A 54,627-nucleotide genomic window follows, 5' to 3' on the forward strand; every position below is an offset into this window, starting at 1 on the left:
CCCGCCATCCCCTCCCAACCCACACCCGGGCGGACGCCCCCGGGCCCGCGATCGCGGTATGGCACCATAATATCCGCCGCTGATACACCGCTATCGCGAGCAAGCTCGCTCCCACAGGGGGCATGGCCAGGCTAGCCGAAAACGTTCTTTCAGTGTTGTTCAAAATTGTTCATTGTCAACCCGTCCATTGTTCAGTTGTTCATTCCTGATTGTTCACTTCTGTTCATCAACGAACGCCTTTTGCCTGCCAATCCAGTAAAAAATCACCCTGATCAAGGGTTTGTGATTTCTGGCACGGCTATCGCTTTGAAGCTCGGGTCGCTTGACTCCAAATAATAAAAAGGCCGAGCCATGTCATTAAAGCTTGAGCACATCTGTCGCACCGTCGAAGGCCAGACCTGGATCGACGATGCCAATCTGAGTTTCGAACCCGGATCCTTCAACGTCCTGTTGGGCCGCACGCTGTCCGGCAAGACCAGCCTCATGCGCCTGATGGCGGGTCTGGACAAGCCCGACAGCGGCCGCATCCTGATGAACGGCGTCGACGTCACCCACCGTCCGGTGCGGTTGCGCAACGTGTCGATGGTTTACCAGCAGTTCATCAACTACCCGACCATGACCGTTTTCGAAAATATCGCCTCGCCGTTGCGCCAGGCCGGTGTGTCCGAAGAAATCATCCAAAGCAAGGTCCTGGAAACCGCAAAGATGTTGCGGATCGAGAAGTTTCTCAAGCGCCATCCACTGGAATTGTCCGGCGGCCAGCAGCAGCGCACGGCCATGGCCCGGGCCCTGGTCAAGGACGCCGAGCTGATCCTGTTCGACGAGCCTTTGGTGAACCTCGACTACAAGCTGCGCGAAGAGCTGCGCCAGGAAATGCGCGAGCTGTTCCAGGCCCGCCACACCATCGCCGTCTACGCCACCACCGAGCCTAACGAGGCGCTGGCCTTGGGCGGCACCACCACGATCCTCCACGAGGGCCGGGTGATTCAGAGCGGCAAGTCGTCTTCCGTCTACCACCAGCCGCAAACCGTGCTGGCCGCCGAGCTGTTTTCCGAACCACCGATCAACCTCATGCCGGGTCGTATTGCCGGTAATGAAGTCAGCTTCGCCAATTTCGTGCACTTCCCGCTGAACGTCGACCTGCGCCCGGTGGGCGAGGGCGAGTTCCGCTTCGGCGTGCGCCCCAGCCATATTTCCCTGGTGCCAAGCAACGACGATGACCTCGAACTGGCGGTGACCGTCGAGGTGGCCGAGATCAGCGGCTCGGAGACGTTCCTGCATGTGCGCAACGAACATTTCCTGCTGGTGCTGCACTTGCCAGGGGTGCATGAGTACGACGTGGACGCGCCGATCCGCATCTACATTCCGACCCATAAACTGTTTGTCTTCGATGCCCAAGGCAAGCTGGTCCAGGCCCCCGGCCTGCGTATTGCGAGGGTTGCCTGATGGCTGAAATTCGTTTGCAGAACCTTGCCCACAGCTACACCAGCACCCCGGCGGGCCCCGAGGACTACGCGATCCGCGAGATGAACCATATCTGGGAGCAGGGCGGTGCCTATGCGCTGCTCGGCCCTTCGGGCTGCGGCAAGTCCACTTTGCTCAACATCATTTCCGGCTTGCTCAGCCCTTCCGAAGGGCAAGTGATGTTCGACAGCAAAGTTGTCAACGACCTGACCCCGGAACGCCGCAACATCGCCCAGGTGTTCCAGTTCCCGGTGGTCTACGACACCATGACGGTGTTTGACAACCTGGCGTTCCCGCTGCGCAACCAGGGCATGGCCGAGGCGAAGGTCCACACCAAGGTGCAGGAAATCGCCGAGGTCCTGGACCTGCAGAACCTGCTGGACAAAAAGGCCCGCAACCTCACCGCCGATGAGAAACAGAAAGTCTCCATGGGCCGCGGGTTGGTGCGCGACGATGTGTCGGCGATCCTGTTCGACGAACCGCTGACGGTGATCGACCCGCACCTGAAATGGAAGTTGCGGCGCAAGCTCAAGCAGATCCACGAGCAGTTCAACATCACCATGGTCTACGTCACCCACGACCAGTTGGAAGCCTCGACGTTCGCCGACAAGATCGCGGTGATGTACGGCGGCCAGATCGTGCAGTTCGGCACGCCTCGGGATTTGTTCGAGCGCCCCAGCCACACCTTTGTCGGCTACTTCATCGGCAGCCCGGGGATGAACCTGATCGAAGTCACGGCGCAGCCCGGTGGCGTCGGCTTCGCCTCGACCCATTTGCCCCTGTCGGACACCTTGCAACGGCGTATCGCCGAAGCCGAGGGCAAAAGCCTGAAGGTCGGTATCCGCCCCGAGTTCGTGCATGTCTGGGATGGGCCTTACGACGACGCGATGCGGGCCGACGTGGTCCACGTCGAAGACCTGGGCACCTACAAGATCCTGACCCTCAACCTCGATGGCGCACCGCTGAAGGTCCGCCTGGCCGAAGACAAGCCCGTACCGGAAGGTACGGCGTACATCAGTTTCCCGGCCCAATGGCTGATGGTCTATGCCGATGAGTATTTGCTGGAACCGTTGAGCGAGGTGCAGCCATGAACAAGGTGCAGAACAACAAGGCCTGGTGGTTGGTGTTGCCAGTGTTCCTGCTGGTGGCCTTCAGCGCCGTGATCCCGATGATGACCGTGGTCAACTATTCGGTGCAGGACATCTTCGATCAATCCAGCCGCTATTTCGTCGGCGCCGATTGGTACAAGCAGGTGCTGCTCGATCCACGGCTGCACGATTCGCTGCTGCGCCAGTTCATCTACTCGGCGTGCGTGCTGCTGATTGAAATCCCCCTGGGCATCGCTATCGCCCTGACCATGCCGACCAAGGGCAAATGGTCATCCCTGGTACTGATCATCCTGGCGATTCCGCTGCTGATCCCGTGGAACGTGGTGGGCACCATCTGGCAGATTTTCGGCCGCGCCGACATCGGTTTGCTGGGCTCCACCCTTAACGGCCTGGGCATCAACTACAACTATGCGGCCAACACCATGGACGCCTGGGTCACCGTATTGGTGATGGACGTCTGGCACTGGACGTCGTTGGTGGCGCTGCTGTGTTATTCGGGGCTGCGGGCGATTCCCGACGTCTATTATCAAGCGGCGCGGATCGACCGGGCGTCCAACTGGGCGGTGTTCCGGCACATCCAGTTGCCGAAGATGAAGAGTGTGCTGCTGATCGCCGTGATGCTGCGCTGCATGGACAGCTTCATGATCTACACCGAGCCGGTCGTGCTCACCGGCGGCGGGCCGGGCAACGCCACCACGTTCCTCAGTCAGACCCTGACGCAGATGGCCATCGGCCAATTCGACCTGGGCCCGGCGGCGGCGTTTTCCCTGGTGTACTTCCTGATCATTCTGTTGGTGTCCTGGCTGTTCTACACCGCCATGACGCACTCCGACGCCAACCGTTGAGGCCCGCACAATGAGCAAGAGAAAGCTGATTCCGCTGTTGATCTACATCCTGTTCCTGCTGGTGCCCATCTACTGGCTGCTGAACATGTCGTTCAAGAGCAACACCGAGATCCTTGGCGGCCTGACCCTGTGGCCCCACGATTTCACCTTCCACAACTACAAGGTGATCTTCACCGACCCGAGTTGGTACACCGGTTACCTCAACTCGCTGTACTACGTGAGCCTGAACACGGTGATTTCCCTGGGCGTTGCGTTGCCGGCGGCCTATGCGTTTTCCCGTTATCGGTTCCTGGGGGACAAGCATCTGTTCTTCTGGCTGCTGACCAACCGGATGGCGCCACCGGCAGTGTTCCTGTTGCCGTTTTTCCAGCTGTATTCGTCCATCGGCTTGTTCGACACCCATATCGCCGTGGCCCTGGCTCACTGCCTGTTCAACGTGCCGTTGGCGGTGTGGATCCTCGAGGGGTTCATGTCCGGGGTGCCGAAAGAAATTGACGAGACTGCCTACATTGACGGCTACAGTTTCCCCAAGTTCTTCGCCAAGATCTTCATTCCGTTGATCGGCTCCGGCATCGGCGTCACGGCATTTTTCTGCTTCATGTTTTCCTGGGTCGAGCTGTTGCTGGCCCGTACGCTCACCTCGGTGAATGCCAAGCCGATCGCGGCGGTCATGACCCGTACGGTGTCGGCGTCGGGTATCGACTGGGGGGTGCTGGCGGCGGCGGGCGTGTTGACCATCCTGCCGGGCATGCTGGTGATCTGGTTCGTTCGCAACCACGTGGCCAAGGGCTTTGCCCTGGGCCGGGTCTGAGGAGTCGATGATGGAATGGATGAACTGGACCGTCCCGACGGCGGCTTTTTTTGGTGTCATCGCCTTGCTGCTGGTGGGCATGACGACGTGGGAATTGCGTTCGCCGAGTATCCCTCGGCGTGGTTTCCTGCCGATTGCCACGACCCGTGGCGATCGGTTGTTTATCGGTCTTCTCGGTAGCGCCTACCTGCACCTGCTGGTGATTGGCGTGACCGACTGGAGCATCTGGATAGCGTTCGCGTTGTCTTTGGTGTGGCTGTTGGCAGTGATGCGGTGGGGCTAATCGCGACAACGCGACGATCAGGCTCTTAAACCCAAACAGGAGAGGTCTCTATGTTCGATAAAAACAATAAGCTGCGACATAGCGTTTCATTGGCAGCCATGCTGGCACTCAGCGGGCTGAGCGCTACGGCCTGGGCCGACGCCTATGAAGACGCCGCTAAAAAATGGATCGGCAGTGAATTCAAGCCGTCGACCCTGACAGCCGAGCAGCAGCTTGAAGAATTGAAGTGGTTCATCAAGGCCGCCGAACCGTTTCGCGGGATGAAAATCAACGTGGTGTCGGAAACCATCGCCACCCACGAGTATGAATCCAAGGTATTGGCCAAGGCCTTTAACGAAATCACCGGGATCCAGCTGACTCACGACCTGCTGCAGGAAGGCGACGTGGTGGAGAAGCTGCAGACCCAGATGCAGTCGGACAAGAATATCTATGACGGCTGGGTCAACGACTCGGACCTGATCGGTACGCACTTTCGCTACGGCAAGACCGAGTCGATCACCGACCTGATGGCCAACGAAGGCAAGAATTTCACTTCGCCGACCCTGGACCTCAAGGACTTCATCGGTATTTCCTTCACCACCGCGCCGGATGGCAAGGTCTATCAACTGCCCGACCAGCAGTTCGCCAACCTGTACTGGTTCCGCGCCGACTGGTTCGAGCGTGCGGACCTGAAGGCCAAGTTCAAGGAGAAGTACGGCTACGAGTTGGGCGTACCGGTGAACTGGTCGGCCTATGAGGACATCGCCAAGTTCTTCTCCGAAGATGTCAAGGAGATCGACGGCAAGCGTGTCTATGGCCACATGGACTATGGCAAGAAAGATCCATCCCTGGGCTGGCGCTTCACCGATGCCTGGTTCTCCATGGCCGGTGGCGGCGACAAGGGCCTGCCCAACGGTTTGCCCGTGGACGAGTGGGGCATTCGTGTCGAGGACTGCCATCCGGTCGGTTCCAGCGTGACCCGTGGCGGCGACACCAACGGTCCTGCGGCCGTGTTCGCCACCACCAAATACGTGGATTGGATGAAGAAGTACGCGCCACCGGAAGCGGCGGGCATGACCTTCTCCGAATCCGGCCCGGTGCCGTCCCAAGGCAACATCGCCCAGCAGATTTTCTGGTACACCGCTTTCACCGCCGACATGACCAAGCCGGGCCTGCCGGTGGTGAATGCCGACGGCACGCCGAAATGGCGCATGGCGCCGTCGCCACGCGGTCCGTATTGGGAAGAGGGCATGAAGCTGGGGTATCAGGACGTTGGTTCCTGGACGTTCATGAAGTCCACGCCTGAGAAGCAGAAACTCGCGGCCTGGCTCTATGCGCAGTTCGTGACGTCCAAGACGGTATCGTTGAAGAAGACCATCGTCGGCCTGACGCCGATTCGTGAGTCGGACATCAACTCCCAGGCCCTGACCGACCTGGCGCCGAAGCTCGGTGGCCTGGTGGAGTTCTACCGCAGCCCGGCCCGCGTGCAATGGACCCCGACCGGGACCAACGTGCCGGACTACCCACGCCTGGCTCAACTGTGGTGGAGCCACATCGCCGAAGCCGCCAGCGGCGAGAAAACCCCTCAGCAGGCCCTCGACGGGTTGGCCAAGGACCAGGACGCGATCATGACGCGTCTGGAACGCTCCAAGGCCCAAGCCACCTGCGCACCTAAGATGAACCCTGAGCGCGACGCGCAATACTGGTTCGACCAGCCGGGTGCTCCGAAGCCGAAACTGGCGAACGAGAAGCCGAAAGGCGAAACCGTAAGCTACACCGAGCTGTTGAAGTCGTGGGAGGCGGCCCGCAAGTAACTCCCCCTGTGAGCGTGAAAACGGCACCGAAAGGTGCCGTTTTTTTTTGCCTGGGCTTACGGCGACAGACAGGACCACCGCCTTCGCGAGCAGGCTCGCTCCCACAGGGTTTTGTGGTGAATGCAGGTATTGCTGGCACCACAAGTCCACTGTGGGAGCGAGCTTGCTCGCGAAAGCGGTGTACCCGTCACGGTAATGCTGAATGTACCGCCGCCATCGCGAGCAAGCTCGGCTCCCACAGGGTTTTGTGGTGAATGGAGATATGGCTGACACCACACGTCCACTGTGGGAGCGAGCCTGCTCGCGATGGCGGTGGCAGCCATACAGATTAAAATCAGGCAAAAAAAAACCGGCGCAACCGAGGTCGCGCCGGGGGTGGTGCCAGTGGCTGCGCGGATATTCGTGGGTCCGCACAACCCCTGTTGAACCCGTGTCGGTTAAGCCCGTTCCAGCGCCAGGGCCACGCCTTGGCCGCCGCCGATGCACAGGGTCGCGAGGCCTTTCTTGGCGTCGCGCTTGATCATTTCATGCAGCAGCGACACCAGGACCCGGCACCCCGAGGCGCCGATAGGGTGGCCCAAGGCGATGGCGCCGCCGTTGACGTTGACCTTGTCCATGTCCCATTTCAGTTCTCGGGCCACGGCCAGCGATTGAGCGGCAAAGGCTTCGTTGGCTTCGATCAGGTCCAACTGCTCCAGGGACCAGCCGGCCTTGTCCAGGCAGCGACGGGTGGCCGAGACCGGGCCAATGCCCATGATGGCCGGGTCGACGCCGGCATTGGCGTACGCACTGATTTTCGCCAGCACCGGCAAGCCCAGGGCCTTGGCTTTTTCCGCGCTCATCAGGATCACCGCGGCGGCGCCATCGTTGAGCGAGGAGGCATTGCCCGCCGTAACGCTGCCGTCCTTCTTGAAGGCAGGCTTGAGCTTGCCCAGGGAGTCGGCGGTGGTACCGGCGCGCGGTTGTTCATCCGCGGCGAACGCCACGGGATCGCCTTTGCGCTGGGGAATCAGGATCGGCGTGATCTCATCGGCGAACCGTCCACCTTCGATGGCGGCGACCGCCTTCTGCTGGGACGCGGCGGCGAAGGCGTCCTGATCCTCGCGGCTGATGCCGTACTGGTCCACCAGGTTCTCGGCAGTGATGCCCATGTGGTAATCGTTGAAGGCATCCCACAGGCCGTCGGTGATCATGCTGTCGATCATCTTCGCGTGGCCCATGCGCAGGCCGGTGCGGGCGGCCGGCAACACGTACGGGGCCAGGCTCATGTTTTCCATGCCGCCGGCGATGATCACCTCGGCGTCGCCACAGCGGATCGCCTGGGCGCCCAGGTGCAACGCCTTGAGGCCCGAGCCGCAGACTTTGTTCAGGGTCAGGGCCGGCACCGCATGGGGCAGGCCGGCGAGGATCGACGCCTGGCGCGCCGGGTTCTGTCCGGAACCTGCGGTCAGCACCTGGCCAAGAATCACTTCATCGACCTGTTCGCCGGACAAACCGGTCTGTTCCAGCAGGCGACGAATCACCGCGGCACCGAGTTCCGGTGCGGGAATGGCAGCCAGCGAACCCTGGAAGCTGCCGAGGGCGGTACGGGGGGCGGCGACAATCACGACTTCTTGCATCGAATCTCTCCTCACTGGGCAGCGCACTGCATTTCAGGGACGTGGTCCGGCACGATCAATTTGCCGGCGGTCTTGGCGACGATTTCCTCGACGCTGACGCCCGGGGCACGCTCTATCAGGATGAAGGCGCCGTCCTGGAGTTCCAGGTAGGCGAGGTCGGTCAGCACGCGCTTGATGCAACCGGCACCGGTCAACGGCAGGCTGCCACGGGGCAGCAGTGTCGACTCGCCGTCCTTGGACGCATGGGTCATGGTGACGATGATGTTCTCGGCACCGGCCACCAGGTCCATCGCGCCGCCCATGCCCTTGACCAGTTTGCCGGGGATCATCCACGAGGCGATGTTGCCTTCGACATCCACCTCGAACGCACCCAGCACGGTCAGGTCGATGTGGCCGCCACGGATCATGGCAAACGATTCGGCCGAAGAGAAGATCGACGCGCCAATGCGCGCAGTGACCGTCTGCTTGCCGGCGTTGATCATGTCGGCATCGACTTCGGCTTCGGTGGGAAACGCGCCCATGCCGAGCAGGCCGTTTTCCGATTGCAGCATGACTTCCATGCCTTCGGGAATGTAAATGGCGACCAGGGTCGGAATGCCGATGCCCAGGTTCACGTAGTAGCCGTCCTGCATTTCGCGGGCGACGCGTTGAGCCATTTGTTCGCGGGAAAGTGCCATGGTGTTATTCGTTCATTCGGGCGGGGGGCAGGGGATCACTTACGCACGGTGCGCTGTTCGATGCGCTTTTCGAACGTGCCGCAAATGACCCGGTCGACGTAGATGCCAGGGGTGTGGATCTGCGTCGGGTCCAGCTCGCCGGGTTCGACGATTTCTTCGACTTCCACCACGGTGTTCTTGCCCGCCGTCGCGGCCAGCGGGTTGAAGTTCTGTGCGGTGTGGCGATAGATCACATTGCCGAAATGGTCGGCCTTCCAGCCTTTGACGATGTCGAAGTCGCCCGTGATGGATTCTTCCATCAGGTACTGGCGGCCGTGGAATTCACGCACTTCCTTGCCTTCGGCCACGGGCGTGCCGACGCCGGTGGCGGTGAAGAACGCCGGGATGCCTGCGCCACCGGCGCGCATTTTTTCCGCGAGAGTGCCTTGGGGGGTGAGCACGACTTCGATTTCGCCGCTCAGCAGCTGCTTCTCGAACAGGGCGTTTTCGCCGACGTAGGAAGCGACTACTTTGCGAATCTGCCGGTCCTCCAGCAGCACGCCGAGGCCGAAACCGTCGACGCCGCAGTTGTTGGACACCACGGTGAGGTCGCGGATGCCCTTGCGTTTGATCTCGGCGATCAGGTTTTCCGGGATACCGCACAGGCCGAAGCCGCCGGCGATGACAGTCATGCCATCCTTCAAGCCTTCCAGCGCTTCCTCATAAGAGCTCACGCGTTTGTCGAAACCTGCCATAGACACCTCTTTTATTCTTGATGGGGTCGCAATGGGATGCAGTGTTGCGCCAAGTCATATATTTGTTAAGTTGATTTTTAGATTGGATTGATTGATAAAACTCAATAGTGCTTGCCCCGTAGGAGCTGCCGAGTGCAACGAGGCTGCGATCTTTCCCCAGACACTTAAGTTTCAAGCGAAAGATAAAGATCAAAAGATCGCAGCCTTCGGCAGCTCCTACGTAACCGGACATAGAACGACCATGACCCTCAAGCAAATCCGCGCCTTCCTCGCCGTGGCCCAGAGCCTGAGCTTCGCCGTGGCCTGCGAGCGGCTGCACCTGTCCCAGTCGGCCCTGAGCCTGACCATCAAGGCCCTGGAAGAAGGCCTCGGTGGCCGCCTGTTCAGCCGCAACACCCGTAACGTGGCGCTGACCCCCGAAGGTGAGTCCTTGCTACCCCTGGCCCGCCGGCTGGTGGCCGACTGGGACAACGCCGAGGATGAAATGCGCCAGCGCTTCACCTTGCAGCGTGGTCGCGTGACGTTGGCGGCGATGCCGTCATTTGCCGGCAACCTGCTGCCGCCGATCCTCAAGACCTTCCGCGCCCGCTATCCGAATGTCAACGTCACGGTCAACGACGTGATCAACGAACAGGTGCTGGAAATGGTCCGTGATCGTCATGTGGAACTGGGCGTGGCGTTCGAACCGATGCAGGGTTCGTCGTTGGCGTTCACGCCCTTGTATCTCGATCGCTTCGTCGCGGTGGTGCCGCTGGACTCGCCGCTTGCCCTGCGCGACGAAGTCCACTGGGAAACGTTGCTGGAGCAGCCATTCATCACGCTGCAACGACCCTCCACCGTTCGGGTGATGCTGGAGGAGCATCTGCAGGCCCGAGGTATGAAACTGCCCGTGGAGTTCGAGAGCCATCAACTGGCGACCGTCGGGCGTATGGTCGCCAGCGGCCTGGGCGTCAGTGCCGTGCCGGCCCTGTGTGTCGGGCAGATGCATGAGCTGGGGGCCCGGTGCATCACGTTGAGCGATCCGGTGATCGAACGGGCCATCGGGGTGCTGACCAAGCCGGGGCATGAGCTGTCGGCGGCGGCGCAGGCGCTGTTCGATACGCTGAGGGATCAGGAGTTGCCCGTACGTTAACCACCCAATCCCTGTGGGGGCATTGTGATCGTCAAATCAGCAAGGGCAGCAGTTCTTCGCACGGTACTTCAACCTTCAAGTCCAGCAACTCATCAGCTCGGGTCTTGCCTCGGTTGATCGCCAGCAGCGGCTTGCCCTGGTCCTTGATCGCCCGGCACAGGCGGAACGCCGAATACGCCATCAACGATGAGCCCACCACCAACAGCCCATCTGCCTGTTCCACCGCCAGGGTGGTGCGGGTCGCGGTGGCGGCGGCGACGTTTTCACCGAAGAAAACCACATCGGGTTTCAAGCGTTCGCCATCGCAATTCAGGCAACGGGGCACCTGGAAGCGCGCCTCGAACGCCGGGTCGAGCAGGGTGTCGCCATCGGGTGCCTGCACCGCATCGACGCCGACCAGGTAAGGGTTTTCAGCTTCCATCAAGTGTTGAATCTGCTGTCGCTCGCTGCGCTGGCCGCAGTCCAGGCACAGCACACGGTGCAGGCTGCCGTGCAGTTCGATGACGCCTTGGCTGCCGGCCTGGTCGTGCAAGGCGTCGACATTCTGGGTAATCAGGCCGCTGATGCGGGCCTGTCCCTGCAACGCCGCCAAGGCCTCGTGGGCCTGGTTCGGCCGGGCTTGACGCAGGCGTGTCCAGCCCAGCATCGCTCGCGCCCAATAGCGCCGTCGCGCCTCGGGTTTGGCGAGGAACTCCTGGTACATCATCGGTTGCTTGCCCCGCCGCACGCCGTCGCTGTCGCGGTAGTCGGGAATGCCGGACGGGGTGCTGATGCCCGCGCCGGTCAGCACCAGGAAACGGCGCCCGGCCATGTACTGCTGCAGTTGTTCGACGGGGTCACGCTGAAGATCGTCGGGCATGTGGGTTCTCCGCTGGCCTGGAATCGTTGAGGTTAGCAGCGGGCTTGCCGCACGCCTTTCGTCGCCCTGCGCAGGTGTTTCTTCAAACTTTCCCCGGGCGTGGGACATCCACCTTATGTGCGCTATCTCAAAGCTCTCGCACTGCAGTGCGCCAATGTCACTGATAAGGAGAACGCAATGGCAACCCCTAAAGAGAACCTGCTGGATTGGCTCAACGATGCCCATGCCATGGAACAGCAAGCGGAGAAAATGCTCAAGGCCCAGGCCGAGCGCCTGGAACATTACCCGGTCCTCAAGGCCCGGATCGAACAGCACATCGAGGAGACGCTCGGGCAGCAGAAGCTGGTGGAACAGTGCATCCAGCGGCTGGGCGGCAGCCCGTCGATGCTCAAGGACATGGCCGGCAAGCTGATGGCGTTCGGTCAAGCCATGGGCGGCATGGCGATGAGTGACGAAGTGGTCAAGGGTGCCATGCGTGGCTACGTCTTCGAGAACCTGGAGATCGCGTCCTACACCGTGTTGATCGAGGCGGCGAAAGTGGCCGGCGATGTGGAAACCCAAAGGGCTTGCGAGCAGATTCTGCCCCAGGAAATCGCCATGGCTGAATGGCTGCGCGATCACCTGCCGCAGATTACCGCAGCGTTTCTGGAGCGTTCGGCCAATCCGCATACCGAAGCCAAGCGCTGAGGTGAAAAGTGTGGCGCGGCCCGACCGCGCCAAACCTGCCGTCAAAAGAAAAGAGGACAGGTATGAAGCAGACCACCGGTGAGGCAAGAGCCATCAATCGACAGAGCGCCAGGGTGGGTGTCTACGTGTCGGAAGAGGAGGGCCACACAGTGCTTGAACTGGGGCCCGCCAATGACGTCGACATCGGCGATGTCATGGAATGGGACACCACGGCCCTTGGCACCCAGACGTATCGCAACCTGGAGGTTCAATTACTGGTGGGATCGTGACGACACCCGGTCCCCAGGGGAACGAACATGAGCGCGCTGCGTTGTGGCTGCCCCGGCTGCCATTGCGAGGTAGATCCCGAGCGGGTGTTCAATCATGACGGCGAGGCCTATTGCAGCCAGGCCTGCGCAGAACAACACCCCAATGGCGAGCCGTGTCCGGCGGCTGATTGTCATTGCGAACGAAGTGGCAAGGTCGGCGAGCGGGACATTACCAACAACCAACTGGATGAAGCACTGGAAGAAACGTTCCCGGCCAGTGACCCGATTTCACCCTGACATTGCTCTATCCGGGCATCGGCGACAGGGTGCCCGGACACCGCAAGCCGGTCAGTGCGGTGGTGCAAGACAACACCGGCAGCCCGCGAGTTTTGGCTTCCTGGAACGGCGCGAGGCTTGGGTGACGAGACCGGTGCAATGGGGTGCCGGCGCCACCGGGCCCTTGGCGGACGGCGTGGAAAGACACGCACTGTTTTTAATGTTGCAGCGCGGCAAAGGTGGGGGCGAGCTTGCGCGCGAGAGCGGTGTGTCAGTCGACATCAATGCAGGCTGATCCGACGCCATCGCGAGCAAGCTCGCTCCCACAGGTTTTTTCGCTGGACGAAGTTTTGGTATTTAACGCCGCTAATCAATCGCCGCTTGTTTAATAGGCTGGCGCAATAAATACCCGGGCAGTGGGAAGATAAATAAAGCTGTTGACCGTTCGTCGCCGTCTGCAGCTGTTTTTTAAAACCTTAACGGCGCCAAATTTTCCGAATAGGACGAGCCAACAGGTTCGTTGACATCAACTAACGAGGTGAATGAAATGGCTAACACAGGTAATAACAACCCTGGCAATTTCGCTAACGATCGTGAGAAGGCATCGGAAGCCGGGAAAAAAGGCGGCCAGGCATCGGGCGGCAACTTTGCCAACGATCCGGAACGCGCATCCGAGGCTGGACGCAAGGGTGGCCAGGCGTCGGGCGGTAACTTCGCCAACGATCCGGAACGTGCTGCAGAGGCCGGCCGTAAAGGCGGGCAAGCCTCGGGTGGTAATTTTGCCAACGACCCTGAGCGGGCTTCGGAAGCCGGCCGCAAAGGTGGCCAGGCCTCGGGTGGCAACTTTGCCAACGACCGGGAAAAAGCCTCCGAAGCTGGCAAGAAAGGCGGTGAAAATAGCCACGGTGGCGGTCGTAAATCGTAATGTCCCGTGGTCGCGCAGGTCCCGTGCCGTTGGCATGGGACCTGTTCCGACCTTGATATTAAAAGTCGGGTATTTATGCCCGGCTTTACTGATGTATTGATTGCTTAAAAGATGAGTGAGTTGCAATTAACCACTCGTCTTAGGTTTTGAACAAAAAACTAAATTTTATTCGTTTAACTTCTTCAGATTTTCATGGGCCTGTCGCCGACAGTGTGCCCATGACGTGTGCCTGAGCGAGGAGTTCAATCATGTTTCTACATAACAAACGATTGCAGTACACCGTGCGTGTCGCTGAGCCTAATCCTGGACTCGCCAACCTGCTGCTCGAGCAGTTCGGTGGTGCCCAGGGGGAATTGGCGGCGGCGTCGCGTTATTTCACCCAGGCCTTGTCCGAGGACGATCCAGGGCGCAAGGATCTGCTGATGGACATTGCCACCGAGGAACTCAGCCATCTGGAAGTGATCGGCTCGATCATCGTGATGTTGAACAAGGGGGCCAAGGGCAAGATGGCTGAAGGGGTGGAGATGGAGGGCCAACTGTACCGGGACATCAACGGTGCCGGTAACGACTCTCATATCACCAGCCTCCTGTACGGTGCCGGTTCGCCATTGACCAATTCCGCCGGGGTGCCGTGGACTGCCGCTTATGTGGACACGATCGGTGAGCCGACGGCGGACATGCGTTCCAACATCGCCGCTGAAGCCCGGGCAAAAATTGTCTATGAGCGATTGATGAACGTCACTGACGACCCGGGGGTAAAGGAAGCGTTGGGCTTTTTGATGACCCGTGAAATCGCCCATCAGTTGTCGTTCGAAAAAGCCTTGCATGCCATCCAGCCCAACTTCCCACAAGGTAAGCTGCCCGGCATGCCGGAGTTCACCAACGTGTATTTCAACATGTCCCAGGGTGAGCCTACCGTGCGGGGTCCATGGAACCAGGGCGAGGACTGGGAGTTCGTCGAGAATCCGGTTCCAGCGGTCGACGGTGGCGATGGCCTGGCCAGCGTCCAGTTGAGTGAAAAGGACGAAGCACTGTTGATGGACATGAAGGCGCGGACGATGTCCAACCCTGAAAGTAACCCCACCACAGGCGCCGACTTGGGTTCGGGGATGCAAGGTGACAAACTGTAAACAAATGGCGAGGGAGGCGACTCCCTCGCCTGATATTTCGAGCCAAGACCCGTAAGGACATTCGATGGACCAGCCCACTTCCCGGATTCGATCGCCCTGGCGCACTTGGCTGAACCCCGTGCAAGAGAATCTCTTGTTGGGGGTGACGTTCTGGCTCGGGCTGGCATTGGTGGCGGCGTTGTTGCTCTACAGTGGCTACAACGCCTTGGTGGGCGCCAATCGCCAAAACCTCGGCTACGCCGTGTTGGGCGGAACATCGGGTTTTGCCGCCACCGCGCTGGGGGCGATGATGGCGGTGGTGCTGCGGGATATCTCCTCGCGTACCCAGGACATCATGCTGGGGTTTGCCGCCGGCATGATGCTCGCCGCCAGTTCGTTCTCATTGATCCTGCCGGGCATCGAAGCGGCACAGATAATCTGTGGCAATCAGTTGCTCGCCGCGCTTGTCGTCGTGGTGGGCCTGGGGCTGGGCGTGGCCCTGATGATCGGCCTGGACCGTTTCGTGCCGCACGAACACGAACTCAGTGGCCGCCGTGGTCCCCAGGCCGAGCGGATCAATCGTGTCTGGTTGTTTGTACTTGCCATCACCTTGCACAACTTGCCGGAAGGCATGGCCATCGGCGTCAGTTTTGCCGACGGCGATTTCAAGGTCGGCTTACCCCTGACCACCGCTATTGCCATCCAGGACATTCCCGAGGGCCTGGCCATTGCCATGGCGCTGCGCGTCACCGGTATCAGCACCTTGCGTGCCGCGCTCATCGCGGTCGGTTCAGGGCTGATGGAGCCACTGGGGGCGGTGATCGGCCTGGGCATGTCGTCGGGCGTAGCCGTCGCGTACCCCATCAGCCTGGGGCTGGCGGCGGGGGCGATGATCTTCGTGGTCTCCCACGAGGTGATTCCCGAGACCCATCGCAACGGCCATGAAACCCCGGCCACCCTCGGCTTGATGATGGGCTTTGCGGTGATGATGTTTCTCGACACGGCGTTGGGTTGAGCGCGTCACCGATACCCTCTGTCAACGTTTCGGCAAATTTCTGGAACATCCGAAATTTCCCCTGGGTCAGTGTTGATGACAGGTGAAGCCGCCTCTGCCGGCTTCACCCCATCAACCTTTCGAGGCTCGCCTTCTGAACAGAGGAAGATTGAAATGGCCAGAAAAACCGTGACAGACCTGTTCATCCACGAACTGTCCGATGTCTACAGTGCTGAAAAACAGATCACCCGTGCCTTGCCGCGCATGGCTCGGGCCACCACCAACCCTTTGCTCGCACAAGCCTTTCACGATCACCTTGAGGAAACCCAAGGCCAGATTGAGCGCATCGATACCCTCGTCGAAGTGGCGGGGATCAAGCTCAAGCGCATGAAATGCATCGCCATGGAAGGACTGGTGGAAGAGTCCAAGGAGCTGATCGAGGAAATCGAAAAAGGCGCGGTGCTCGACGCGGGGCTGATCGGCGCGGCGCAGAAAGTCGAGCACTACGAAATCGCCAGTTACGGCACCTTGATCGCCATGGCCAAGCATTTGAACCTGGGCGATGAAGTGGTCGGCCTGCTGTTGGCGACCCTCAAGGAAGAAAAAGCCACCGACGAGAAACTCTCGAAGATTGCCGAGCAGGGCGGCAACCAGGCGGCGACGATGGCGTCCTGAGTTCGACGTCGCTTTTTTGTGGCGAGGGAGCTTGCTCCCGCTGGACTGCGCAGCAGTCCCAGGTTTTGGGGTTGAACGCAGAAATTATTGGGGCTGCTGCGCACCCCAGCGGGAGCAAGCTCCCTCGCCACAGGTTCTACGTGGATCGGGCATTGATGTTCACATCAGTGCCCATTTTTTTGCCGTAAAAACCCATCAAGCGGCTTCAACGACCACACGGCGTCCAGCCTTGAAACTCGTTGGAACTAGCCCGCATCGCGTCCCGTCATTTGTTCTGAGAGGCACTTATCCAGGCGTCGCTAAGCGACTGCCTGTCGTTGAGTTTTTCATCACGGAGGCGATGGACAGACATGACTATCCCGGACAACAACCCCGAGCGACAAAGCGGCACTTCAAGCCAAGGTCGGCCTGAGGAATCCCTGAACCACATCAAGGAGGACGTGAACGAAGCGATCGGCAGCGCCCGCGAGAAGGCCGATGCGCATTTCGGCCAGTACCGCGATACCGCGGCGGACCAGATCGATGCCTTGGCCCGTGGCGCCAAATCCGCCATGTCGGAGCTCGAAGCCAACGACACCCTCGGCTTATCCCATTATCTGGCGGACATGGCCGACTGCATGAGCGGCCTGGCCGGCAAATTGCGCAACAAGAGTGCCGAACAGTTGCTGCATGACGGTTCTCGCCTGGCGCGGGATAACCCCGGTCTGTTCCTCGCCGGCAGCATCGCGGTGGGCTTTGGGCTGTCGCGATTCCTCACGGCCGGTGCCTCGCCGGGCGCCACCGAGGCCGACGAACCCGCCGCCGGGCATTCAAACCCTCCCGCCGGAGGATTCGGCGCCCAGCGGCCTTTTGAATCGACCCCCGATCCCATCGGCCCCGGTGCCGCCACCCGCAGCGGCCTGGCCACCGGTGTCACCCCGACCTCACCGAGTGTCCAGGACCATCCCAGTGATTCAGCCACCGGCTCGCTGCCGGGTTCGGCCAATACCAGAGGAGAATTGTGATGAACCGACCAGACCCGGATATGCAGCGTACCGCCAGCGCCTCGACGCCCGAAAGCGATGCCTCGGTCATGGGGTTGCTCAGGCAATTGACCCACGAAGTCCCCTCGCTTTTCACCAAGGAATTGGCGCTGGCCAAGGCTGAATTCCAGGCGAGCCTCAACACGCTCAAGGCGGGCATCGCCGCGGTGGCCGGTGGCGCCATGGTGCTCATGGCCGGCTTCATCATCCTGTTGATGGCGGCGGTGTATGGCCTGAGTACGATGATGGCGCCCTGGCTGGCGGCGCTGATCGTCGGCGTCGTGGTGATGATCATTGGTTTTGTCATGGTCCAGTCGGGCAAGAAACAATTCGAACCGTCCCACTTCAAGCCTGACCGACCGCTCGAGGCCTTGAACAAAGATCAGGAAGCCCTGCGGAGGAAAGCCTCATGAAGGATGAATTCAAAACCGAATCCGAAAAGAGCCCAGAGGCCATCGAGCGTGAAATCGACGAGCAGCGCGCCCATATCAGCCATATCGTCGACGCCTTGGGCAGCAAGTTCACGCCAGGGCAAATGCTGGATCAGGCCCTGGGGCTCGTGAAGGGAAATGGCGCCGAGTTTTTCGGCAACCTGGGCACTACGGTGCGCAACAACCCGGTGCCGACCTTGTTGACCACGGTTGGCTTGTGCTGGCTGATGCTCGGCCAGAACCATCCGCCACGGGGGGGGTATCGCGTCGGGCCGGACCAGGATTCCAGCGGTTGGAGCGAAGGGCTTGTCGGTGGCCTGGACAGTGCGCGAGAGCACCTGCACAGCGGCAGTGATTCGTTGCGCGAAGGCTTTCACCATCTCAAGGACACAGCTGCGCACCTGGCGGACGACGTGGGCGCCAGCGCCCGGCATGCCCGGCACAGCGCTCATCAGGCGGGCGAGCGCATGGCCCAAGGGTCGCAGCACCTGGGCGATGAGTTCAGCCGTCTGCTCAAGGAGCAGCCGTTGATGATGGCGGCGGCGGGTATCGCCCTCGGGGCGATGCTGGGCGCGGCGTTGCCCAGCACCTCTACCGAACAGCGAACGATGGGCAAGACCAGCGCCGACCTGGCCGACAAGGTCAAGCGCACGGCGCGGGAGGGTTATGAAACGGTGCGCGATACGGTGAGCAAGACCACCGAACACCGTGACGAGCCCGCCGTTACGCCGGCCAACGGGCGGGCCCACTCCGGCACGGATCTGTCCGGTGGGCTGGGCACTTCGTAGGCGCACGCGGGGTGCGGCGCAGGGCGCTCTGCGCCGCACCTGTCAACCTTGACAGTAGCCTCGATCACCGTTCGGTTATTTCATGGGCCGTACACCCTTCTCAAGGAGGCAGCACATGAAACGTCAGGTCCCGTTCACCGGCCGTCTGATCTTCATCGGCTTCGGCTCCATCGCCCGGGCCACGTTGCCCTTGCTGCTGGGGCAGGATCACGTCGAGATCAAGCAGATCACCGTCATCGCACCGGTGATCGATCAAAACATCTGGTTCAAGGAGCGGGGAATCCGTTTTATCCCCAAGGCCCTGACCCGACGAACCTATGCACAAATCCTGGATCGCTTCGTCAAGCGTGGTGATTTCATCGTCAACCTGTCCGTCGAGGTCAGTTCCCTGGACCTCATGGCGTACGCGTTCGAGAAGGGCGCGCTGTACCTCGACACCTGCGTCGAGCCGTGGGCGGGAGGCTACCAGGATCCGCACTTGGACCTTTCCCATCGGACCAACTACGCGTTGCGCTATCAAGTGCTGGGCCTGCGCAAAAAACTGGGCAAAGGCCCGACGGCCGTGGTGGCCCATGGCGCCAATCCCGGTTTGATCACCCATTTGCTCAAGGCCGGGCTGGTGGAACTGGCGACGCAATTGAAGCAGCCGCTGCCGCAAGAACCGGGCGGTGTGGACTGGGCCAGGCTGAGCATGGCGTTGGGAATCAAGGTCATTCATTTTGCCGAACGCGACAGCCAACGCTCCCAGCGTCCCAAGGCAGACGACGAGTTCGTCAACACCTGGTCGGTGGAGGGGTTCATCAGTGAGGGCCGTCAGCCGGCCGAGTTGGGTTGGGGCTCCCATGAACGGACTTGGCCAACGGCTGCCCGGCGTCATGGTTTCGGGAGCCGCAACGCGATCTATCTGGAACGCCCGAGCGCCAGCGTCTTGATCAAGACCTGGACGCCGGTGGGCGGGCCATGCCTGGGGCTGATGATCACCCACCACGAAACCGCTTCGACGGCCGATTTGCTGACCGTGAAAGACCAGCGCAAGTTGGTGTATCGACCGACCCTGCATTACGCCTATCACCCCTGCAACGATGCCTGGCTTTCTGTCCATGAGCTGATCGGTCGTGGCTGGGAAACCCAGGCTCGGCAGCGGATCCTCAACGGCGAAATCGACCCCGGTGGGGTGGATGCCCTGGGGGTCTTGTTGATGGGGCATGAAATGAACGCCTACTGGTTCGGTTCGGTGTTGAGCATTGACGAGGCGAGGGCCCTGGTGCCTTTCAATAACGCCACCAGCCTGCAAGTGGCGGCCGGTGTCATGGCGGGAATCGTCTGGGCCATTGAACATCCGGATCGTGGCATCGTCGAGCCGGAACAAATGGACTATGAGCGCGTGCTGGAAGTCGCCCGGCCTTACCTGGGGACGTTGGTGGGCAAACGCACCGATTGGACGCCGACCGGTGCCCTTCACAAGGCTCGCGGGGATGGTGCGGCCGATGATTGGCAATTCGAGCATTTCACCCGGTTCTGAGAGATACACAATCCCTGTGGGAGCGAGCTTGCTCGCGATAGCGCCAGTTCAGTCGATGATGAAGTGACTGACAGGACGCCATCGCGAGCAAGCTCGCTCCCACAGGGAATCGCGGTGTTTTGGCGTGTTTGGGCCGGATCCCTGTTCATCGCGACCTATACTCACCCCCATGGATGACAGGAATCCGGGGTGGCGCGACTGTGCGGCGTTCGCTGATGTTGGCCGTTGTGCTCGTTCTGGCGGGGTGCGCCACGCCACAGCGCGGTCCACCGGTTGCCACGGTGATGATTGCCCAGGACACCTGGCGACAGGTAGACCAGCAGATCATCGCGGCGTCGAAGAGCGCCCTCGAACAGGCGGCCGTCTATGCACGCGGGTCGATGGAGCATTGGCGCGTGTTGGTGTATGAACGCACCGAGGCTGAATTCATCCCTTGGTTCAGCAGCTACTGGACCCAGGAATGGCTGGCGGTGAAGGTCAGTTGGTACGCGGCCAGTGCCGAGGGCGAGGCGGATTCTTCGGCCAAGCGCCTGGCGGTTTACCTGCAGGAGCAATATCGCGAGCAGGTGCTGGCGCCGGTGGCGGTGGAAATCGATCCCGAGGCGATCAGGGCCAACGCGACGGGCTACTACCTCCGTCAGCTCAATCAACCGGCCCAGGTCATCGCCCAGCGGCATCGAATCCCGAACGAGCTGATGAACCGACGCCTGCATGGCATCCCTGCCATCCGCCTGGGTCCGCCGGCGGCGCGAGATGCTTCGTTGTACGAGATGGTTCACGCCGAGCCGCTGAACACCTTGCCGGCCTATGCGGCCCTGATCGATCACGTCAACAAGGCTGCAAGCACGGGGGCCGGGCCATCGGAGGCGGTGATTGCAACGGTGGCGCAACGCACCAGCGAAAAAATCGAGGCCCAGTTCGCCACGCGTGGGGCGACCGGTGCGGCGGCGGCCGTGGCCGGGAAGGCGGCCGGGGCGTTGATTTCGGTGGGCGTGGCGGGTATTCGCGCGATCATCCACGAGGGTGAGCGGCCGGAAATGGAGACGCAGATCCGCAAGAGCCTGAGCGCGGCGTTCGACGAAGCCTGGTTCAAGTCACTCAAGCATCCCCTCAGCGGGGTGATGGCACCGGTGTATTACCTGGACGAGGAAATCAAAGGCAACCTGGTGGAGGCGGACCTGGCCAATCGAGCGGTGGTCTTGCCGGACCTCAAGCCATGACAGGCCGACTCATTCCGAGCCGAGGGTGACGCGACAACCCTTGCGATGGCGGATCTGTTCGTCCGATGGACGCTCCTTGATGAACTCGAAGCGCGGTTCGCCTTCGCTGTAGATCACCAGCCAGCCCCATTCCAGTTCGCTTTCATCCTGCCCGGGCTGGGGCGGCGAGGCCCACCAGGGTTCTTTTTGCATGATCTGACGCATCGTCTACTCCTGCCGATTGATCCTTTGAACTATAGACCGCTCGATTCGACCACCAGCGCCACTGAAAATGCTTGCATTCATTGCGGCGAACACGGCTGTTGTGGCGAGGGAGCTTGCTCCCGCTGGGGCGCGTTGTAGGAGCTGTGTAGAAGCTGTGTAGGAGCTGACGAGTGCAACGAGGCTGCGATCTTTTTCCGGACACTTGAATCTCAAGCGAAAGATCAAGATCAAGATCAAAAGATCGCAGCCTTCGGCAGCTCCTACCATAGCCCAGCGGGAGCAAGCTCCCTCGCCACGTTTTTTCCTCGCAACTCAGTGTGCTCTGACCCCGCCCACCAGCGTCTAGCGTCTGTATCCCCGCACTCGAACGGGGAATGACTGGACCCCGCGCATATGCAAGCACTGTTGAACGAGATCCTCGATGCGGTTCGCCCCCTGATCGGTCAGGGCAAGGTAGCCGACTACATTCCTGCCCTGGGCACCGTGGTGCCCAATCAGTTGGGCATTGCCGTGTACGGCAATGATGGCGAGTTGTATTACGCCGGCGACGCTGAAACAGCGTTTTCAGTGCAGAGTATTTCCAAGGTGTTCAGCCTGGTGCAGGCCATCGGGCATTCCGGCGAAGCGATCTGGGAGCGCCTGGGCCATGAGCCCTCCGGCCAGCCTTTCAACTCCCTGGTGCAATTGGAATTCGAGCGCGGCCGCCCGCGTAACCCGTTCATCAATGCCGGTGCGTTGGTGATCTGCGATATCAACCAGTCCCGTTTCGCCGCGCCAGCGCTGTCGATGCGCGATTTCGTGCGCCGCCTGTCGGGTAACCCCCAGGTGATGGTGGACGGCAAGGTCGCCGAGTCGGAGTACCAGCACCGCGCCCGCAACGCGGCGATGGCGTACCTGATGCAATCATTCGGCAACTTCCACAATGACGTGGAAGCGGTGCTGCGCAGTTATTTCAGCCACTGCGCCCTGCGGATGAGCTGCATCGACCTGGCGCGGGCGTTCTGCTTCCAGGCCAACGACGGGTTCTGCAAACACAGCGGCGAACAGATCCTCAGCGCCCGGCAGACCCAGCAGGTCAATTCCATCATGGCCACCAGCGGTCTGTACGATGAGGCCGGCAATTTCGCTTATCGCGTCGGCCTGCCGGGCAAGAGTGGTGTCGGTGGCGGGATTGTCGCCGTGGTGCCGGGCCGGTTCACCGTCTGCGTCTGGTCGCCGGAACTCAACGCCGCCGGCAACTCCCTGGCCGGCATGGCGGCGCTGGAGATGATGAGCCAGCGCATTGGCTGGTCGGTGTTCTAGTGGCCTGTGTGGCTAATTCGTGCACTCAACTTCGGCGCCAGAACTTGCCAGCCTGCGTTGCCATTCCTCGCCGTAGCGGGCTACGACTCGTCATGGCGCCTTGCCTGGCAAGCCCTGGCACTCGAATTTGAGTACTCGAATTAACCGTACAGCCACTAGTCTCACAAAAAACGGGCCCGCTCCTGGTTCAGGCGCGGGCCCTTTTGTTAGGGGATTTCAGCAGAGGCGGTCGATAACCCGGACCTCGGACGTGTTCTGCATCGATTGCCAGGCCTGGGTCAGCGTTTGCAGCACGCGGCCCATGAAGTCTTTGTCAGCCGCGGCCTTCTTGCCCACGTAGCCCTGGCCACGGCGGTACATCTTCAGCCGGGCGCACAGCTCTTGCGTGTTCTTTTCGAACTCGTCTTCTTGGGTGTAGGGCGACAGGCAGTCCATACGCACCTGGCCAGTCTTGCTGATCCACAGGATATGGCTGTCGAGTGTGTCCTTGTGTGCGGCGAACATGCGAGCCAGTTCATCAATAGATGGTTGATTGTTCAGATTCATGTGTAAGCCCCTTGACCATTTGGTTGATCTGTCTGGTGGTTCGCAAAAAACTTCGCTACTCGGTAAGTGCCTGCCTGCTACCGAAACCAGGCCGTCAGCGTTCGTCCGTCTGACTTCGACGGTGTCGTGCATCGGTTGTGTAGTGTTATCGAAGGGCTGCTACGCAAATGCGCTACAACGAAGAGAAACAGCGAAGAATCTCAGGCAGTGTCAACTTTCGAGGGTCGACCACGCGCGTCATGAGGATCTTCGCTAGCGTTTCTCGTCCTCGTTACCGGACGGTCATGCCAGGTCAGCACCTTCAATCTGCCTTGTGGGCAGTCCCTTATCCAAAAAACAGCTCGGCGGTCAGACGAGCTTGCTCAAACAGTTGCCTGTACTCCCGATCGGGGAGACGTCTGCATCATGCAAGGGCAAATCGGAGGCGTCAACGGTTTTGTAGTGATTATTTTTGGTCACTACATATTGTCGGACAAAACGGTTTGGGTATGAAAAATGGCCGCGAGTGATCACCCGTGGCGAGGGAGCTTGCTCCCGCTGGGGCGCGAAGCGGCCCTTGAAACCAGGCCTTCGGGTTTCAATCCGGGTGTGCATATAGACTTTTGGGGCTGCTGCGCAGCCCAGCGGGAGCAAGCTCCCTCGCCACAAGGGGTTATCGCTGGGTTCGGCTTCCCTCAGGTTGCCCTGGCTTTAGTGGCCTTGCGCGGTGCACCGCTAGCCTTGCGCTTGGCCGGCTTGCGCTTGTTTTTCCACGGTGTTGCGCCACGCCCGGCGGGGCTGGCCGGGCCGCTGATGGTCAGGCTCATGCCCTGGCAGCGGGCGACGTGCTTGCTCATCCAGGCGGCTTGCCGGGTGACGAATTCTTCCAGGCTCATTTCTCCGCTTTGCACCATGTCCAGGGCTTGTTCCCAGATAGCGGTGGTGCCTGGGTCGGCGATGGCCCGGGGCACGGCGTCGATGAGGCTGAAGGCCGCCGGGGTGGCGGACAGGGCCTTGCCGTTTTTCACCAGGTAACCGCGGTCGAGCAGCCCTTGGATGATCGAGGCCCGGGTCGCTTCGGTGCCGATGCCGGTGGTGTCCTTGAGCTTCTGCTTGAGCAACGGGTCCTCCACCAGCTTGGCGACGTTCTTCATCGCCTTGATCAGGTCGCCTTCGGTGAAGGGCTTGGGTGGCTGGGTCCAGAGGTCCTTGGGTTTCACTTCGTCCACCGCGCAATCGCGACCTTCGGCCAATGCCGGCAGGACCTGCGGCGCCGGTGCTTCACGTCCCCTGGCCGGCGCCAGTGCTTCGGGCAGGGCGCGTTTCCAGCCGGGCTCGACGATCTGCTTGCCCACGGCACGCAGCGCCTGGCCGGCACAGTCGAAGTCGGCCTGGGTCCGGTCGTACTCGTGGTTGGGCAGGAACTGCGCCAGGTAGCGCGCGCGAATCAGCGTATAGACCGCGCGCTGCTTGCCGGCGAGTTTGTCCAGGTTCCTGGCGGCGGCGGTGGGAATGATGCCGTGGTGGGCGCTGACCTTGGCGTCGTTCCAGGCCCGGGACTTGCGCTGCGCCTGCAAATGCTCGCGCAGTGGCGCGAGGCTGGGGTCGGCCGTGGCGAGGGCGGCCAGGATGGCCGGTGCTTCGCTGTGCTGGCTCAAGGGCAGGAAACCGCAATCGCTGCGCGGATAGGTGATGAGCTTGTAGGTCTCGTAGAGCGACTGGGCGATGTCCAGGGTTTCCTGGGCGCCGAGGCCGAGCTTCTTCGAGCAGACTTCCTGCAGGGTGCCCAGGTCGAAGGGCAACGGCGCCGCTTCGTGCAGGCGCTCGGTACGTACTTTCAGCGTCCGGGCGGTGGTGGCGTTGCCCATGGCCTGGGCGGCGTCCCGGGCCAGGGCCTGGTTCAGGCAGCGCTCCTGGTCGTCGCAGGCATCCGGGTCGGCGCGCCACTGGGCGGTAAACGCCGTGCCGTCGTGGCTGAGCTGCACGTCGATGGCCCAATAGGCGACGGGCACGAAGTGGGCGATGCTGCGGTCGCGGTCCACCACCAGTCGCAGCGTCGGTGTCTGCACGCGACCGACCGGCAACACGCCCTGGTAGCCGGACTGGCGCCCCAGCAACGTGAACAGGCGACTCATGTTCATGCCGATCAACCAGTCGGCCCGGGAGCGACCCAGGGCCGAGTGATACAGGTTGAAGGTTTCGACCCCCGGTTTGAGGGCGGCCAGGGCCTTGCGGATCGACGCTTCGTCCAGGGCCGACAACCATAACCGCTGGATCGGCCCGCGATAACGGCAATGTTCTACCAGCTCCCGGGCGATCATTTCGCCCTCACGGTCGGCGTCGGTGGCGATCACCAGTTCTTTCGCTTCTCCCAACAGGCGCTTGACCGCCTTGTACTGGCTGGCGGATTTCGGCTTGACGGACATTTTCCATTGCGCCGGCACGATGGGCAGGACGGCCAGGACCCAGCGCTTGTAGCGCGCGTCGTAGGCATCGGGTGGAGCGGGTTCCAGCAGGGGGCCGATGCACCAGGTGACCGTGATGCCCGGGCCCAGCCAGCAACCGTCGCCACGGCGCGTGGCACCGAGTACGGCGGCGATGTCCTTGGCCTGGGACGGTTTTTCACACAGGTACAGCTGCATAGCGCCCTTTTCCTGAAGCAGATTTCATGGGCTGTAGCATGGTCATGGATGGGCGCCAGGGCAAGTTTTATCTGTATGGATATACAGATAAAAGCGTTGCGCTGCGTTGCCAAGGGGGCTGGCGTGACATTCGGCGGTCGGTTGGCACGCAGAATGAATTTCTCGAAAGGGTATCGCTCATAACTTCAAGGCGGTTGAAACCGCAAAGAAGGTTTATGAGGTCAAGGAGAGTCACTTTCATGAATTCGATGCCAAATGGCGACGGCCAGGCGACTACACGTTTGATTCTCGTTGTGGAAGATGATCCAACCATTCTGGAGTTCCTCTGTGAAATCCTCGAGGACGAAGGGTTCGTCGTGGAGCCTCGGGAAAGCGCCGATGCGGCGTTGACGTTCCTCGAAGAAAGCGCCCACTACGTCGATCTGTTGCTCACGGACATCACCATGCCCGGCAAGATCGACGGTGCGGAGCTGGCCAACCTCACGGGGGATCGCTGGCCGCAGATCCCGCTGTTGATCATGTCTGGTTTCGAGACGCCGGAAAGCGCCGGAATCAAGCACCACGCGTCGTTCATTGCCAAGCCTTGGGCCTTGGGACAGATGTTGGACCTGGTGGAGAGCACGGTGAAAAATCACTCGATCAACTGAGTGATTCCAGAGAGGGGGAGTGTCCGGGCACGTTTGGGTTGCAAGCGGCGGTGGTGTCTATGACAATGCGAGTCATTATCAGTCGCGAATTATTCCATTGCCATGCCCGCCAACGATCTGACCCTACGCAGTGCTGTCGACGTTCTGTACAGTGATCATCACAGTTGGCTCCAGGGCTGGTTGCGCAAGCGCTTGGGCAATGCCTTCGATGCGGCTGACCTGACCCAGGATACGTTTGTGCGGGTCATCAAGGCGCGCACGGCGCTGGATATCCGCGAGCCGCGCCCGTACCTGTCGATGATCGCCAAAGGGCTGTTGATCGACCTGTTTCGCCGCCGCTCGCTGGAACAATCCTACCTCGAAGCATTGGCCGCCATGCCGCAAGAGCAGCACCCCTCGCTGGAAGAGCAGGCGATCCTGCTCCAGGCCCTGATGGAGATCGATCGTCTGCTCCTGGGATTGGGGCCGCGCGTCAGGCAGGCGTTCATCCTGTCGCAGTTCGATGGCCTGACCTATCCGCAAATTGCCGAGCGCCTGGGCGTCAGCGTCCGCACGGTCAACAATCACATGGCCAAGGCCATGGAGCATTGCTGCCTCATGCAAATTCAATTGCAGCTTTCATGAACCTGCCGCCCGAAGAATTGCAAGCCATCCGTGTGGCGGCACGGTGGTACGCCCGGCTGAATTCCGGGATTGCCACCGACGCGGACCGGGCCGATTGGCGCGCCTGGCTGGCTGCCGATCCGTTGCACGGCCAGGCCTGGCAGCGCATGGCCGCGGTGGCCGAGCAAATGGCGAGTGTGCCGGGCGCCCTGGCGGCACCGACCTTGAGCGACACCCACCAGCGCTCCCGCCGCCAAGTGTTGCGCAGCGCCTTGCTGCTGACATCCGCTGGCGGCCTGGGTTGGTTGAGCTGGCGCAGCCAGGCCACGCAGAACCTGCTTTGCGATTACCGCACGGCGGTGGGCGAGCGTCGCGAGGTCCAGTTGGCCGATGGCAGCACGCTCATGCTCAACACCGACACCTCGATCAATGTTCGTTTCGATGGACAGCAGCGGCGCCTGGAACTGTTGCGGGGTGAGGTGCTCGTGACGACGGCGGTCGTTCCCCAGCGCCGTCCGTTCAAGGTGGTCACGGGGCCGGCCGAGGTGCTGGCCCTGGGCACGCGTTTCATTGTCCGTAGCCAGGCGCGGGGCGGTGAAGTGGCGGTGCTGGAGAAAGCGGTCGAGGTGAGCCTGCCAGCACGTGGAGCAAGTATGCGCGTCGAGGCCGGCCAGCGCCTGGATTTCAATGAGCGTTCGTTAGGGACGCTACGCGGCAACGATGTGTCGGTGGGGGCCTGGCAGAAGGGAAGCATTATCGCCATTGACCGTCCCCTGGCGGCGCTGTTGGATGAACTGTCGCGTTACCGTCCCGGCGTGCTGCGTTGGGACCCGGCGATTGGCGACTTGAAGGTGACCGGTGTATTTCCCGTCGATGACACTGATCTCGCCCTGGCCGCGCTGGAAAGTGGCTTTTCGTTGCGGGTGACCCGCTACAGCCGATTCTGGGTCCAGGTCGCCGGTGGCGATCGGCGCTGATGCTGCGTAATAAAAAAACCAACCCTTGCACTTTTCATCCTCATCGTTCGGCTCTTCCTCAGTGAGTTTTTATCGACCGTTTGGGGGAGGGGAAATATGACGTGGGTGAGTGCGCCAGGCCGTCTGGTGTTTGCAGTGAAAATCGGCTTGCTGGCGGTCACGACCGCTGGCGCCACGGTCGTGAATGCCAGTCCGGTTGCAGCGGCTGCGGCGCAGCAGAGTGCGGTGCAGGCCTACGATATCGGCGCCGGCCGCCTGGTGGATGTGCTGACCCGTTTTTCCAGTGCCGCCGGTATTGCCCTTTCGTTTGACGCTCGGCAACTCGAAGGTTTGCAATCGCCCGGCCTGAAAGGTTCTTTCGGCGTGGGCGAGGGCTTTGCTCGCATTCTTGGCGGTAGTGGCCTGCAAGCCGAGCCCCAGGCCAACGGCACGTACGTGCTGCGCCGGCTGCCTGCCAACGGTTCGGCCATGGAACTGGGCGCCACCCGCATCGAGGCACAGCGGCTCGGGGCGACCACCGAGCAGAGCAATTCCTACACGACGGGGGCGGTCACCATCAGCAAGGGCGAGCACTCCCTGCGCGAAACGCCGCAGTCGGTGACGGTGATCACCCGCAAGATGCTCGATGACCAGAACCTCAATACCATCGAACAAGTCATGGAGAAGACGCCTGGCATCACCGTCTACGACTCGACCATGGGCGGCAAGTATTTCTATTCCCGCGGGTTCCGCATGTCGGGCCAGTATCAATACGACGGCGTTCCGCTGGACATGGGCAACAGCTATGTCCAGGCCGACAGTTTCAGCAGCGACATGGCTTATTACGACCGTGTCGAAGTCCTGCGTGGCGCCGCCGGGATGATGAAGGGGGCAGGCGGCACGTCCGGCGGCGTCAACTTCGTGCGTAAACGCGGCCAGACCACGGCGCAGACCGAACTCAGCCTGTCCGGTGGCACCTGGGACAACTACCGTGGGCAAGTCGATACCGGTGGCCCGTTGAATGATTCCGGCACCGTGCGGGGCAGGGCGGTGATCGCCGAGCAGAGCCGGCATTATTTCTACGACGATGCCCGGCGCAAGGACCAGATCTACTACGGCGCCCTGGACTTCGACCTGTCGCCCGACACGACGCTCGGCCTTGGCGTTGCCTATGAAGACGTCGACGCAAGCCCCTGCTGGGGCGGGCTGCCGCGCTACCGGGACGGCAGCGACCTGAAACTCAGCCGCTCCACCTGCCTGGACCCGTCGTGGAACACCTGGCGTAGCCAGCGGACCACGGTGTTCGGTGATATCGCCCATCACCTCAATGACGATTGGGCCGTGAAGGTCGCCGGGGTCTATACCAAAAATACCCAGGACATCAAATACGCCTTTGCATCGGGCTCGGTGGCGCCCGGTACCTCGACCACCAACATGCTGGGCAGCATGTACGACTATGACCAGGTCGATTACGGCCTCGACGCCTACCTGGACGGCAAGTTCGACGCCCTGGGGCAACAACATGAGTTGATCGTCGGTTTCAACGCCAGCCGCTCGGACAAGGATGACTTCTTCTCGGTGGCACTGCTGCCCCAGAATCAGAATGTGTTCGAGCCAGATCGGCATATTCCCGAACCGGACGACAGTTATTTCATCGAAAACTCGACGCGCGGTGGACCGGTCAAGACCCTGACCGAGCAGCACGGCATGTATTCGACCCTGCGGCTGAAACTGGCGGACCCGTTGACGTTTGTCGTCGGCAGCCGGGTGAGCTGGTACAGCTCCAAGACCGATTCGGAGTTCCTCACCGGCGGTTCGGAGCACGCCAAGAGCACGGAGACGGGCCAAGTCACGCCGTTTACCGCCGTGTTGCTGGACCTCAACGAGCACCTGACGGCCTATGCCAGCTATTCGGATATCTTCACGCCCCAGGGCAACTACCGCTCCGAAAGCGGCTCGGCACTCAAGCCCCTGGTGGGCGAGAGTTATGAGCTGGGGATCAAGGGCGAGTGGTTCGAGGGACGCCTGAACAGTGCCTTCAACCTGTTCCGCACAGTGCAGAAAGACCAGGCCCAGACGGACTACGCCTCCAGCTGTGCGTCCTCGGACGGTTACTGCTATGAGAACGCCGGCAAGGTGCGCGCCCAGGGTTTCGAAGCCGAGATCAGCGGTGAAGTCATCGAGCGCCTGCAATTGCTGGCCGGCTACACCTACACCCAGACCAAGACCCTCGACGACATTGATACCAGCCTCAACGGCGGCTCGTTCAACAGCTACGTGCCGCGCCATGTGCTGCGCCTGTGGGGCGATTATGCCCTCGGCGGGGCATTGGAACGGTTCAGTGTCGGCGCCGGGGTCAATGCCCAAAGCGACAACTTCCGTGTATCGCCGGTCAGCGGCGAGAAGATCACCCAGGCCGGTTATGCGGTGTGGAACGGTCGCGTTGGCTACCGCATCGATGACACCTGGTCGGTGGCCCTCAATCGCAACAACCTGTTCGACAAGCGCTACTACACCACCATCGGCACCGAGGGTTTCGGCAACTATTACGGTGAGCCGCGCAACTTCACCATGACGATGAAGGCGCGCTTCTGAGGCGGTGGCGAGGGCGCCAGTGCCCTCGCCACGGTTCTGCCCCTCAGTTGGTATCCAGGTCCACGTTCTTGGTTTCCCGCAGGCAGATCATGCCCACCACCAGGCTCACCCCGGTGATCACCACCGGGTACCACAGCCCATAGAAGATATCCCCGGTGTAGACCACCAGGGCAAACGACACGGTGGGCAGGAAACCGCCGAACCAGCCGTTGCCGATGTGGTAGGGCAGGGACATGGAGGTGTAGCGAATGCGGGTCGGGAACAGTTCGACCATCAACGCCGCCAGCGGTCCGTAGCACATCGCCGAGATGATGATCAGCGCCACGATCAAGGCCACGATCATCGGGCGGTTGATCTGCTGCGCATCGGCCTGTTGCGGGTAGCCGGCCAGGGTCACCGCACCGCGCAGGGCCGCCTCGTCGTAGCCTTCGAGTTTCACGTCACCGACGCTGATCTGCACCGTGCTGCCGACCGGGGCCGCGACGCTGCTGTAGGGCAGGCCTTGCTTGACCAGGAAGGTCTTGACCTTGTCGCAAGGGCTGTCGAAACGCGCCTTGCCCACCGGGTCGACCTGGACGGTGCAGGTGGCCGGATCGGCGGTCACGGTGATGGGTGCCTGGCGGCTCGCCAGGTCGATGGCCGGGTTGGCATAGTGGGCCAAGGTCTTGAAGATCGGGAAGTACAGGGCAGTCGCCAGCAGCAGGCCGATCATCAGCACCGGTTTGCGCCCGACCTTGTCCGACAGCCAGCCGAAAAAGATGAAGAACGGTGCGCCGATCACCACGCTGACAATCAGCAGGCTATTGGCGAGGGCCGGGTCCATCTTGAGGAATTGGGTGAGGAAAAACAGCAGATAGAATTGCGCGGCGTAGAAGGTCACCGCTTGCCCGGCGTTGATGCTGAACAGGGCGATCAGCACCACTTTGAGGTTTTCCCATTTGCCGAAGGATTCGCGAATCGGCGCCTTGCAGCACTTGCCTTCCTCTTTCATTTTCAGGAAGGCCGGCGACTCATGCAGGCTCAGGCGAATCCAGGTGGAAATGCCCAGCAGGAGGATCGACAGCAGGAAAGGAATGCGCCAGCCCCAGACTTCGAACTGATCGCCGGTGAAGTAGCGGCAGCCCAAAACCACCAGCAGCGACAGCAGCAGCCCGAGGGTGGCCGTGGACTGAATCCAACTGGTATGAAAACCGCGCTTGCCCATTGGCGCGTGCTCGGCGACATAAGTCGCCGCGCCACCGTACTCACCGCCCAGGGCCAGGCCCTGGAGCATGCGCAACACCACCAGGATGATTGGCGCGGCGATGCCGATGCTGGCGTAGTTGGGCAGCAGGCCGACGCAGAACGTCGCCAGGCCCATGAGCACGATGGTGGCCAGGAACGTGTACTTGCGCCCGATCATGTCCCCCAGCCGCCCGAACACCAGGGCCCCGAACGGCCGCACGATGAAACCGGCGGCGAAGGCCATCAGGGCGAAGATGAACGCGGTGGTGTCGTTGACCCCGGCAAAGAACTGCTTGCTGATCACCGCCGCCAGGGCGCCGTAGAGGAAAAAGTCGTACCACTCGAACACCGTCCCCAGGGACGAGGCGAAGATGACTTTCTGGGTTTCCTGGCTGGTGCCGGCGCTGCGCGTGGCTTCCAGGGGCTGAACATGCTCGGACATAGCGGTATCCCTCACAGTGATTGTTTTTGTTGTTCCACTGCGACGCCGGGGTGGCGTCTCCTGATTTGACACGTTCCTTGCTTACACGCATTCCCCTGTGGGAGCGAGCCTGCTCGCGAAGGCGGTGTGCTAGTCGACATCATCGTTAGCTGACACTCCGCCTTCGCGAGCAGGCTCGCTCCCACAGGGGGGCTTACTTGTTTTTCAGACCGTGGCAGGCTCCTTTTGCGGCGTGGTGATTCGGGTGTCTGCCTCGAGCATCATCTGCGCCGCCTTCTCGGCAATCATCAGCGTCGGCGAGCAGGTATTGCCCGAGGTGATGCGCGGCATGATCGAGGCATCGGCGATGCGCAAGCCCTTGATGCCATGCACGCGCAGTTGCGCATCCACCACGGCGTGGCCGTCCTGGCCCATGCGGCATGTGCCGACCGGGTGGAAGATCGTCGTGCCGATGCGGGCGGCGGCCTGGTGCAGTTCCTCTTCGGTCTGCAGGCTGGGGCCCGGCAGGTATTCCACCGGTTTGAACGCGCTCAGGGCCGGTGCCGCGACGATGCGTCGGGTCAGGCGGATGGCGTCGGCGGCGATTCGCAAGTCTTCGGGGTGACCCAGGTAATTGGGCTGGATCAGCGGCGCCTCGTGTGGGTCGGCCGAACGAATGTCCACCCGGCCACGGCTTTGCGGGCGCAGGTCGCAGACCGACGCGGTGAACGCCGGGAAGCTGTGCAGCGGTTCGCCGAAGCGTTCCAGGGACAACGGCTGTACGTGGTATTCGAGGTTGGCCGAGGCCTGCTCCGGGCCCGAGCGGGCGAATGCGCCGAGTTGGCTGGGGGCCATGGACAGCGGGCCGCTGCGGGCGTACAGGTAGCGCAGGCCCATGCCCATTTTGCCCCACAGGCTGCCGGCGATCTGGTTCAGGGTGCGGGCATTTTCCAACTGACAGATCAGCCGCAGTTGCAGGTGGTCCTGCAAGTTGCCGCCGACACCGGGCAACTCATGGGTCACGCCGATGCCCAGGCGTTGCAGCAAGCTGCGCGGGCCGATCCCGGAGCGTTGCAGGATCCCCGGCGTACCCACGGCGCCGGCGCACAGGACGATTTGCTTGCGGGCCGTGAAGGTCATGCCCTTGCCTTGCCAGCGAGCGCTGACGGCATGGGCGCGGTCGTCACGCAGCAACACCCGGTCGACCTCGACGTCGGTCAATACGGTGAGGTTGGCGCGCTGGCGAATCGGCTTGAGAAACGCCTTGGCCGCGTTCCAGCGCACCCCGGTTTTCTGATTGACCTGGAAATAGCCGCAGCCTTCATTGTCGCCGCTGTTGAAATCGTCGACGTTGGGGATGCCGCTCTGCTCGGCGGCGCTGCGGAAGGCATCGAGAATCGGCCATGACAGGCGCTGGCGTTCGACCCGCCACTCGCCGCCGGCACCGTGGAATTCAGACGCGCCGGCGAAGTGGTTTTCGCTCTGGCGGAACAGCGGCAGGACGTCTTTCCAGGCCCAGCCGGGATTGCCTTCGGCGGCCCAGTCGTCGTAATCGGCAGCCTGGCCGCGCATGTAGATCATGCCGTTGATGGAGGAACAACCGCCCAGGACCTTGCCGCGCGGGTAGCTCAGGGCGCGGCCTTGCAGGCCCGGTTGCGCTTCGGTCTTGAAGCACCAGTCGGTGCGCGGGTTGCCGATGCAGAACAGGTAGCCGACCGGAATGTGAATCCACGGATAATTGTCGCGCCCACCGGCTTCGAGCAGCAGGACCCGGTGTTGCGGGTTGGCCGAAAGCCGATTGGCCAGCAAGCACCCGGCAGGGCCGGCGCCCACGATCACGTAATCGTATTCATCGACGACAGGTTGCATTCGCGACCTCATTTTTGTTGTTGTGGGAGCCATCCTAGTTGTTAGTTTTCGTCAAAAGAATGTTAGTTTTTGCGCAGCCGCTGTGCGTTTATAAACAGCCCTGCCTTCAGGCGTGTTCAAGGATCGCCCATGTTCGACTGGAATGACCTGCGCTATTTCCTGGAACTGCAACGCAGCGGGCGTTTGTTGACGGCTGCCCGACGGCTGAACACCACCCACGCCACAGTGGCCCGGCACATCGAGGCCATCGAGAAAAGCCTCGGCACCGCGCTGTTCGTCCAGCATGCCCAGGGCTATGAACTGACCCCGGCCGGCGAGACATTGCTCAAGCACGCCGAAGCCATGGAGAACGTGGCGTTGCTGGCCCAGGAGGACATCACCCAGTCCAGCGCACCCCTGGGCAAGATCCGCCTGGGAGTGACGGAAGGTCTGGGCATCATGTTCCTGGCTAGCCGCATGGACGGGCTGTTCCAGCGCTACCCGGGGCTGGAGGTGGAACTGGTGGCGGTGCCGCGCTTTGTCAGCATCCTCAACCGTGAGGCGGAAATCAGCATCCACCTCGAACGCCCGGCGGCCGACCTGTTGGTGACCCGCAAACTCACCGACTACAGCTTGGCGCTGTACGCCAGCCAGGCCTACCTGGATCGCTCGCCAGCACTGCGCAGCCGCGAGGACCTGGGCCGCCATGCCTGGATCGGTTATGTCGACGACCTGTTGTTCAGCCAGGAACTGATGTTTCTCAACAGCTTTTGCCGCAACCCTCGAGTGGTGTTTCACAGCACCAGCGTCATCGCCCAGCAACAGGCCGCGCGCTCGGGCCTGGGGATCGCGGTGCTGCCGTGCTACATGGCCAGCGGCGACCCGACGCTGGTGCCGCTGCTGCCGGACGAAACCATCCGCCGCAGCTACTGGATCAGCACCCGTCGCGAACTGCACAAGTCCGTCCGCCTGCGGGTGTTGTGGGATTACGTGGTGCAGTTGTGCGAGCGGGAGCAGGGGTTGTTGTTGCCCTGAGCTTTATGCGACAGCCCCAAAACAAAAACTGTGGGAGCGAGCTTGCTCGCGATGACGTCGGCGCATTCAACACATAGGGTGACAGACAGACCGCTATCGCGAGCAAGCTCGCTCCCACAGAGGGCAGTGCTGGTTGCTCAATCTCGACCCGCCGTTTTCCGAGGCGACAGGCTCAGGGCTGCTTCGCACCCCAGCGGGAGCAATCTCTGGCCACAGGGGGGCTCAGTGAATGCCCTGGCCGCCCAAGCCCCCTTTTCTGGCCCCCAATGACCTCAGCCGACGCGCTGGCGTGCCTTAGTGTTGAGCCACAACAAGAAAAGCGCAGCCAAGAGGGGCCCTATGTTGGCAATCTCGCCTTCAACCTTGCTTCACTCCGCCGTCATCGTGCTGCTCGGCAGCCTGCTCGCCGGCTGCGGCGAAGAGCCCAAGCCCCCCGCGCCCACGGTGTTCACAGCCATGCCCAGCGATGCGGCGCTGGCCCAGGGCTACGACAGCAGTTGCAAACTCTGCCACGCCAACCCCGGCGCCGGGGCGCCGTTGACCGGCGATACGAACGCCTGGGCCCCGCGGGTCGCCCAGGGCGCCGAGACCCTGCTGGACCACGCGGTCAACGGCTACAACGGCATGCCGCCGATGGGCCTGTGCATGCACTGTTCCGAAGAGCAGTTCCTGGCCCTGATCGCCTTCATGTCCGGCCAACACCTCCAATAATAAATACGGGTACTTTCGGCATGACGATGGACTACTCACGGCGTCGGTTGCTGCAACAGGCCGGCGTTGTCGCCGCCTTTACCGCACTGGGCAGCCAGGGCGCCCTGGCCGCGCTGCTGCGCGCGCCTCGCTTGATCCCGTGGCGCAACTGGTCCGGTGCGCAGAGTTGCCTGCCGGCGGCGCGCCTGGCCCCCAAGGACCTCGACGAACTGGTGCAGGTGGTGCGCCGCGCCGAAGGGCGGATTCGGCCGGTGGGTTCCGGGCACTCCTTCAGCGCCCTGGTGCCCACCGACGGCACCTTGTTGTCGCTGAGTTTTTTCAGTGGCCTGTTGGACCACGACGGCGCCAGCCTGCAAGCCGAGTTCGGCGGCGGCACGCCCATGTCCCGCATGGGCCCGGCGCTCAAGGCCATCGGCCAGGCACTGCCGAACATGGCCGACGTCGATTACCAGACCTTGGCCGGTGCCATCGCCACCTCGACCCATGGCACTGGCAAGGCCTTTGGCTCATACGCCTCCCAAGTGGTCGGCCTGCAACTGGTGACGGCCAATGGCGAGGTCCTCGATTGCGATGCCCAGCGTCATCCCGAGGTGTTCCAGGCCGGCCGGGTGTCCCTTGGTGCGCTGGGCCTTGTGACCCGCGTGCGTTTACAAAACCGCGCGGCCTATCGCTTGCGCGAGCACCAGTGGGTGGCGAAAACCGAGGAGTTGCTTGAGGACGTGCACACCAACACTCGGGACAACCAGCACTGGGAAATGCAAGTCGTCACCCATTCCGACTATGCGCTGTCGATCACCCTGAACGAGACCACCGATCCGGCCACGCCGCCGATCAGTCCCGAGGAGGAGGGCGGCAACGAGTTCGTCTCCCTGATCGAAAACCTCGACAAGTACGGCAGCGATTTTCCAGCGATCCGGCGCGCGCTGCTCAACAGCCTGCGGCTGGTGGCCGAGTTCGATGACCGCGTCGGTGATTCCCATGACATCTACGCCAACGCCCGCACCGTGCGTTTCAACGAGATGGAATATTCAGTCCCGGCCGAACACGGCCCGGCGTGCCTGCGGGAAATCCTCGCGCTGATCCGCGACAAGGACCTGCGCACCTGGTTTCCCATCGAATACCGCTACGTGAAGGCCGACGACATCGCCTTGAGCATGTTCGAAGGCCGGGACAGTTGCTCAATTTCCGTGCACCAGCATTACCAGATGGACCACCACAATTTCTTCGCCGCCATCGAGCCGATCTTCTGGAAATACCAGGGCCGTCCGCATTGGGGAAAGCTGCATTCGCTGAACGCCAAGGCACTCCAGGCGTTGTACCCGCGCTGGACCGAATTCACCCAGGTGCGCCAGGTATTGGACCCTGGCGGCAAGTTTCTCAATGGGCATCTTGCATCGATTCTGGGGGTGAGCTGAGGTTTCAAATGGCTGGTTGGCTGATTCTATCCTGCCAGGCACAACCCTTGTGGCGAGGGAGCTTGCTCCCGCTGGGGTGCGCAGCAGCCCCAAATCGGATAACGCAATTTTCCAGACAGATCACCTCAGCCGGCTTACGACGGCTACGCCGCCGAGCGGGAGCAAGCTCCCTCGCCACAAAAGCCCAAAGACCCTCTAGAACGCAAACGGAATACTGATCTTGGCCCAGAGCATTTCGCCTTCGGTGCGGTTCTCCACTTCAAACTCCTTGGCCCAGCGGATCTCGGCGCTGGCGTACTTGAGGAAGGTCAGGTGCAGCGCCGGGCCGATGGCGAAGACCTGGCCGCGGACCCCGTCGTCCACATCCTGCCCGGCGAATTGCACGGTGCGGCCGTACTGTTTGTCGTCGGTGGTCTGCTTGAGGTAGTAGCCGTTGAGTCCCAGCCTCAGGTTGTCGGTCACGCGGTAGCTGGCGGAATAGTCGAAGTGGAAAATCTGCCCGGAACGGTAGTCGGTGTCCTTGTTCTTGCGGTTGAAGCTGTAGGTGGTCTTCATCGACACCTCGGTGTCTTCCGTGGGCAACCAGGTGAAGGAAAACAGCGGCTTGTAGGTGTAGAAATTGTTGCTGGTGTTGGCCAGTCGATCGGTGCTGTATTCGCCGGTGGGTACAGTGATTTCCACCGCCGCGGCCAGGGTCAGGTGCTTGCCCATGTCCCAGAGCACAATGGGTGAAATGGTCGTGTCGCCCATGCCTTCACGGGTGTCATGCAGGCCGAACACCGAGACTTCCTGCTTGAGCCAGGGTTGGGCGATGTAGATCCCTGCGCGTCCACCGGCCACTCGCAACGGACTCAGGTAATCGATACGCGGGACCACTGCCGTGGATTCGATTTCGACATCCGGCACTTCGCCGCCCAACGAACTGATGTTGAATTTCCGGGCCTTGTAATGGTTGTAGTAGAGGTTGAACGCGACCATGTGGTCGGGAAGGCTGTCGACTTCCAGCGGCAGCACGAAAAAGCCATCGGTGCCTGGGCCGATGTTGTCGACCCCCGATTCGGTGGCCAAGGCGGGCAGGGCTGCGCCGCAGGCCAGGCCGAGGGTCAATTGCAAGGCGAATGTCGTGCGGATCGGGTTCATGTGGGGGGCTCATTATTATTGTTGGAAATGCACCGGAGGTCCGAGTCATACAAATAAGCCGTTCGCCGCCGACAGGGCAGGGTATTGGCGGCCAGACAGGGGACTTGGGCGGCCAGATTTTTCTACCCCTCTATCCAGCGGCTCATGCTAACTTTATGAAATAACCGGTTACAAAAACGCCACCTAACGTGCTCCGGAACCCGCCCCATGCAGATGAAAGTCATCGACCCCACCTATGAATTGGCGCTGGTATCGCCATTTTTGCTGCAAACGTTGGCCGAGGTGGTGGCGGACAAAGGCTTCGATGCCGCCAGCCTGTGTCGCGGCCTGGGGTTCGACCTCGATGACCTGCAAGATCCCGCCCAGCGTATTTCCTATCGCCAGGCCGTGGTCATGATCCAACGTGCACTGAAGCTGTTGCCTGACCAGGGGCTGGGGTTATGGGTGGGCGATCGCAACGTGCTCGGCACCCTCGGCCTGCTGGGTCACGTCTTGTCGCTGTGCGAAACCCTGCGCGATGCCTTCGCCCTCGGGGTTCGTTACCAGCACACCACCGGCGGCATCGCCGTGACCCGTGTCGAAGAGGCCACTGACCTGATCATGGTCGAGGCCACATGTCGCCTGCCTTTCGCCGAGATCCAGGTGTTTTCCGTGGAAGAGTTCTTCGCCAGCCTGATGGTCTACGGCCGGGCGCTGGCGGGGCCCGATTTCAAGCCCCAGGCCGTGGAATTCATGCACGCCGCGCCGTCCTATGCCCAGGCGTACCAGCGGATCCTGGGGCCAGAGGTGCGCTTCGGTTGCCGGCACAACCGCATGCTGATCGACGTGCGCTGGCTGGACATGCGTTTGCCCAATCATCACCCGCTGGCCCTGCGCCAGGCATTGGCCTTGCTCGAGCAGGAGGCCTGCGAGGTCCACCAGAAGATCGACCTGATCCAGACCGTGGAACGGGCGATTGCCCGGGACCTGACCCGGGGCAGCCACATCGAGAAAATCGCCAGCGACCTCAACATGAGCAGTCGCACCCTGCGTCGGCGCCTGACCGAACACAGCCTGACCTTCGAGGCCTTGCTCGAACAAGTGCGCCGCGGCCGCACCCTGAACCTGCTGGCCAACCCCGAGCTGTCCATCGAGCGCATTACCGAAGAGGTCGGCTACAGCGATGTGCGCAGCTTCCGCCGGGCGTTCCGGCGCTGGACTGGCATGAGCCCCAGCGCGTTTCGCAATGAGAGTACTGACGCTCGGCTCTAAGGATATGTCCACACGGTATTTCTCAAGTCGCGTGGGCTTTCCCTAAGATCACGTCATAACTCGTTATGACAAGTGATAAGGGCCATGTCCGACAACGTTCTTTCCCTCAATAGCGTACCGCTGCACACGCAACTGCGAGACGTGCTGCGTGCGCGGATTCTCGACGGTGAATACCCCCAAGGCAGCCAGATGCCCTCGGAAAGCGAGCTTGGCGCGTTGTTCAGGGTCAGTCGCATCACCGTGCGCCAGGCCTTGGGCGATCTGCAAAAGGAAGGCCTGATTTTCAAGATCCACGGCAAAGGCACATTCGTGGCCAAGCCCAAGACCTTCCAGAACGTCAGTACCCTCCAAGGCTTGGCCGAGTCCATGACCGGGCGTGGGTTCGAGGTGATCAACCGCTTGATCAGTTTCAAGTTCATCGCGGCCGACAAACTCGTGGCCGAGCGCCTGAAGTTGGTCGAAGGGGAAGTAGTGGCGCAGATCAAACGGGTGCGCTTGATCAACCGCGAGCCGGTTTCCCTGGAGATCACCTACCTGCCGAAGGTCCTCGGTGAACGACTGGAAAAGGCCGACCTGGTCACCCGGGACATTTTCCTGATCCTGGAAAACGACTGCGCCTTGACCTTGGGACATGCCGACCTGGCCATCGATGCGGTACTGGCCGACAGCGACCTGACCCAGGCGCTGGAGGTCGAACCAGGCTCGCCGATCATGCGCATCGAGCGGCTGACCCATGACGCCCACGGCCAGCCGTTGGACTTCGAACCCCTCTACTACCGTGGCGATGCCTTCCAGTACCGCCTGCGGATCGACCGGCAAAAAGGAACGCAGGCATGACTCGGAACACCCTGGAACAGGAATACGACATCGTCGTCATCGGCGGCGGTACGGCTGGCCCCATGGCGGCGATCAAGGCCAAGGAGCGCAACCGTGATCTGCGCGTGCTGCTGGTGGACAAGGCCAACGTCAAGCGCAGCGGCGCCATCAGCATGGGCATGGACGGCTTGAACAACGCGATCATCCCCGGCCATTCCACCCCTGAGCAGTACACCAAGGAAATCACCATCGCCAACGACGGCATCGTCAACCAGGCGGCGGTTTACGCCTACGCGACCCACAGTTTCGAAACGATCGAGCAACTGGACCGCTGGGGTGTGAAGTTCGAGAAGGACGAAACCGGCGACTATGCGGTGAAAAAGGTTCATCACATGGGCGCCTACGTGCTGCCGATGCCGGAAGGGCACGACATCAAGAAGGTGCTTTATCGCCAACTGAAACGGGCGCGGGTGAGTATTACCAATCGGCTGGTCTGCACGCGGCTGCTGACCGACGAGGAGGGTGCGGTGAACGGTGTGATGGGCTTCGATTGCCGCACCGCCGACTTTCATGTGATCAAGGCCAAGGCGGTCATTCTCTGCTGCGGCGCGGCGGGGCGCCTGGGATTGCCGGCCTCGGGCTATCTGATGGGCACTTATGAGAATCCGACCAATGCTGGTGATGGTTATGCGATGGCTTATCACGCCGGTGCCGAACTGGCGAACCTGGAGTGCTTCCAGATCAACCCGCTGATCAAGGATTACAACGGCCCGGCGTGCGCCTATGTCACCGGCCCCCTGGGCGGCTACACCGCCAACAACAAGGGCGAGCGCTTCATCGAGTGTGACTACTGGAGCGGGCAGATGATGTGGGAGTTCCACCAGGAACTCGAAGGCGGCAATGGTCCGGTGTTCCTCAAGCTCGATCACCTCGCCGAGGAAACCATCCAGAACATCGAAGAGATCCTGCACAGCAACGAACGACCCAGTCGCGGTCAATTCCATGCCAACCGTGGCACCGACTATCGCACGCAGATGGTGGAGATGCACATCTCCGAGATTGGTTTTTGCAGCGGTCATTCGGCGTCGGGGGTATGGGTCAACGAACGGGCCGAGACCTCGGTCAAGGGCCTGTACTCGGCCGGCGACATGGCGGCGGTGCCGCACAACTACATGCTCGGTGCGTTCACCTACGGCTGGTTTGCCGGCAACAATGCCGCGGACTTTGTGGCAGGCAAGGAATTCTCGACGTTGGATGCCGGGCAGATCGAACGGGAGAGAACACGTGTCTACGCGCCGCTGGAGCGCGAGCATGGCCTGCCGCCGGCCCAGGTGGAATACAAGCTGCGCCGCTTCGTCAACGATTACCTGCAACCGCCCAAAGTCACCAAGAAAATGCAGATCGGCCTGCAACGCTTCAGCGATATCCAGCGTGACCTGGATCAGATCAAGGCCCACAACGCCCATGAACTGATGCGGGCCATGGAAGTCAGCATGATCCGCGACTGCGCCGAAATGGCCGCCCGCGCCTCGCTGTTTCGCGCCGAAAGTCGTTGGGGCTTGTACCACTATCGGGTTGATCATCCGCAACGCAACGACAGCGACTGGTTTTGCCATTGCCATTTGAAGAAGGGTGATGCCGGCGCGATGACCTCATTCAAGAAAGCTGTCGAACCCTACATCATCGCCCTCGATGCCGACGAACTGCAGGCCTACGACCGGCTGCGGGGCGGTGCCGACGCGGCGTGACCCCTTCACCCAGAGAAAACGCCCATGGCCTATCAACCCCAGGAAATCTTTTTTCGCTCCAATGCCCCCGTCACCGTGGACGAGGACAAATGCATCGCCCACAAGGGCTGTACCGTCTGCGTGGATGTCTGCCCCATGGACCTGCTGGCGATCAACCCGGCGACCCAGAAGGCCTACATGGTGTTCGACGAATGCTGGTACTGCATGCCCTGTGAAAAGGACTGCCCGACCGGGGCGGTGAAAGTCGAGATTCCGTACTTGCTGCGTTGACTGCGCTGACGCCTTCGCGAGCAGGCTCGCTCCCACAGTGGACTGAAGCCAGTCGCGATAGTTGTGTACACCGATAAACCCTGTGGGAGCGAGCCTGCTCGCGAAGAGGCCACCACAGACACCACAAAAAGCCATCCGGCCACCCCCGGACGCCAAACCCAGAACACCCCTCGTTTCCCACCGCGCCCTGATCGCGGCGGAGACGAAAAACCAATAAATGATTCGAGGGGACATACCCATGCTATTGCGTGCAGCACTCGCCGGTCTGGTACTGGCTTCATTGACCTTGCCTGCCCAGGCAGAAACCATCCGTATCGCCATCGGCACCCAGGACACCACCATCAACTGCGCCGCCGGCGGGTTGCTGATCCGGGAACTGGGCCTGCTGGATAAATACCTGCCCCATGAGGGCGCCTACAAGGACGCCCAATACGATATCCAGTGGAAGAATTTCACCAGCGGTGCGCCACTGACCAACGAGATGGTCGCCGGCAAACTCGACTTCGGCGCCATGGCCGATTTCCCCGGTGCGTTCAACGGCGTGGCGTTCGAAACCGCCGGCAAGCACAGCCTGTTCATCAGCGTGCTGTCGGGCAGCACCCAGGGCAGCGGCAACGGCATCGTCGTGCCCAGCGCGTCTGGCGTGCAGTCACTGGCCGAGCTCAAGGGCAAGACCATTTCCGTGCCGTTCGCCTCCACCGCCCACGGCATGTTGTTGCGCGCCGTCGCGGCCCAAGGCTGGGACCCGCTCAAGGACGTCAACATCATTGCCCAGCCGCCGGAGGTGGCCGGTTCCGCGCTGCAAGCCGGCAAGATCGACGCCCACGCCGACTTCGTGCCATTCGCCGAACTGTTCCCCAGCCGGGGTTTCGCCCGCAAGATCTACGACGGTGCCCAGGCTAACACCCCGACGTTCCATGGCGCGTTGGTGGACCAGGCCTATGCCAGGAAATACCCGGAAATCGTCGTCGCCTATCTGCGCGCGACCATCGAAGCCAATCAACTGCTGGCCGCCGAGCCGGAGAAGTACAGCGAGCTGATCGCCAAGGTCACCGGGGTGGATGCCGAGGTCAATTCCCTGTTCCACGGACCCCTGGGCGTGCAGACCCGCGACCTGACCTGGAAACCGGAATACCGCCAGGCCGTCGGCCCGGCCATCGTTACCCTCAAGCTGCTGAAACAGGCTGCTCGCGGCCTGGACCTCAACACCTTCATCGATGACCAGTACATCCGCGCCGCCTTCAAGGCGTCGAACCTCGATTACACCGCGCAACTGGCCAACTACGCCCAGACGCCGCTGGGCAACGGCGATGCGTCGACCGGCCAGGCGATCGCCGATGCCCGCCATGTGGCCGAGATATGGGTGCGCGGCGAGGCGAAAGTGCGCCATTACGCCTCGGCACAATCGGCCTTCGCCGCGCTGGCGAGCCTCAAGCAGGAAGGCAAGGGCATTCGCGCCGTCTATGCCCAGGCCAGCGACAGCGGGATCAAGCTGCTGGCCGAGCAAGCGTGGTTCGCCAGTGATGCCAAGGGCCAACTCAGCGCGTTCCTGCTCAAGGGCCAGGCCCAGCAATTTGCCACGGCCCAGGGCGGCAAGGTGTTCGACTTCAGCGAGGCCACCACCCAGGCGGTCGCTGCCCGCTGACCTGACTCGACTAAAAGCAAAACCTGTGGGAGCGAGCCTGCTCGCGATGGCGTCAGATCAGTTGAAGTTGATGTGATTGACACACCGCTATCGCGAGCAGGCTCGCTCCCACAAGGGATCTCCATAACTGAGGAAAAAATCAGTGTACCCACCATCCAAACGCTGGCTCCTGCGAGCCGCTTCACTGCTGCTCTGCCTGTTGTTCTGGCAGCTCGCCGCCAACGGCCACTGGGACCTCGGCCTGGTGACCTTCGCCAACGTCCCGACCCCGTTGGCGGTGGTCCAGGCGGCGCTCGGCCTGGGTGAATCGGGCAATCTCGCCCGGCACCTGGGCAGCAGCCTGGGCCGGGTCTTTGCCGGTTATGGCGCGGCGCTGTTGATCGGCGTGGCGCTGGGCCTGGCCATCGGCCGTTCGAAATGGGCCGAAGACCTGTTGCTGCCGCCATTGGAAGTGCTGCGGCCGATCCCGGCGGTGGCCTGGATTCCCCTGGCAATCCTGATGTTTCCCTCGTCGGAATTGTCGATGGTGTTCATCACCTTCACTGGCGCGCTGTTCCCGATCCTGCTCAACACTGTTCACGGCGTCGAAGGCGTGGACCGCCGGCTGATCGCCTCGGCGAAAAGCCTCGGGGCCGGACGCCGGGCGATCCTGCTGGAAGTGATTCTGCCGGGCGCCGCGCCGAGCATCATCACCGGCCTGGCCATCGGCATGGGTACGTCCTGGTTCTGCCTGGTGACCGCGGAAATGATCGCCGGCCAATACGGCATCGGCTACTACACCTGGGCCTCCTACACCGTGCAGAACTACGCCGACATCGTGGTCGGCATGTTACTGATCGGTGTGTTGGGCATGGGCAGCAGCCTGTTGATCAAACGCCTGGGCGGGTTGTTCACGCCTTGGCATCGACCACGAGGGAAAGCCTGATGAGCGTGATGCAAACACCCGAAGGGCGGATCGATATCCGTCAACTGTCCATTGTCCTTGGCCAGGGGAACGAGGCGTTCGAAGCGGTCCAGGGCCTCGATTGCCAGATCGAGGCGGGCCAGTTCGTCTGTGTCCTTGGCCCGTCCGGTTGCGGCAAGTCCACCTTGCTCGGGGCCTTGGCCGGGCATCTGCAACCGCATTCCGGCAGTTTGAATGTCGACGGCTTGAGCGTTTCCGGCCCGTCGCCACAACGCGGCATGGTATTCCAGCAACACACGTTGTTCCCCTGGCGCAGCGTGCGTGACAACGTCGCGTTCGGCTTGAAGATGCGCGGCTTGGGCAGGGTCGAACGGCACCGGGCCGCCGATGAAATCCTCGCGCTGGTGGGCCTGGAAGGCTGCGCCGGGCACTGGCCGGACCAGCTCTCCGGGGGCATGCAGCAGCGGGTGGAGATCGCCCGGGTGCTGGTCAACCGTCCACGGTTGCTGCTGATGGACGAACCCTTCGGTGCGCTGGATGCCCTGACCCGCTTGAACATGCAGGCGCTGCTGCTGGACATCTGGACCCGCATCCGTACCACGGTGGTGTTCGTGACCCACGACATCGACGAGGCGTTGTTCCTGGCCGATCGCTTGCTGGTGATGAGCCCGCGTCCGGGACGGATCATCGAAGACCTGCGCCTGGACTTTCCACGGCCACGCACGACTGAACTGGTGACCCGTCCTGAATTTTCCCGTTTGAAGCGCCACTGCCTCGACCTGCTGCGTCATGAAGACGGCCGGCAGTTGCCGCGCCTCAATCCCCTCGGGCTTCCCCCTGAAACCTCCTTGCCGCGATATGCCCTATGACCTCTCTATTCGAAAACACCGACAACGACGACATCCTCGCCCTGCAACCACGCCTGACCGACGAAGACCCGGGCGTGCGCCGTATCGCCCTGATCGAACTGGCCGACCTTGAGGACCCTGAAGGCCTGCTGTGGCTGGTGGACCGCCTCGCCGGGGACCCCAGTGCCGACGTGCGTGCCGAAGCCGCGCGCTTGCTCGAAGCCTGGGAGGACGCGCCGGTGGTGGCGGCCCTGTGCGAGGCCCTGACCGATCCATCGCCGAGCGTTCAGGTCGCTGCCGCCCAGAGCCTGAGCCTGCTCAAGAGCGAGGCGGCGGGAAGGGTGATCCTGCCCTGGACGGCACATGCCGAGGCCGGTGTGCGCGTCGCGGCCTTCAGGGCCTTGCGTGAATTGCGCCTGGCCGACGCTGCGCCGGCGGCCCTCGCCGCTTTGGTCGACAGCGAGGCCAGCGTGCGCCGCGAAGCGGTCGGCGTGCTGGGCTGGCTCAAGCACCTCGACGCCTTGCCGGCCCTGGCCCGGCTGGCCAGTGATGACCCAGACACCGATGTGCGCCGTGCCGCCACCGGGGCCCTTGGCCTGGCTTCGGATGCGCAAGTCTTGCCGGCGCTGCGCCAGGCCCTTCGGGATCCGGCCTGGGCGGTGCGCGAAGAGGCCGCCACGACCCTGGGCAAGGTCGGTCACGCCGATGCCGGCCCGGCCCTGGTCGAGGCGCTGGCCGATGATTACTGGCAAGTGCGCTTGCGGGCGACCCGCAGCCTGGGGCGTTTGCGCTATGTCCCGGCGCTGGCGGCCTTGATCGAAACCCTGGGCCATCGCATCAGCAACCTGCGCAAGGAAGCGGCCCTGGCCTTGGGAGAACTGAACGATCGCAGCGCTATTGCTGCCTTGCAAGCGGCACGGGACGATGGTGACCCGGAAGTGCGCAAAGCCGTGCGCATTGCCTTGGGTCAGTTGCAATGAGCCCGCTGGCGATGGGCAATTCCCGGGACAAAGGGCAACTGAAGCTCAACTGGCCTGACGGCCGTGAACAATACCTGGACCATGCCCTGCTGCGCCGGCAATGTCCCTGTTCCCAGTGCCGGGCGTTTCGTTTGCAGGGGCTGACGGTTCAGGTTGATCCGCGGGTCCGGGTGGTTGGAATCAATGCCCAGGGCTATGGGGTTCAGTTGGTGTTCAGTGACGGGCATGAGCGGGGGATTTTCCCCTGGGTTTATCTGGCGGGTTTGTGACAATCAAAGTCCCCGCTAACCGTTCAAGTGAACAGCACTGGGCCAAAACACCGGTTTTTTGTGTCTGTTTGTTGCCTGAAGCGGGTGTTCGTCGATCTACCGGATTGACATCTTTTTCCTGCAAACAACCCCCAGTAAACTCGCACCCCCCATGAAACAAGATTAGCCACGCTGCCTGGTCGCGTTCTGTTGCACAATACGCCCCGGACCGTTTCTCTCAGGATGTTCAATGTTCAAATCATTTCCCATGCGCACCGTAGGGCTTGCATTGGTGCTGGCCGCCGCAGCCGGTTGCTCGTCGAAGAAAACCGCCATCTATGAGCACGAGAACTTCGATGATTCCGGCACGTTCTCGCGCACGTATCCGGTGAGTGACGCGGCCACCTGCGAAGCCGGGCGCCGGGCGTTGCTCAGCCAGGGCTATATCATCACCAGCAGCGATCCGAAGCTGGTCAGCGGTCACAAGAGTTTCCAGCAGACCGGCGAAACCCATATGGAGATCAGTTTCAACCTGGTCTGTGCCGAAGATGGCGGTACCGGACACCGGGCGACCATGTTCGCCAACGCCTTGCAGGACCGTTATGCCCTGAAGAAAACCAACAACTCCGCCAGCCTGGGAGTGGGCGTGCTGGGTTCGGTGTCGATGCCGATCGGCTCCTCGGATGATTCGATGGTCAAGGTCGCCAGCGAAACCGTGTCGGCGGCCAAGTTCTATGAGCGTTTCTTTGCCTTGGTAGAGCTGTTCCTGCCTCCCGCAGCGAAGAAAGCCGCCGAGAATGCCGACAAACCGAAGGCTGAGCTGGGTGTACCGGAAACCAAGGCCGAGTCGGCCGCCTTGATGCCTGCACCGACTCCAGATCCGGCTCCAGCTCCAGCTCCAGCGGCCGAGCCTGTTGCGCCTGCGCCTGCAGCGGCCACACCCGTCGAGGAGGCTGCGCCGGCCCCCGTCGAAACCGCTCCTGCGGTGTCGGAGCCTGTCGCCCCGCCGAGCGAGCCCGCGCCGATTGCGCCTGACTCGTTCGAGTCTGCGCCGACGACAGAAACCGTGACACCGCCACCACCACCGTCCAGCTCGTTGCCGGCCCCGACCGAGCCGATCCAGCCGCTTCCGGCCTCCTGAGATCCAGCGGCAGGGAGTGACTTCCTGCCACACTTCCCGCAGTAATTTCCCGACCCTGTGCTACGTTTAATTCATGAAGCCTTTGCTTCATGTTTTGTTCATAAAGCAGCTTTATGCTGATGCCAGCGCCATCAGGCATTGGTTCAACGACAGGGGAAGGACGCGTAATGGATGATTATCAGGAAGAGCTGCTGGAATACCAGGCCTACGAACTGGACCCGCTGGAACCCGCCGAAGATGCAACGGAGTTGTAAGCGAGTTTGCAAGCAGCAAGGTTTGAGCAACAAGCCCAACGCTTGAAATTCAACGCCCTCTGTGGCTACGGCGAAACTCCCCAGGCGTCTGGTCATTCCAACGCTTGAAGGCCCGTTGAAAGGCTTCGGCTGAGGCAAACCCCAACAGGTAGGCGATTTCGCCGAACGCCAGTTCGGTATCGCGTATGTAGGTCATGGCCAAGTCGCGACGGGTGTCGTTGAGGATGGCGCGAAACTGCGTGCCTTCCTCGGCCAGCTTGCGACGCAGGGTCCAGGTCGGCAGCTTCAGGCGAGCCGCCACTTCTTCCAGGTCGGGTTCCCGGCCGCCGCTGAGCAACGGCCCCAGCAGTTGGATGATGCGCTCGCGCAGGCTGCGGGTGCGGGTCAGCTGTTCCAGTTCCCGTTCACATAACTGAACCAGGTGATGCCAGGTACTGGGGCAATGCTGCGGGTTGCGCTGGGCGAGGCTGTCCAGGCCCAGGCGCAGTTGATTCTGTTCGGCGCCAAACTGGATCGGGCAGTCACCGAGTGTGCGGTAGGCCTCCAGATACGCCGGTTCCTCGAATTCGATGTCTATGCGTTCGGGCCGCAGCGCGACGCCGCTGACGCTGGATAATTGCGCCAGCCAGCCGGCAATGATCGAGTCCACGACGAAGCGGTTGTAGGCGTTATACGGGCTGATGGAATAGAACCGCAGCCAGGCGCCGCGGGCATCCTCATGGAAACTCGATTGGCCGCGATAGTTGGAGCCGTACAGCGGCTCGAAGCGGATCATGCAGCGGGCCGCCTCGCGTACCGTCGGCGCCTGGGCAGCGGTGACGCCGGCCAGCCCGGCCTGGCTCAAACGGCCGAGCTGACCCATGCGCAGGCCCAGGGCCGGGTCCTGGGTCTGCTGAATCGCGGCGTGGCCCAGGCGCATGTACCGTGGAATCGACAGGCGTGCCCCGGGCTCGGCCAGGCGCGCGGCGTCGAGGCCGTACTGTTCAAGCAGGGGCTTGGGGTCCTGCCCATGGCTGGCGACAGCGTCAGCCAGGCTATGGACGAAGCCTACCGACAGGTCCCCCAGGCGCATCGGCTGCGGTTTCATGTTTACAACCACAAGTTCAACAGGCGGGCGCCACGGGCTTCGCTGTCGGGGAAGTGCTGGCCGTTGTGGCTGATAAAGCTCTGGCCGGCACTGCCGCTGTCCCAGAACTGCCCGCGCAGGAACACGCTGACGCCGCCCCGGGCCTGGCTGATAGGCAACTGGCTGGTCAGTGTCAGGCGATGCCAGGCTTGCCCCTCACTCACTTCGCCAGGCCTGAGGCTCACTTCGCTCGGCGTGGACAGGCCTTTATAACCGCTCCAGGGCTTGTCCCAGGCGCCGCGACCGATGACAAAGGCGGGTACCGCGATCAGTTGCGCACCCTGTTCATTGAGCTGGCGGTAGTGGAGCGGGTACCAGCTGTCGCTGCCGATGAGCACGCCCAGGCGCCCGGCAGGCGTGTCGATGACCAGGGGGGCGGCCGGATGTTCGGCGCCCAGCACATCCTGTTGCTCGAACACCGGATGTCGTTGGCGTTGCGGCTGGCCGATCGGCCGGCCATCGCTGCCGAACACCAGGCTGCTGTTGTACAACGCGCCACGGCCAATCTTCAGCTCGCCTTCGTTGACGCTGGGTTCGGGCAGCACGATGGAGCCAGCCACCAGGGTGATGCCGAACTCCTTGGCGAGCCCGCCGAACAGTGTTTGATAATCACGGGCCATGCGCTCGGCTTTCATGCGCAGGTAGGCATCGTCCAACCGGTTATTGCCCTCGGCGCTGACCAGCGCCTGGACGAACGCCAGCGGATTGCTCACCGCCAGCCAGTTCATGGCTTCCTTCAAGGAGGTGGCCTGGTACAACTCGTCTTTTTCGCCACCGACCATCAGCCAGGTGCCGATGTGCTCGGGCAGGACCACGACGGTCTTGGCATTGAGAAAACCCTGGTCGCGGGCCGCCTGCAGATAGGCCGCCAGTTTGCGATGCAGGCGCTCGGGGCTCTGGTAGTCGGTGGGGAACAGTTCGGGCTGGATGCCCAGCAGATTGCCACGGTCGGCCGGCGTGCCCTGGTCGACCGCCAGGGTGATACGCAGGTCTGACAGGTAATGGCCGGCCGGCCGATCCGTCGTCCACAGTGCGTAGGTGACCAGGGCGGCAATCAAGGCCAGTGAAAACAGCAAGTACAGAAATTTGCGCATGGGGGAACAGTCAGCGGCCGTGTTCAGGTTCGTGATTTTTCATCAAGAGTCACGGGGCAGGGTACGGTAAAACAAGGGAGTAGCGAAGGGCGGGTGAGGATTTGTACGCACGGCAAGCGTACGCAAAGGCGTCCATGGAACCTGTGGACGCCCTTGGCGCTGGGCAGGGCGGCTAGTGACTTTTAGCCTTCCTGATCCGGATCAGAATCAGCAACATGATCAACAGCACCGGTGGCGTCATGCCCAGCAGCGCGTCACGGGCCGAGAGGTGTGCGCCCAAGGTGTGCAACCCGCTGTAGACCAACTTGAACAGGTTGATCAGGTAGTAAGTGATGGCGATGATCGACAGGCCTTCCACGGCGCGCTGGATCTTGATCTGGGCATCGGCGCGGGCATTGAGGCTGCGCAGGATCTCGGCGTTCTGGTCTTCCATCTCGACTTGCACGCGGGCTTGCAGCAGGTCGCCCAGGTTGGCGATGCTCATGGCCAGTTGTTCGAGGCGCTGTTCAGTGGCGGCGCAATAACGCACCGTGGGCTTGAAACGGCGTTCGATGAACACGCCCAAACGCTGGCAATCTCCCAAATGGCTTTCGCGCAACTCCCCCAGGCGCTCGAACACCAGTTGCGCGTAGGCGCGGGTCGCGCTGAAGCGGTGGCGAGTCCTGACCGAGCTGCTGACGACCTGGCGCGACAGCAGGGCGATATCCTCCAACAGGGCCTTGGCATGCACGCCACTGGCGTTGGCGTTGCGCTCGGAGAGGCTCACCAGGGTGCGATCGAATTCGTTCAGTTGCGGGTCCAGTGCCTTGGCGATACTGAGGGACAAGGAGGCCATCATGCGATAGGTCTCGATTTCCAACAGGCGCCGGATCATGCGCCCCTGGCGATAGGCGTTGAGCCGTCGGTTGATGAACAAGAGGCGATTGGTGCCGTCCTCGGTCAGGCGAAAATCGCTCCAGACCACCGCATCGCCACCGCCCACGCATGAGCCGCAAGGGTCCTTGAACCCGTAGCTGGGCAGGTCGAGGCCGGCTTCGGCGCGCACCACCACCTGAACGGCATTGATGAGGTGCTGGGTGTGACCTTCGATGCCCCGGGCAAGGCTTTCGGGCAGTGTCGTCCATTGCAGCTCGTTGCTGCTGGCAGGCACGACCAGGGTCAGGGTAAAGAATTCGGCGTGGCGCTCCCACTTCAGCGGATGGCCTTCCAGGCGGGTGATGCCTTGTGCGGCGTCTGCTGCGACGGTATCGGGGCACAGTCGCTCGAGCAGTGCGTTGCACTGGGCGTTGTCGCCCAGGAATGCCAAGTGGAAGACGTGGGCCGGTTCGTCGAAATACAACGACGGGCGGGCGTGCAACTCGTTGTGCAGCATTTTTCGTTGGGGTTGCATGCAATGACGACTCTGTTATTTGCGTTATTTTTTGGTTTGAGCACGTGAGCCAGCGTTGGTAGGACTGGCTTACCCCACCGAGAGTCACGCGGCACCTGATGGGTAACTGCACATTTGGATCATTAAGTTGTCAGTTACGGTCATTGAGCAGCCGCAGCCGGACTCTTACGCTGTGGGCCATGACAGACGCAAGCCGCAGAGCTTGCGCTTTATTCCCGTGATCGCCCGTTGTGGAGTTACCGATGACCGCCTCTCATTACCCGCACCTGCTGGCCCCGCTGGACTTGGGCTTCACCACGTTGCGCAACCGCACCCTGATGGGCTCGATGCACACCGGCCTGGAAGAGAAACCCGGCGGCTTCGAACGCATGGCGGCGTATTTCGCCGAGCGCGCCCGGGGCGGCGTGGGCCTGATGGTCACCGGTGGAATCGGGCCGAACGACGAGGGCGGTGTCTACTCCGGCGCGGCCAAGCTGACCACCGAAGAAGAGGCGCTCAAGCACCAGATCGTAACCCGGGCCGTGCATGAGGCCGGCGGCAAGATCTGCATGCAGATTCTGCACGCCGGGCGCTACGCCTACAGCCCCAAGCAAGTGGCACCGAGTGCGATCCAGGCGCCGATCAACCCGTTCAAGCCCAAGGAGCTGGATGAGGAAGGCATCGAGAAGCAGATCAGCGATTTCGTCACGTGCTCGGTCCTGGCCCAGAAGGCCGAATATGATGGCGTCGAAATCATGGGCTCGGAAGGTTATTTCATTAACCAGTTCCTGGCGGCCCATACCAACCACCGTACCTTCCGTTGGGGCGGCAGCTATGAAAACCGCATGCGCCTGCCGGTGGAAATCGTCCGTCGGGTGCGCGAGGCGGTAGGCCCGAACTTCATCATCATCTTTCGCCTGTCGATGCTCGACCTGGTGGAAGGCGGCAGCACCTGGGACGAAATCGTCCAGTTGGCCAAGGCCATCGAGCAGGCCGGCGCGACGATCATCAACACCGGTATTGGCTGGCACGAAGCACGGATTCCCACCATCGCCACCAAGGTTCCACGGGCGGCGTTCAGCAAAGTCACAGCCAAGCTGCGCGGTTCGGTGAACATCCCGCTGATCACCACCAACCGCATCAACACCCCGGAAGTGGCCGAGCAGATCCTGGCCGAAGGCGATGCCGACATGGTTTCCATGGCCCGGCCGTTCCTGGCCGATCCGGAGTTCGTCAACAAGGCTGCCGCCGGTCGCAGCGATGAAATCAATACCTGCATCGGCTGCAACCAGGCGTGCCTGGACCACACCTTTGGCGGCAAGCTCACCAGTTGCCGGGTCAACCCGCGGGCCTGCCACGAAACCGAGCTGAACTACCTGCCGGTGACCCAGGTGAAGAAAATCGCCGTGGTTGGCGCTGGCCCGGCCGGGTTGTCCGCGGCCACGGTGGCGGCCGAGCGCGGGCACCAGGTGACGCTGTTCGATTCGGCCAGCGAAATCGGTGGCCAGTTCAACGTCGCCAAGCGCGTGCCGGGCAAGGAAGAGTTCTTCGAAACCCTGCGCTACTTCAAGCGCAAATTGCAGACCAGTCATGTCGAGCTGTGCCTCGACACCCGGGTGGATGTGGCGCAATTGGTGGCCGGCGGGTACGACGAGATCATCCTCGCCACCGGCATCGCCCCCCGGGTGCCGGCGATTCCCGGGGTGGAGCATGCCAAGGTCTTGAGCTACCTGGACGTGATCCTCGAACGCAAGCCGGTGGGGCGCAGTGTCGCGGTGATCGGTGCCGGCGGTATTGGCTTCGACGTGTCGGAATTCCTGGTTCACCAGGGCGTCGCCACCAGCCAGGACCGTGAGGCGTTCTGGAAGGAGTGGGGGATCGACACCCATCTCCAAGCGCGCGGCGGCGTCGCCGGGATCAAGGCCGAACCCCATGCACCGGCGCGCCAGGTGTTCCTGCTGCAACGCAAGGCGTCCAAGGTCGGTGACGGCCTGGGCAAGACCACCGGCTGGATTCACCGCACGGGCCTGAAGAACAAGCAGGTGCAGATGCTCAACAGCGTCGAATACTTGAAGATCGACGACGACGGCCTGCACATTCGCATCGGCGAAACCGGCGAGCCGCAAGTGCTGGCGGTGGACAACATCGTGATCTGCGCCGGCCAGGATCCGTTGCGTGAGTTGCAGGAAGGCCTGGAAGCGGCAGGGCAGACCGTTCACCTCATCGGCGGTGCCGATGTGGCGGCTGAGCTGGATGCCAAGCGGGCGATCAACCAGGGCTCGCGGTTGGCGGCGCAGTTGTAAGGCACAACAACTGTGGACGCGACCTTGCTTCGCAAATATGGAAGTCAAGGTCGCCGCTGATTCCAGGTGGGAGCGGGCTTGCTCGCGAAGGCGGTGTGTCAGTCAATGAAAATATTGGACTGTCTGTTATACTGCTCTG

General features: G+C 62.0%; 52 protein-coding genes. 39 read left to right on the top strand and 13 right to left on the bottom strand.

Annotated features, from left to right (window positions below):
* Positions 1-351 precede the first annotated feature (351 nt).
* From HGO40_RS18860 to HGO40_RS18885, 6 genes are read left to right on the top strand one after another with little or no spacing between them, the layout of a single operon-like run.
* A complete protein-coding gene (locus tag HGO40_RS18860) occupies positions 352-1,446 on the top strand; it encodes an ABC transporter ATP-binding protein (protein ID WP_186730993.1) in 1,095 nt (364 codons plus the stop codon).
* Positions 1,446-2,555 carry an ABC transporter ATP-binding protein gene (locus HGO40_RS18865; RefSeq protein ID WP_250964246.1) on the top strand — a complete coding sequence of 370 codons (1,110 nt, stop codon included), beginning with the start codon at positions 1,446-1,448 and terminating at the stop codon, positions 2,553-2,555. The genes HGO40_RS18860 and HGO40_RS18865 overlap by 1 nt, the downstream gene beginning before the upstream one ends.
* Positions 2,552-3,418 carry a carbohydrate ABC transporter permease gene (locus tag HGO40_RS18870; protein WP_250964247.1) on the top strand — a complete coding sequence of 289 codons (867 nt, stop codon included), beginning with the start codon at positions 2,552-2,554 and terminating at the stop codon, positions 3,416-3,418. Before HGO40_RS18865 ends, HGO40_RS18870 begins: the two co-directional genes overlap by 4 nt.
* A 10-nt stretch (positions 3,419-3,428) precedes the next feature.
* Positions 3,429-4,229, top strand: a complete 801-nt coding sequence (locus tag HGO40_RS18875) for a carbohydrate ABC transporter permease (protein WP_014337490.1) — start codon at positions 3,429-3,431, stop codon at positions 4,227-4,229.
* 10 nt (positions 4,230-4,239) lie between these two features.
* Complete coding sequence (locus HGO40_RS18880; RefSeq protein WP_186707524.1) at positions 4,240-4,512, top strand: DUF2160 domain-containing protein; 273 nt, start codon at positions 4,240-4,242, stop codon at positions 4,510-4,512.
* A gap of 50 nt (positions 4,513-4,562) precedes the next feature.
* A complete protein-coding gene (locus tag HGO40_RS18885; protein WP_186707525.1) occupies positions 4,563-6,305 on the top strand; it encodes an ABC transporter substrate-binding protein in 1,743 nt (580 codons plus the stop codon).
* Positions 6,306-6,742: 437 nt separating this feature from the next.
* Here the strand turns inward: HGO40_RS18885 and HGO40_RS18890 are convergent, their stop codons facing one another.
* Genes HGO40_RS18890 through HGO40_RS18900 form a run of 3 tightly spaced genes read right to left on the bottom strand, consistent with a single transcriptional unit; the run spans position 6,743 to position 9,335 of the window.
* Positions 6,743-7,924 carry an acetyl-CoA C-acetyltransferase gene (locus HGO40_RS18890; RefSeq protein WP_250964248.1) on the bottom strand — a complete coding sequence of 394 codons (1,182 nt, stop codon included), beginning with the start codon at positions 7,922-7,924 and terminating at the stop codon, positions 6,743-6,745.
* A gap of 11 nt (positions 7,925-7,935) precedes the next feature.
* Positions 7,936-8,601 carry a 3-oxoacid CoA-transferase subunit B gene (locus tag HGO40_RS18895; RefSeq protein ID WP_250964249.1) on the bottom strand — a complete coding sequence of 222 codons (666 nt, stop codon included), beginning with the start codon at positions 8,599-8,601 and terminating at the stop codon, positions 7,936-7,938.
* A 35-nt stretch (positions 8,602-8,636) separates the two neighbouring features.
* Positions 8,637-9,335: a CoA transferase subunit A gene (locus HGO40_RS18900; protein ID WP_250964250.1), complete on the bottom strand. Its 699-nt coding sequence runs from the start codon at positions 9,333-9,335 to the stop codon at positions 8,637-8,639.
* A 241-nt stretch (positions 9,336-9,576) separates the two neighbouring features.
* Between HGO40_RS18900 and HGO40_RS18905 the strand changes: the two genes are divergently transcribed.
* Complete coding sequence (locus tag HGO40_RS18905; protein WP_250964251.1) at positions 9,577-10,467, top strand: LysR family transcriptional regulator; 891 nt, start codon at positions 9,577-9,579, stop codon at positions 10,465-10,467.
* Between the two features lie 31 nt (positions 10,468-10,498).
* Here the strand turns inward: HGO40_RS18905 and HGO40_RS18910 are convergent, their stop codons facing one another.
* Positions 10,499-11,326: an NAD-dependent protein deacetylase gene (locus HGO40_RS18910; RefSeq protein WP_250964252.1), complete on the bottom strand. Its 828-nt coding sequence runs from the start codon at positions 11,324-11,326 to the stop codon at positions 10,499-10,501.
* A 177-nt stretch (positions 11,327-11,503) separates the two neighbouring features.
* On the opposite strand from HGO40_RS18910, the gene HGO40_RS18915 reads away from it, so the two are divergent.
* The 12 genes from HGO40_RS18915 (at position 11,504) to HGO40_RS18970 (ending at position 21,223) form a co-directional block, all read left to right on the top strand.
* Positions 11,504-12,013 carry a ferritin-like domain-containing protein gene (locus HGO40_RS18915; RefSeq protein WP_250964253.1) on the top strand — a complete coding sequence of 170 codons (510 nt, stop codon included), beginning with the start codon at positions 11,504-11,506 and terminating at the stop codon, positions 12,011-12,013.
* 62 nt (positions 12,014-12,075) lie between these two features.
* Positions 12,076-12,282, top strand: a complete 207-nt coding sequence (locus HGO40_RS18920; RefSeq protein WP_250964254.1) for a hypothetical protein — start codon at positions 12,076-12,078, stop codon at positions 12,280-12,282.
* A 27-nt stretch (positions 12,283-12,309) separates the two neighbouring features.
* Complete coding sequence (locus HGO40_RS18925) at positions 12,310-12,558, top strand: metallothionein (protein WP_250964255.1); 249 nt, start codon at positions 12,310-12,312, stop codon at positions 12,556-12,558.
* Positions 12,559-13,084: 526 nt separating this feature from the next.
* A complete protein-coding gene (locus HGO40_RS18930; RefSeq protein ID WP_186710506.1) occupies positions 13,085-13,462 on the top strand; it encodes a con-10 family general stress protein in 378 nt (125 codons plus the stop codon).
* 248 nt (positions 13,463-13,710) lie between these two features.
* Positions 13,711-14,592: a manganese catalase family protein gene (locus HGO40_RS18935; protein ID WP_250964256.1), complete on the top strand. Its 882-nt coding sequence runs from the start codon at positions 13,711-13,713 to the stop codon at positions 14,590-14,592.
* Positions 14,593-14,656: 64 nt separating this feature from the next.
* Positions 14,657-15,586: a ZIP family metal transporter gene (locus HGO40_RS18940; protein WP_250964257.1), complete on the top strand. Its 930-nt coding sequence runs from the start codon at positions 14,657-14,659 to the stop codon at positions 15,584-15,586.
* Between the two features lie 153 nt (positions 15,587-15,739).
* Complete coding sequence (locus HGO40_RS18945; protein ID WP_250964258.1) at positions 15,740-16,240, top strand: YciE/YciF ferroxidase family protein; 501 nt, start codon at positions 15,740-15,742, stop codon at positions 16,238-16,240.
* Between the two features lie 350 nt (positions 16,241-16,590).
* Entirely contained in the window at positions 16,591-17,244 is a 654-nt protein-coding gene (locus tag HGO40_RS18950; protein ID WP_250964259.1) for a hypothetical protein, read from the top strand.
* The gene (locus HGO40_RS18955) at positions 17,244-17,675 is read left to right on the top strand and encodes a phage holin family protein (RefSeq protein ID WP_250964260.1); all 432 of its coding nucleotides are present in this window, start codon (positions 17,244-17,246) and stop codon (positions 17,673-17,675) included. Before HGO40_RS18950 ends, HGO40_RS18955 begins: the two co-directional genes overlap by 1 nt.
* On the top strand, positions 17,672-18,481 hold the full coding sequence (locus HGO40_RS18960; RefSeq protein WP_250964261.1) for a DUF3618 domain-containing protein: 810 nt from the start codon (positions 17,672-17,674) through the stop codon (positions 18,479-18,481). Before HGO40_RS18955 ends, HGO40_RS18960 begins: the two co-directional genes overlap by 4 nt.
* Before the next feature lie 115 nt (positions 18,482-18,596).
* Positions 18,597-20,003 carry a saccharopine dehydrogenase C-terminal domain-containing protein gene (locus HGO40_RS18965; protein WP_250964262.1) on the top strand — a complete coding sequence of 469 codons (1,407 nt, stop codon included), beginning with the start codon at positions 18,597-18,599 and terminating at the stop codon, positions 20,001-20,003.
* Between the two features lie 215 nt (positions 20,004-20,218).
* Entirely contained in the window at positions 20,219-21,223 is a 1,005-nt protein-coding gene (locus HGO40_RS18970; protein ID WP_250964263.1) for a hypothetical protein, read from the top strand.
* A 9-nt stretch (positions 21,224-21,232) separates the two neighbouring features.
* Here HGO40_RS18970 and HGO40_RS18975 read toward each other — a convergent pair whose 3' ends face one another.
* Complete coding sequence (locus HGO40_RS18975; protein WP_053123348.1) at positions 21,233-21,427, bottom strand: hypothetical protein; 195 nt, start codon at positions 21,425-21,427, stop codon at positions 21,233-21,235.
* Positions 21,428-21,820: 393 nt separating this feature from the next.
* Here HGO40_RS18975 and glsB point away from each other — a divergent pair, with 393 nt between their 5' ends.
* The gene (gene glsB, locus HGO40_RS18980) at positions 21,821-22,729 is read left to right on the top strand and encodes a glutaminase B (RefSeq protein ID WP_250964264.1); all 909 of its coding nucleotides are present in this window, start codon (positions 21,821-21,823) and stop codon (positions 22,727-22,729) included.
* 216 nt (positions 22,730-22,945) lie between these two features.
* On the opposite strand, the gene HGO40_RS18985 is transcribed toward glsB, so the two are convergent.
* A complete protein-coding gene (locus tag HGO40_RS18985) occupies positions 22,946-23,275 on the bottom strand; it encodes a hypothetical protein (RefSeq protein WP_186710489.1) in 330 nt (109 codons plus the stop codon).
* Between the two features lie 674 nt (positions 23,276-23,949).
* On the bottom strand, positions 23,950-25,896 hold the full coding sequence (locus HGO40_RS18990) for a DNA topoisomerase III (protein ID WP_250964265.1): 1,947 nt from the start codon (positions 25,894-25,896) through the stop codon (positions 23,950-23,952).
* 239 nt (positions 25,897-26,135) lie between these two features.
* Between HGO40_RS18990 and HGO40_RS18995 the strand changes: the two genes are divergently transcribed.
* From HGO40_RS18995 to HGO40_RS19010, 4 genes are all read left to right on the top strand, one after another.
* Positions 26,136-26,543 (top strand): response regulator, encoded by a 408-nt coding sequence (locus HGO40_RS18995; RefSeq protein ID WP_186710484.1) that lies wholly within the window; start codon positions 26,136-26,138, stop codon positions 26,541-26,543.
* A gap of 102 nt (positions 26,544-26,645) precedes the next feature.
* The gene (locus HGO40_RS19000; protein ID WP_250964266.1) at positions 26,646-27,167 is read left to right on the top strand and encodes a sigma-70 family RNA polymerase sigma factor; all 522 of its coding nucleotides are present in this window, start codon (positions 26,646-26,648) and stop codon (positions 27,165-27,167) included.
* Positions 27,164-28,123, top strand: a complete 960-nt coding sequence (locus tag HGO40_RS19005; RefSeq protein WP_250964267.1) for a FecR domain-containing protein — start codon at positions 27,164-27,166, stop codon at positions 28,121-28,123. The genes HGO40_RS19000 and HGO40_RS19005 overlap by 4 nt, the downstream gene beginning before the upstream one ends.
* Before the next feature lie 96 nt (positions 28,124-28,219).
* Complete coding sequence (locus HGO40_RS19010) at positions 28,220-30,697, top strand: TonB-dependent siderophore receptor (RefSeq protein WP_250964268.1); 2,478 nt, start codon at positions 28,220-28,222, stop codon at positions 30,695-30,697.
* Between the two features lie 43 nt (positions 30,698-30,740).
* Here HGO40_RS19010 and HGO40_RS19015 read toward each other — a convergent pair whose 3' ends face one another.
* Together HGO40_RS19015 and HGO40_RS19020 are read right to left on the bottom strand one after the other, a co-directional pair.
* Positions 30,741-32,363, bottom strand: coding sequence for an MFS transporter (locus tag HGO40_RS19015; RefSeq protein ID WP_250964269.1), 1,623 nt, complete (start codon positions 32,361-32,363; stop codon positions 30,741-30,743).
* 204 nt (positions 32,364-32,567) lie between these two features.
* Positions 32,568-34,211 carry a GMC family oxidoreductase gene (locus tag HGO40_RS19020; protein WP_250964270.1) on the bottom strand — a complete coding sequence of 548 codons (1,644 nt, stop codon included), beginning with the start codon at positions 34,209-34,211 and terminating at the stop codon, positions 32,568-32,570.
* 129 nt (positions 34,212-34,340) lie between these two features.
* Here HGO40_RS19020 and HGO40_RS19025 point away from each other — a divergent pair, with 129 nt between their 5' ends.
* The 3 genes from HGO40_RS19025 (at position 34,341) to HGO40_RS19035 (ending at position 37,351) form a co-directional block, all read left to right on the top strand.
* A complete protein-coding gene (locus HGO40_RS19025; RefSeq protein ID WP_186710588.1) occupies positions 34,341-35,225 on the top strand; it encodes a LysR family transcriptional regulator in 885 nt (294 codons plus the stop codon).
* Between the two features lie 339 nt (positions 35,226-35,564).
* Positions 35,565-35,936, top strand: a complete 372-nt coding sequence (locus tag HGO40_RS19030) for a c-type cytochrome (protein ID WP_250964271.1) — start codon at positions 35,565-35,567, stop codon at positions 35,934-35,936.
* A gap of 20 nt (positions 35,937-35,956) precedes the next feature.
* Positions 35,957-37,351 (top strand): D-arabinono-1,4-lactone oxidase, encoded by a 1,395-nt coding sequence (locus HGO40_RS19035; protein WP_250964272.1) that lies wholly within the window; start codon positions 35,957-35,959, stop codon positions 37,349-37,351.
* A gap of 195 nt (positions 37,352-37,546) precedes the next feature.
* Here the strand turns inward: HGO40_RS19035 and HGO40_RS19040 are convergent, their stop codons facing one another.
* Positions 37,547-38,491 carry a SphA family protein gene (locus HGO40_RS19040; protein WP_250964273.1) on the bottom strand — a complete coding sequence of 315 codons (945 nt, stop codon included), beginning with the start codon at positions 38,489-38,491 and terminating at the stop codon, positions 37,547-37,549.
* 207 nt (positions 38,492-38,698) lie between these two features.
* Between HGO40_RS19040 and HGO40_RS19045 the strand changes: the two genes are divergently transcribed.
* The 11 genes from HGO40_RS19045 to HGO40_RS30550 all read left to right on the top strand — a co-directional run bounded on the left by HGO40_RS19045 (position 38,699) and on the right by HGO40_RS30550 (position 48,596).
* Positions 38,699-39,742, top strand: a complete 1,044-nt coding sequence (locus tag HGO40_RS19045) for an AraC family transcriptional regulator (RefSeq protein WP_250964274.1) — start codon at positions 38,699-38,701, stop codon at positions 39,740-39,742.
* Positions 39,743-39,826: 84 nt separating this feature from the next.
* Positions 39,827-40,579 (top strand): GntR family transcriptional regulator, encoded by a 753-nt coding sequence (locus HGO40_RS19050; protein WP_250964275.1) that lies wholly within the window; start codon positions 39,827-39,829, stop codon positions 40,577-40,579.
* Positions 40,576-42,306, top strand: coding sequence for a fumarate reductase/succinate dehydrogenase flavoprotein subunit (locus HGO40_RS19055; RefSeq protein ID WP_250964276.1), 1,731 nt, complete (start codon positions 40,576-40,578; stop codon positions 42,304-42,306). The genes HGO40_RS19050 and HGO40_RS19055 overlap by 4 nt, the downstream gene beginning before the upstream one ends.
* A gap of 24 nt (positions 42,307-42,330) precedes the next feature.
* Positions 42,331-42,576, top strand: coding sequence for a 4Fe-4S dicluster domain-containing protein (locus HGO40_RS19060; RefSeq protein ID WP_250964277.1), 246 nt, complete (start codon positions 42,331-42,333; stop codon positions 42,574-42,576).
* Between the two features lie 238 nt (positions 42,577-42,814).
* Positions 42,815-44,221: an ABC transporter substrate-binding protein gene (locus tag HGO40_RS19065; RefSeq protein ID WP_250964278.1), complete on the top strand. Its 1,407-nt coding sequence runs from the start codon at positions 42,815-42,817 to the stop codon at positions 44,219-44,221.
* A gap of 142 nt (positions 44,222-44,363) precedes the next feature.
* Positions 44,364-45,146 carry an ABC transporter permease gene (locus HGO40_RS19070; protein WP_250964279.1) on the top strand — a complete coding sequence of 261 codons (783 nt, stop codon included), beginning with the start codon at positions 44,364-44,366 and terminating at the stop codon, positions 45,144-45,146.
* The gene (locus tag HGO40_RS19075) at positions 45,146-45,994 is read left to right on the top strand and encodes an ABC transporter ATP-binding protein (RefSeq protein WP_250964280.1); all 849 of its coding nucleotides are present in this window, start codon (positions 45,146-45,148) and stop codon (positions 45,992-45,994) included. The genes HGO40_RS19070 and HGO40_RS19075 overlap by 1 nt, the downstream gene beginning before the upstream one ends.
* On the top strand, positions 45,991-46,953 hold the full coding sequence (locus HGO40_RS19080) for a HEAT repeat domain-containing protein (protein WP_250964281.1): 963 nt from the start codon (positions 45,991-45,993) through the stop codon (positions 46,951-46,953). The genes HGO40_RS19075 and HGO40_RS19080 overlap by 4 nt, the downstream gene beginning before the upstream one ends.
* The gene (locus tag HGO40_RS19085) at positions 46,950-47,222 is read left to right on the top strand and encodes a DUF971 domain-containing protein (RefSeq protein WP_250964282.1); all 273 of its coding nucleotides are present in this window, start codon (positions 46,950-46,952) and stop codon (positions 47,220-47,222) included. Before HGO40_RS19080 ends, HGO40_RS19085 begins: the two co-directional genes overlap by 4 nt.
* A 229-nt stretch (positions 47,223-47,451) precedes the next feature.
* Positions 47,452-48,342 (top strand): DUF2242 domain-containing protein, encoded by an 891-nt coding sequence (locus tag HGO40_RS19090; protein WP_250964283.1) that lies wholly within the window; start codon positions 47,452-47,454, stop codon positions 48,340-48,342.
* A 119-nt stretch (positions 48,343-48,461) separates the two neighbouring features.
* A complete protein-coding gene (locus HGO40_RS30550; protein ID WP_264083855.1) occupies positions 48,462-48,596 on the top strand; it encodes a hypothetical protein in 135 nt (44 codons plus the stop codon).
* Between the two features lie 49 nt (positions 48,597-48,645).
* Here the strand turns inward: HGO40_RS30550 and HGO40_RS19095 are convergent, their stop codons facing one another.
* From HGO40_RS19095 to HGO40_RS19105, 3 genes are all read right to left on the bottom strand, one after another.
* Positions 48,646-49,683 (bottom strand): AraC family transcriptional regulator, encoded by a 1,038-nt coding sequence (locus HGO40_RS19095; protein WP_250964284.1) that lies wholly within the window; start codon positions 49,681-49,683, stop codon positions 48,646-48,648.
* A gap of 2 nt (positions 49,684-49,685) precedes the next feature.
* The gene (locus HGO40_RS19100; protein ID WP_250964285.1) at positions 49,686-50,816 is read right to left on the bottom strand and encodes a carbon-nitrogen hydrolase family protein; all 1,131 of its coding nucleotides are present in this window, start codon (positions 50,814-50,816) and stop codon (positions 49,686-49,688) included.
* Positions 50,817-50,988: 172 nt separating this feature from the next.
* Positions 50,989-52,206, bottom strand: a complete 1,218-nt coding sequence (locus tag HGO40_RS19105; protein ID WP_250964286.1) for a DUF3422 domain-containing protein — start codon at positions 52,204-52,206, stop codon at positions 50,989-50,991.
* A 242-nt stretch (positions 52,207-52,448) separates the two neighbouring features.
* Between HGO40_RS19105 and HGO40_RS19110 the strand changes: the two genes are divergently transcribed.
* Positions 52,449-54,488 carry an oxidoreductase gene (locus HGO40_RS19110; protein WP_250964287.1) on the top strand — a complete coding sequence of 680 codons (2,040 nt, stop codon included), beginning with the start codon at positions 52,449-52,451 and terminating at the stop codon, positions 54,486-54,488.
* Positions 54,489-54,627: the final 139 nt, after the last annotated feature.

It is taken from the genome of Pseudomonas sp. CG7 (assembly GCF_023701885.1).
Classification (GTDB): Bacteria; Pseudomonadota; Gammaproteobacteria; order Pseudomonadales; family Pseudomonadaceae; genus Aquipseudomonas; species Aquipseudomonas zanjanensis.

What these genes read in the sequence shown, in the direction of transcription:
- HGO40_RS18860 (WP_186730993.1), top strand. Translation starts at nt 352, where the DNA reads ATGTCATTAAAGCTTGAGCACATCTGTCGCACCGTCGAAGGCCAGACC.
- HGO40_RS18875 (WP_014337490.1), top strand. Translation starts at nt 3,429, where the DNA reads ATGAGCAAGAGAAAGCTGATTCCGCTGTTGATCTACATCCTGTTCCTG.
- HGO40_RS18915 (WP_250964253.1), top strand. Translation starts at nt 11,504, where the DNA reads ATGGCAACCCCTAAAGAGAACCTGCTGGATTGGCTCAACGATGCCCAT.
- HGO40_RS18955 (WP_250964260.1), top strand. Translation starts at nt 17,244, where the DNA reads ATGAACCGACCAGACCCGGATATGCAGCGTACCGCCAGCGCCTCGACG.
- HGO40_RS18995 (WP_186710484.1), top strand. Translation starts at nt 26,136, where the DNA reads ATGAATTCGATGCCAAATGGCGACGGCCAGGCGACTACACGTTTGATT.
- HGO40_RS18965 (WP_250964262.1), top strand. Translation starts at nt 18,597, where the DNA reads ATGAAACGTCAGGTCCCGTTCACCGGCCGTCTGATCTTCATCGGCTTC.
- HGO40_RS30550 (WP_264083855.1), top strand. Translation starts at nt 48,462, where the DNA reads ATGCCAGCGCCATCAGGCATTGGTTCAACGACAGGGGAAGGACGCGTA.
- glsB (WP_250964264.1), top strand. Translation starts at nt 21,821, where the DNA reads ATGCAAGCACTGTTGAACGAGATCCTCGATGCGGTTCGCCCCCTGATC.
- HGO40_RS19040 (WP_250964273.1), bottom strand. Translation starts at nt 38,491, where the DNA reads ATGAACCCGATCCGCACGACATTCGCCTTGCAATTGACCCTCGGCCTG.
- HGO40_RS19000 (WP_250964266.1), top strand. Translation starts at nt 26,646, where the DNA reads ATGCCCGCCAACGATCTGACCCTACGCAGTGCTGTCGACGTTCTGTAC.
- HGO40_RS19005 (WP_250964267.1), top strand. Translation starts at nt 27,164, where the DNA reads ATGAACCTGCCGCCCGAAGAATTGCAAGCCATCCGTGTGGCGGCACGG.
- HGO40_RS19030 (WP_250964271.1), top strand. Translation starts at nt 35,565, where the DNA reads ATGTTGGCAATCTCGCCTTCAACCTTGCTTCACTCCGCCGTCATCGTG.
- HGO40_RS18975 (WP_053123348.1), bottom strand. Translation starts at nt 21,427, where the DNA reads ATGCGTCAGATCATGCAAAAAGAACCCTGGTGGGCCTCGCCGCCCCAG.
- HGO40_RS19065 (WP_250964278.1), top strand. Translation starts at nt 42,815, where the DNA reads ATGCTATTGCGTGCAGCACTCGCCGGTCTGGTACTGGCTTCATTGACC.
- HGO40_RS19075 (WP_250964280.1), top strand. Translation starts at nt 45,146, where the DNA reads ATGAGCGTGATGCAAACACCCGAAGGGCGGATCGATATCCGTCAACTG.
- HGO40_RS19100 (WP_250964285.1), bottom strand. Translation starts at nt 50,816, where the DNA reads ATGCGCAAATTTCTGTACTTGCTGTTTTCACTGGCCTTGATTGCCGCC.
- HGO40_RS19085 (WP_250964282.1), top strand. Translation starts at nt 46,950, where the DNA reads ATGAGCCCGCTGGCGATGGGCAATTCCCGGGACAAAGGGCAACTGAAG.
- HGO40_RS19060 (WP_250964277.1), top strand. Translation starts at nt 42,331, where the DNA reads ATGGCCTATCAACCCCAGGAAATCTTTTTTCGCTCCAATGCCCCCGTC.
- HGO40_RS18950 (WP_250964259.1), top strand. Translation starts at nt 16,591, where the DNA reads ATGACTATCCCGGACAACAACCCCGAGCGACAAAGCGGCACTTCAAGC.
- HGO40_RS18865 (WP_250964246.1), top strand. Translation starts at nt 1,446, where the DNA reads ATGGCTGAAATTCGTTTGCAGAACCTTGCCCACAGCTACACCAGCACC.
- HGO40_RS18895 (WP_250964249.1), bottom strand. Translation starts at nt 8,601, where the DNA reads ATGGCACTTTCCCGCGAACAAATGGCTCAACGCGTCGCCCGCGAAATG.
- HGO40_RS19090 (WP_250964283.1), top strand. Translation starts at nt 47,452, where the DNA reads ATGTTCAAATCATTTCCCATGCGCACCGTAGGGCTTGCATTGGTGCTG.
- HGO40_RS18905 (WP_250964251.1), top strand. Translation starts at nt 9,577, where the DNA reads ATGACCCTCAAGCAAATCCGCGCCTTCCTCGCCGTGGCCCAGAGCCTG.
- HGO40_RS19025 (WP_186710588.1), top strand. Translation starts at nt 34,341, where the DNA reads ATGTTCGACTGGAATGACCTGCGCTATTTCCTGGAACTGCAACGCAGC.
- HGO40_RS19110 (WP_250964287.1), top strand. Translation starts at nt 52,449, where the DNA reads ATGACCGCCTCTCATTACCCGCACCTGCTGGCCCCGCTGGACTTGGGC.
- HGO40_RS18930 (WP_186710506.1), top strand. Translation starts at nt 13,085, where the DNA reads ATGGCTAACACAGGTAATAACAACCCTGGCAATTTCGCTAACGATCGT.
- HGO40_RS18910 (WP_250964252.1), bottom strand. Translation starts at nt 11,326, where the DNA reads ATGCCCGACGATCTTCAGCGTGACCCCGTCGAACAACTGCAGCAGTAC.
- HGO40_RS19050 (WP_250964275.1), top strand. Translation starts at nt 39,827, where the DNA reads ATGTCCGACAACGTTCTTTCCCTCAATAGCGTACCGCTGCACACGCAA.
- HGO40_RS19045 (WP_250964274.1), top strand. Translation starts at nt 38,699, where the DNA reads ATGCAGATGAAAGTCATCGACCCCACCTATGAATTGGCGCTGGTATCG.
- HGO40_RS18870 (WP_250964247.1), top strand. Translation starts at nt 2,552, where the DNA reads ATGAACAAGGTGCAGAACAACAAGGCCTGGTGGTTGGTGTTGCCAGTG.
- HGO40_RS18945 (WP_250964258.1), top strand. Translation starts at nt 15,740, where the DNA reads ATGGCCAGAAAAACCGTGACAGACCTGTTCATCCACGAACTGTCCGAT.
- HGO40_RS18890 (WP_250964248.1), bottom strand. Translation starts at nt 7,924, where the DNA reads ATGCAAGAAGTCGTGATTGTCGCCGCCCCCCGTACCGCCCTCGGCAGC.
- HGO40_RS18920 (WP_250964254.1), top strand. Translation starts at nt 12,076, where the DNA reads ATGAAGCAGACCACCGGTGAGGCAAGAGCCATCAATCGACAGAGCGCC.
- HGO40_RS19105 (WP_250964286.1), bottom strand. Translation starts at nt 52,206, where the DNA reads ATGCAACCCCAACGAAAAATGCTGCACAACGAGTTGCACGCCCGCCCG.
- HGO40_RS18985 (WP_186710489.1), bottom strand. Translation starts at nt 23,275, where the DNA reads ATGAATCTGAACAATCAACCATCTATTGATGAACTGGCTCGCATGTTC.
- HGO40_RS18960 (WP_250964261.1), top strand. Translation starts at nt 17,672, where the DNA reads ATGAAGGATGAATTCAAAACCGAATCCGAAAAGAGCCCAGAGGCCATC.
- HGO40_RS18940 (WP_250964257.1), top strand. Translation starts at nt 14,657, where the DNA reads ATGGACCAGCCCACTTCCCGGATTCGATCGCCCTGGCGCACTTGGCTG.
- HGO40_RS19055 (WP_250964276.1), top strand. Translation starts at nt 40,576, where the DNA reads ATGACTCGGAACACCCTGGAACAGGAATACGACATCGTCGTCATCGGC.
- HGO40_RS19020 (WP_250964270.1), bottom strand. Translation starts at nt 34,211, where the DNA reads ATGCAACCTGTCGTCGATGAATACGATTACGTGATCGTGGGCGCCGGC.
- HGO40_RS18880 (WP_186707524.1), top strand. Translation starts at nt 4,240, where the DNA reads ATGGAATGGATGAACTGGACCGTCCCGACGGCGGCTTTTTTTGGTGTC.
- HGO40_RS18970 (WP_250964263.1), top strand. Translation starts at nt 20,219, where the DNA reads ATGTTGGCCGTTGTGCTCGTTCTGGCGGGGTGCGCCACGCCACAGCGC.
- HGO40_RS19015 (WP_250964269.1), bottom strand. Translation starts at nt 32,363, where the DNA reads ATGTCCGAGCATGTTCAGCCCCTGGAAGCCACGCGCAGCGCCGGCACC.
- HGO40_RS18935 (WP_250964256.1), top strand. Translation starts at nt 13,711, where the DNA reads ATGTTTCTACATAACAAACGATTGCAGTACACCGTGCGTGTCGCTGAG.
- HGO40_RS19080 (WP_250964281.1), top strand. Translation starts at nt 45,991, where the DNA reads ATGACCTCTCTATTCGAAAACACCGACAACGACGACATCCTCGCCCTG.
- HGO40_RS18900 (WP_250964250.1), bottom strand. Translation starts at nt 9,335, where the DNA reads ATGGCAGGTTTCGACAAACGCGTGAGCTCTTATGAGGAAGCGCTGGAA.
- HGO40_RS18990 (WP_250964265.1), bottom strand. Translation starts at nt 25,896, where the DNA reads ATGCAGCTGTACCTGTGTGAAAAACCGTCCCAGGCCAAGGACATCGCC.
- HGO40_RS18885 (WP_186707525.1), top strand. Translation starts at nt 4,563, where the DNA reads ATGTTCGATAAAAACAATAAGCTGCGACATAGCGTTTCATTGGCAGCC.
- HGO40_RS18925 (WP_250964255.1), top strand. Translation starts at nt 12,310, where the DNA reads ATGAGCGCGCTGCGTTGTGGCTGCCCCGGCTGCCATTGCGAGGTAGAT.
- HGO40_RS19010 (WP_250964268.1), top strand. Translation starts at nt 28,220, where the DNA reads ATGACGTGGGTGAGTGCGCCAGGCCGTCTGGTGTTTGCAGTGAAAATC.
- HGO40_RS19035 (WP_250964272.1), top strand. Translation starts at nt 35,957, where the DNA reads ATGACGATGGACTACTCACGGCGTCGGTTGCTGCAACAGGCCGGCGTT.
- HGO40_RS19095 (WP_250964284.1), bottom strand. Translation starts at nt 49,683, where the DNA reads ATGAAACCGCAGCCGATGCGCCTGGGGGACCTGTCGGTAGGCTTCGTC.